Here is a 43,515-nt window from a genome sequence, read left to right as displayed (position 1 = left end):
TCATCGACACCGCCACCGAAGGCCTGTCCCCCGGCGATATCGTCACCGTCGAGGTTGACGAAGCCTCCGAATACGATCTCTGGGGCCAGCGGGTTTAACCCCGCCCACCGCGCGCTGCGTTAGGTTAACCAAGCACGTAAAAAACCGATGTGCATGGGTTGTGCATGAAACGTGCATCCCTTGTGGCTGTGATCTTTTTGCGATTAACGGCAAAAAAAGCCGCACGAACCGGGCAATAAAAGAGGGCTGGAGAGGTTCAATCTCCGGCCCTCGCCTTGCTGTCCTCAGGGGCTGTCCTCTGGGGGGCTGCCCTGCTCAACGCCCGGTCAGCAAACTGTGTAACCCTTTGTTATCAACGGCTTCATGCTGGCCTTTGTCTTGCGCAGCCATTCGGCGGGGCAGGGCACTGTGGCGGTAATAGCGTGACGGGAATAATGGGTGCATTTCCCCAAAACTACCGTTCTCTTTCAGCGGGTTAGCTCTGGATGGCTAAGCGGTAGCAGCCTTGCCAACCTCTTGGCGCAGCGCATTAAATCGGTGTTGGTTCACACAGGTCGGCGGGCAATCCGCCCCCTCTTCCATATGCGCATGAAGCCACCCTTCGCAGCATTCCGCCCAGGCACACCCCCGGCACCGATCCACCATATCCGCCCACTCGGAATTGTCTAAAACCCCTTGTTCCATAGCGTTTACAAGGTCCGTGCGGGTTGTTTTGGCCATCCCCATAGCTAGCCAGTAGTGCCACATTTCGGGGCCCAGCGTCTGCATAACGATTCCCTAACTTTTGCTGTGCCACACTTGGATGACACAAGGTAAGGATGCGCGCCTTGAGGTAAATCAATGTCCGCCAGTCCACTTTTTGCGGGTTCGGCAATGATCACCTCACCATGATGGGGGGTGCGATCGGGGTTTATCCTCTGCGCCTGATCGGTGCCGGATATTGGCGCAACGGATGGCAGACGCCGAAAGAGCAGGGCGATGAAGGCGGTACTTGATCGCTAAACATGGTTAATGCTTTGTTACCGCCCACGCATCCGGCCCCCTGTCATCCCCTCGCGTAAAGCCCGATGAACGCCATCAGCCAGACCACGCCAATCGCCAGAGAAGTCAGGGCAACCGCGGCAGAGGCAGTGTCCTTGGCCTGTTTCGCCAGCGGGTGACGCTCTAGCGAAATGTAATCAATGGCGCGCTCGATGGCTGTGTTAAGGCATTCAAATGCAAGCACAAATAGCCCGCCACCCACAATCATCGCCCGCTCGCCGGGGTCAATCGGCAGCAGGATCGCGGCAATGGCCGAGATCACATAAGCGATGATCCACTGTTTGAGCGAGGGCTCGGTTTGCCACACATGCACAACCCCCTCCCACGACCATTTGGTTCGCACCCAAATCCGTTTTACCAGTTGTTTCAGCATTCTACATTCACCCGCAAGCGGCGCCTTCCTGAGCCCAGATATATGCGCGGCTGTGGCAATTGAATGGTAAAACAGCGGCTTCACGCTGTTGATCCGGCCCTTGCCACGGAGCGTTTACAGTGCGGCAGCGGTCACTCGCACCACTTCCATCCGCGAGGCATTGGGCGGATGCGTACCCAGAAAAGCATCGCCCGGATCGGGAATGCGAGAAAAATACTTGGCCCCGCGCACCGGATCGTATCCGGCCCGAAACGCAATAACGGTGCCCAACTGGTCGGCCTCCAGCTCATACTCTTTAGAAAACCGCCGCGCCCCCAACCCGGCCCCGATCCGCACAGCCGTGTCCACCGCCGCATCATTCCCCCCCGAGACAGTGGCAAGCGTGCCAAGAACCAGCGCCCCAATGGTCGCATCCTGCTGGCTGCGGGGGATATGTGCGGCAATATGATGCGCCGCCTCATGGCCCAGAATGAAGGCCAGTTCGTCTTGATTGCGGGCATCCGCGATAAGCGCCAGGGTGAAGGCAATCACCGGGCGGCCCCGCTCATCCAACGTTTGATAGGCATTGGGAGGCTGGCCGCGCCGATCATCCACAACGATCAGAAAGTCGCAATTTGCCTGGGGCTGGCGCGACCGGCATACACGTTCGGCCACAGGCTCCACCCGGTTGATAACGGTCACAAAATTCTTGGCAGCGGTGTCCGCGTCAAAGCCACCAGGCGCGGCGCCGTCACTAGAACCGGTTGGTTGCATGCATCCCGCAAGCACCAGAACGGCGCCGAGTAGTAACGCGTTGATCACTTTGCGCATATGGCCCTCGCCCGAAAAACTAGGCTGACTATATCAGTGCCACCGCCCAGCCCAAGCCCAAACGGCGAAACCTCGCGCGCTTGTGGCTTTCACGGCTGACAGCGCGCAACGCAGGCGTTACTCTTTAGCTATGTTTACGATCGAACACGATTTTGATGCCACGGTTGTGACCCTCATGGATGAGGGGACGCCGCATTTACAAGAAGACGTGACCATTCAAGCCTTTGAGGATTGCGTGACCGTCGAACAATTGGATACTCGGCAGGATGTGGTGCAAAAGATCACCCTCTCGATCGCCCAGATCCGCGATCTTGCCGCCGCGCTGGACCTTCCCGAAGGCGTCTACCAGCTCCGCCCTGCTCCCCGGGCCTGACCGAAGAGCCTGATCCTTTTAACGCGAGCAAAACGCTCGCGTCAGGTTAGCAATTCGAAGATGTTGGAAGAGCTTACGCCGCTCAGGATCGTGAGCGCGGCATTGTTGCTGTTGAAGCTGGTATTGTCACCGTCCAGTTGTGACATCACCAGGAAGCGCCGGGTCAGTTCTTCCATTTTGTCAGGATCGGTAAACTGGCTTACCGACGTGTCGCCGAACAGGCTCCCGGCCCTGTCTTTGAAGGTTTCCAACTGCTTGTCGATATCAATCGCAGCAAACTCAGGCGGCAGGTTGAGCGCCTTTTCGAACACGGCTCGCAGGGGTTCATTGCCCATCACCCGAAACCAGAGGGTATCTTCCTCGGCATCGTCCGCCGCAATTTCAGGCAACTCGCGCTGGATATTCATGGCAAGTTGCAGGTCGGTATCCTGCTCGCCCACGGCCGTTTCAAACGCACGGGTGGTATAGGCGTCGATGATCCTGTCTGGAAAGTCCGAGAGCACGGTGTTGGGCGTATCGAAGTCGCCAAAACCGAAGGCTTTCGAGAGGTCTTCATAGCGGTTATCCGAGAGGCGGTTGGCGAAGGCCGCCGGGTCAAGCGTGCCCTCCTCCAGTACCTTTTGGATAAAATAGCGATTGGCAATGTCATCCGACAGGCCAAATGCCCCCAGCGCCACGTTCAGCAAGCGATAGTCGCCAACCAAGTCCTCGGCGGATTTTACCTCGGAAATACGTTCCCGGAAGTCGGCAGAATTTCGCTGTACTTCAGCAGAGGAGGAAAACGCCTCCATCTGCTTGTCCTGGGTGCGCTGCAAAAGTTGCCATCCGGCAATGCCGCTCAAAGGGATGACGGGCGCGTACATCAGTTTGGCTTTTCATAGACGGCTTGTGCCGCGATCAACCTGTCCTCGCGGGGCAGCAGGGTGCGCAGGGCTTTGAGTGCCTGATAATGCTGGCCCAGACCGACCGCACGGGTTGCGGCATCAAGCTGGCTGCGACTGTCTGCATCGGTGAACACCTGGCTCAAACCCTCAATCCCGCGCAAGAGTTGCAACTCGGCTTCAGCCGCGCCGGTATCTCCTGACAGAATAAGCTGGGCGATGTAGCACACCCGTTTGACCGGGGTTACGGCTTCTTCCGGGTGGATCGCATCCCGCAACCGCAGAATATTTGCACCCGGCGTCACGATTGAGAGCCGCGAGCGCCGATCACCGTTTTCGATGACGGCACCATTGATAAGCACGCGCTCTTTGGGGCTGAGTTTCAGAACAAGACCGCTCATTTCGGGGCTCCCGTCTTGCCGCCAAGTCCACGCATGACGGCCATGTTGATTTCGATGAGCGGTTTCACTCCAACCTTGCGGCGCAGAACCTGGCCGGAGTGATGCTGGGTGAACTTGGCGAGGTAAAAAATCCGGGCCCGCAAATCATTGGGCAGATCATTGTCGCCATCGGCCACGTCGGCGGCCAGGGCCGTCCAGAGACGGCGATTTTCGTGAAGCGCTTCGACCAGTGCGGGAAACGTGCGGCAACTCTTCAGCCGATGTGTCACCTGAGAAAAGGCGGCGTATTCTGTGCCGCGGTTGGTACGGAGCGGGGCTTGCCCGCCAGAGGAGTAGGCGCTTCGCGCCATTTGCAGGGAATTCACGGCTATGTCCTTCCGGAACGCTCGAGTTCTGTCTTCGCGTGGGAGAGTGGGCGGGGCGCGCTGGGGCCGTTTTGACCCTGTATTTGTGCGCCCCGCCCGATATCAGATCAGGTCTCTTACCCGAACAGAGACAGGATGCTCTGGGGCGACTGGTTGGCGATTGAGAGCGACTGGACACCCAGCTGCTGCTGCACCTGAAGCGCCTGCAGGCGGGCCGAAGTCGCCTCCATATCCGCATCGACCAGCGTGCCGATACCAGCGGTGAGGCTGTCAGTCAGGTTCGAGATGAACTCGGACTGGGTCTCGATCCGGCCTTCCGCTGAACCGAAGGATGCCGCCGCGTCAATGGCGGTGTCGATATAGGTTTCGATATTGGCCAGAGCCGCCTCGACACCAAGATCGGTCATCACATCCAGCGAATCGACGCCCGAGAGGCCACCCGTCGCGGTGCCGCCACCCATACCTGCATCTGTGAGGGTCATGTCGGTGCCGTCATTGTCGATCTGTAGCACCCACTCGTTGCTGTCGTTGCGGACAACATTGGTGGTGATGTTCTCAACGCTGGCACCGTCGATGACGGTTTTCAGGCCGCGTGCCACGTCTTCCATTGATTCGCCCGGACCGGCCACATAGTCGTAGTTCACGCCGCCAAGAGCGACACGGTAGCCATCGCCATCCTGAACGGCTGCGGTGGCCGAGAAGGCAACGGTGGAAGCCCGTGCGCCGATTTCCTCGCCGGTAAAGCCAGCACCGGCAGCGCCAGCACCACCGCCGTTAACATTGGCCGTCGCGGTGGAATCGGTGGTCGAGAAGTTCACTTCCACATCGTCAAACTTGGAGGTGGATGTGATGGTGATCGTGCCAGTCGCAGCAGTCGCTACAATATCCTCGATCCCGGCCTCGTTGAGGGCTGCGATGATCCCGTCAGCCACCGTGGTTGGGGAATTGCCCGAGGCGTCAGACGTGTAGCTCACCGTCGTCCCGGCCACCTGCATATTGTAGGTATTGGAGGCCCCCGCAGTGACAGCCGCCAGCGCAATTGTCATCGTGTTCCCCTTGTTGGAGAACTCGTTGCCAGCCACGCCCGCAAGGCTATTGGCCCCATCTGCGGCCGTGATGTTGGCGCTGAGGTCGGTGCCGGTGCCGTAAACGCCCGCATCGAAGCTGAGGTCCTGGCGCGAGATCGCAATGTCAGACGCTGCCACTGTGCCATCCGAAGAACGATCGAGCGACGAAAGCACGTTCACGTCATCGGTGCCAGACAGCAGGTTGAGACCGTTGAACTGCGCCGCGCCGGTGACCGATTTTATCTGGTCGGAAAGCGCTGTGATGTCGGCTTGCAGCTTGGAGCGGTCAACGTTTTCTTCCTGCGCGCCGACGATCTTTTCTTTCATCTGCACGAGCAGGTCGGTCACCGTTTCGGCGCCGTTTCGGGCCACAGCCACGGTGCTCTCGCCAAGCGACAGGCTCTCGGAGATTGCCTTGAAGCCCTTCACGTCGGATTCCATCACTTTCGAGATGGCCCAGATCGAGGCGTTATCGCGTGCAGAGCCAACCGACTTGCCGGTGGAAATCTCGTTTTGGGTCTGCTGCAACTGCGAGTTCACACCGCGCAAAGTTTGCAGGGCGACCATGGAGCTGGTGTTTGTCAGAATGCTGGACATGGTTCGTATGGTCCTTTCAGAAGGGCGCTTTACGCCCAATTCACGTGCCGCAGGTGCGGCGGTTTCTGTCTGGTTTCACCAAGATACGGACCGCAAGCAGACGTTCCGTGCCACCCTCGAAGGTGCATGCGTCAAACTGAGGGAGCAGGATTAAGGGAGTGCTAAGGCGCTCGTTTTGTAAGCCGAGCATTTTAAGCGATATTGAGGCGGCTTCTTCGGTTTCCACAGCCACAGGCGCGAATGCCCTTATACGACAGCAAAAAAGGCGCGCGGTGAATGGCCGCTACGCCTTTTCTCTTTCCTGGCCAATGAGTTGTTAACCAGGGATGCGCAATCAGGCGCGCTTTTCGAAACTGGGTTTTACCGGTCCCAGGTCTTCCCGCTTGCCCGATTCTGTATAGGTGTCGAGGTGCTCGGCGGCGCGGTGAGTCTCGCTTAGGCGGCGGGCAACCGCGCGAAGGCCGCGTTGAGCCGCACCAAGCAGCTTGTCATTGGCTCTCGATTCGCGGGCCATCCGCTCAAGCTGTTCGCGGCTCAACGTATCTCTGCGCGCCGCGATCCGCTCAAGCAGTTCCTGCTTTTGCTCGTAAAGCGTTTCAAGGCGGGCAAAGTCTGCGCCTTTGAGCGCCTCCTTCTCTCCGGCAAGCAGGGCCATTGCATCTTTATAGAAATCGAGGGAATCGTTGGTGTTGGTGTCAGTCATGGGTGCGTGCCTTCAAGCTTTCAAAGATGTGTTCCGCCAAGCCAAAGCCGCCCGCCTGGGCCATCGCCATCGCCTGCTCCTGTCGCAGTAAAGAAGCAAATCCTTCTTCCCCGGCGCCGCCGCCAAAACTTTCACGCGGTTCGCCAAAGCCCGCTGATTTCAGCATTTCCGCAAGGAAGGACGCCTCCAGTTCAAGCGAAGCTTGTCGGAGTCGTTCTTCACGGGTTGCGGACGGTTGCGCGGTTGCGCGCGGTCCGGGCGCGGGCAGGGCGGATGGCTCTGTGGCCATAGGCAGAATCGGCATGACCGGGCCTTTCAAATTGTGGCTACTTTGAGGCATTTGGTCAGAAACCGGTAAAGGATTGGTAACTATCGTCCGGCATTCTGCAAGTGTTTCCAGAAGGATTGAACGAATGCAGAACGCTACGATCCCGGACTTTGCCATTGCTGGCGGGCATTCCGCTGCCGCGCGGGCGAGTGAGGGTGCGCCTCATCCCAAGGGCGGCGCAAACCCGGCAGATAAAGCTGCACCCGGTGAATGGGCCAGCGTCTTCGCCGCGCTCGGACAGGCTGAAAAAGACGTGGCACATGCAGCTTTCGCGGTCGCGCAGGACCAGCCAAAGCTCGCGGCGACCTTAGGTGAGGCCGTAGCAAAGCCCGGAACGGAGGATGAAGCAGACGCTTCCATCGCTCCTTTCCTGGCTGCTCCATCAGATAAGGCGCAATTGATTGAGCGGCCCGTTGCCAGTTTGAGCGATGGCACAGGTGATCTGTCCCCTCACGCCGCGCCAATAGCGCCAAGTGGCTCCCGCACCGCGCGCAGTATTTCACAGGTGGAACGCCCGTCACCTACTGGAACCTCATCTACTGTGATTGGGCCGGGGATCGGCGCGCCAATTCCAAAGGGTGAAAGTGCGGCGATTTCGCCTGCCGAGACAAACCCCGTCTGGCCACCCATGACGGCACATGAAACGGCCTCCAGCGCCGCGCCATACTCACCGCTGGATGGCCCCCGGAACGCCCCTCCCATGGCTGTGCCGGAACCGGAAAATGCAGCTGAAAATACCCCAAAATGGCATGCTCTCCCGGCGTCGATGGTCCACGGCGCACAGAGCGATCCATCGGCGGACAGCTTCCTGTCTGATCCCCCTGTGCCGCAAACCCCGGACAACATCATAGCGACGGGTCAGGCCGTTTTGGTCGAGAGCATTCGCGCGCAAGGCCATGTGCCGGATGGGCGCCCGGACCCTGTGGGCCCTCGCAGCGCACCTATGGACGGGCGGCCTGTGCCAGTGGGCCCTCGCAGCGCGCCGATGAATGGCCGGCCTGACATGGTTGATACACGCGCCGCGCCCGGTGATGGCCGGCCGAATCCTGCAAATCTGGACACCGTTGCAGGAGGTCACAAGCTATCGTCGGCCGAATCGGTAACCGCTGCCACGATGCGTAACGATGCCGTGGCAGCGCCGTCGACCGACAGTGAAGCCGAACCAACGGAAATGCGGGGCGCAAGCCGCGATGAGCCGCGTGCACCCTCCCCTGCCGCCTCTTCATCAACAGGTGCGAGTGAATTAAATTCCTTCATCGCGTCTACGACATCGGTCGCCACTCCAGCCGCAGCGCCCTTGCCTAACGGTGCGCCCATGGAGCCGGTGACCCCCGTTGAAATTGGCGGGATTACTGCGATGTCCGATGTGCGCGGCAGTATCCATGCGCCGCCCACCGGAAACCTCCTCGCCGGGACGCAGCCAGCCCTGGCGCAACAGGTTGCCGCTCAGGTGGCGGAGGTTTCGCGCCCGCTTCCGGATGGCCCATTGGAGTTGACGCTAAAGCCCGAAGAACTGGGCCGCCTCAAGCTGTCATTTTCCGGAACTGAGGCCGGGATTTTGGTGACCGTAAGCGCCGAACGCCCGGAAACCCTTGATCTGATGCGCCGCAACATCGAAATGCTGGCCACCGAGATGAAACGCCTCGGCCAGGAGGCGGCGCAGTTCGAGTTTTCCAATAGTGGCTATGAACAGTCGAGCGAGGGTGGCGGTTCTCAGGGGGACCCGCACAGAACCATTGCTCTGGAGGGCGACCCAGCCCCGGCCATACCCCTTTCTACAAACTCCCGTGAGGCAGCCCTGCGGCTTGGCCAAGCCGGGCTTGACCTGCGCCTATAGGAGAAACCCATGGAAACAACTGCCCTGAACGCCGCCACTACATCGGCGACCTCAACACCTGCCGCCTCCGCCAATTCGGAGAAGCTCATCAGCTCGGATTTCGAGACTTTCCTGAAAATGATGACGACCCAGTTGCAAAACCAAGACCCTCTCAACCCGATTGAGAACTCGGATTTTGCCGTCCAACTGGCAACCTTCTCTAACGTTGAACAACAAGTTCAAACCAATCAACTGCTTGAAGCACTTGCAACCAATCTGGGCGGTTCGGGCATCAGTGATCTGGCAAATTTCGTCGGCATGGAAGCTCGGGTTCTTGCTCCGGCCTACTATTCTGGTGCGCCGATCGAGATGACGCTGGATGTGTCGGCGGGCGCTGACAGTGGCGTAATGGTGGTGCGAGATGCGGCGGGCGATGAAGTCCAACGTCTGCCGATTGACACCACGGCTCCGTTCCATGTGTGGCAGGGGGTGGATGACTCGGGCGCGCCTTTACCTGCCGGAAACTACACCTTTCAGGTTGAAAGCTACGCGGGCGAGAGCTTGATCAACACGGCTCAGGCGCCGGTCTATACCGTGGTCGAAGAAGCCCGGCTCGAAGATGGGCAAACCATGCTGCTGCTTGCCAGCGGGGAGATTGTGCCCTCTACCAGCGTCACCGCGCTCCGCTTCCCTGTCGTCTACGCGACGAATGAAGATCCAGATGCCGCGTCATCCGGCGATGGTGCCTGACCTGTTGTTCACAATATTCCTGCCAGTTATGGCGCGGCCGGTCAGCAGGCAACGGCATAGCGTTGGTCACTCCATTGATAGAGCGAGAGCGCTGATCCCGAACCACTAGAACCGGTCGAGCAAAGCGATCACGGCAACGGCAGCCACTGCTCCAAGGGCAAGCCAGCCCAGCCGGGCCAAATAGCGCGAGCGGCGGTCGTCAACCGGCGGCAGCGGCTCGGATTGCGCAATCAGCGCTTTTTCGAGCAGCGCCGGGAGACGGGGGCCAAAGCGCGCGGCCACCTGTGTTGCCTTGGCAAGGTCGCGCAGAACTGCGGCAGGGCCAATACTGCGTTTGACATAATCTTCAACCACGGGTTGGGCGGTTTCCCATATGTTGGTGTTTGGATTGAGGGACCGTGCCACGCCTTCAACCACAACCATGGTTCGCTGCAGCAAAATGAGTTCAGTACGTGTTTCCATGCCAAAGCGCTCGGTGACCTCAAAGAGGTAGGCCAAAAGCCGCGCCATTGAAATGTGGCTCGCATCCATGCCAAAAATGGGCTCGCCAACGGCTCTGAGTGCGCGGGCAAACTCATCAACATCCCGGTCGGCAGGCACATAGCCCGCTTCAAAATGCACCTCGGCCACGCGCTGATAGTCTTTGCGAATGAAGCCCATCAGGATCTCGGCATAGACACGGCGGGTGTATTCATCGAGCCGCCCCATGATACCGAAGTCCAATGCAATGATATCGCCAGACGGGCTGACCTTGAGGTTGCCGTGATGCATGTCGGCGTGGAAGTAGCCATCGCGCAGGGCGTGCTTCAAAAACAGCCGAAGCACCCGCTCTGCAAGTGCGGCGCGGTCATGGCCTGCCGCATCAATCGCGGCGAGATCGTTCATAGAAACGCCCTCGGCCCAGCCCAGCGTCATCACCCGCCGCGCCGAAAGCCTCCAGTCAACGCGGGGTACGGTGAAGCCCTCGTCATCAACCGTATTGTCATGAAATTCCGATGCGGCGGAGGTTTCAAGGCGCATGTCGAGCTCGCCTCGCACCACACCCTCGAAGTGTTCGATCACGTCACGCGGACGCAAGCGGCGAGAGGCGGGTGACAGCAATTCGATCATGTTCGCGGCAAAATAAAAGGCGTCTATATCCTTGGAGAAGGCCCGCTCGATACCGGGGCGCAGCACCTTTACGGCCACTTCCATACCGTCGGCGGCGCGCACCGCGTGGTGCACCTGTGCAATCGACGCCGCGGCGACCGGTTCGGAAAATTCAGTGAAAAGGGTTTCAACAGGCTGGCCAAGCTCCGCTGCAACAACCCGCATGGCCTCGGCGCGCGCGAAGGGCGGGAGCTTGTCTTGCAGCACCATCAACTGCTGCGCCAGTTCGGGGCCCACAACATCGGGCCGGGTTGAAAGGATTTGGCCGAATTTGATGTAAGCTGGCCCCAGCGCCGTGAGCGCGCGGGTGATCGGGGGGAGCGCGGGATCGCCGCGCAGCCCGAGCCACTTGAAGGGCCAGCCAAGCACCCGCGCGATGATCCGCAACGAGCGCGGGGCTTCCATGGCTTCGAGAGCCACGCCCATCGCGCCGGTGCGCTCAAAGGTGGCGCCGGTGCGGATCAACCGCCAGATGTTGTGAGGTCCGCGCATCGGGGCCTAGAGCTTCCAGCCGGAGTGCAAAGCCGCAACACCCATTGTGAGATTGCGGTATTTCACCTGCTCAAACCCGGCGGCGCGGATCATCCCGGCAAACTCGTCCTGCGGCGGGAATTTACGGATCGATTCAATGAGATACTGGTAGCTGTCGCGATCCCCCGTTACCAGTTTGCCAAGGCCCGGGATCACGGCGAAGGAGTAGGCATCGTAGGCCTTTTGCATCGCCGCATTCGGCAGTTGCGAAAACTCCAGCACCATCAGCCGCCCGCCCGGGCGCAGCACGCGATAGGCCTCCGAGAGAGCATCGGCGATGCGGGTCACGTTACGGATGCCAAAGGAAATAGTGTAAACGTCGAAGCTGTTGCTTTCAAACGGCAGGGCCATCGCATCGCCGACCACCCAATCGAGCTGTGCCGCCATATCGGTTGCTTCTGCTCGGCGGCGCCCCTCAACAAGCATGGCTTCGGTCATGTCACAAACCACGGCACTGGCACCGTCGCCCGCGCGTTTCAGGAACCGGAAGGAGATATCTCCGGTGCCGCCAGCCACATCCAGCAGGCGCTGGCCCGGTCGCGGCGCGAGCCAGTCCATCATCGCATCCTTCCAGACACGGTGGATTCCGGCGCTCATCAGATCATTCATCAGGTCGTATTTGGACGCCACCGAGGAAAAAACCTCATGCACCATCCCGGCCTTCTGATCTTCGGGCACTGTGGTGTTGCCGAAGTGGGTGGTTTTCCCTGTGTCAGTCATGGCTTCGCCTCAGTTTTGCCCGCTCACCGGATATAGCCTTTCCCAAAGAGATACAAACGCGCCAGATCGGCGCAGGCGAGGAGGGCGGCGTGAACGGGCAAGAGCCGAGTTGGACGCAAATACTGGCGCTGGCGGGCATAGACCCGACCGAGGCGGTTGCATTGCTGGGGGCCGTTGTTTTCCTGGCAATCATGTTGATCCTGCTGCTTGTCGCCAGCTACATCATCCTGGTCTTCATCCTTCCCTACTGGCTGGGGCGCAAGGTGCTGGGCAAGCTTGAGAAGGTGAGCGCACCGAGAGATGGCAGCGGACGGCGGGTAGAGCCCACGGCGACGGCGAAGTTCATGAACGGCGGGGATGTGAATGTCCTGGCCAATTACGGCACGGCCAAGCCAGCCCGGGAAACGCTTGGCAGCCGCGTAATGCGCCCCACGTTGTTTGCAAAACTCGGCACCGTTATTGTTGCGCTTCTCGGCGTGGCCGTGGCGTTCCTGACCGATTTTGACATGCCCGACATGATGATCTGGCTGCGCCCCTTGATGGCTGGGTTGGCAATTTTCGCGGTCAGCCACATCCTCAGCTATGAGGTGCGGTATGACCGGGAGGTGATGATTGCGGAGAGCGTGTTGATGCCTCGGCGCGAACGCAATTGGCGCGACCTGACCGAGATAAAGGATGAGGGGCAGGGGGTTTACAGGATGCGGTTCAGGACGGGGGGCAAGCTGCGGATGCAAAAATACCTTGTCGGCATGCGTGACTTCCTTACCTTGGCGCACCAACACATAGACGCGAACATCGCGAGGGGCTGATGCCCGAATTACCTGAGGTAGAGACCGTGCGCCGCGGCCTTCTGCCAGCCATGGAAAACCAGATCATCGCCGAGGCCCGCGTGAACCGTGAGGGCCTTCGCTGGCCGTTCCCGCCCGGAATGGCAGAGCGGCTCACCGGAGCACGGGTGCTGGGGCTGCGGCGGCGATCAAAGTACATTCTGGCGGATCTCGATCGCGGTGAGAGCCTGCTGATTCATCTTGGCATGAGCGGGCGGATGCGGGTTTCGGGCGAGGGGCTGGGGCTGTTTCTCCATGAGCACCCGGCGCCGGAGAAACATGATCATGTTGTGCTGGAAATGGCCAACGGCGCCCGCGTGGTCCTCAACGATGCGCGCCGCTTCGGGGTGATGGACCTTGTGGCGACAGCAAAGGCCGATTCACACCGCCTGCTGGCCGGGCTTGGGCCTGAACCCTTGGGTAACGCCTTTGACGGGGTGTATCTGGCGGCGGCGTTGAAGGGCCGCATGACCCCGGTGAAATCAGCCCTGCTGGATCAAAAGATCATTGCGGGCCTTGGGAATATCTATGTGTGCGAGGTGCTGCACCGCACCGGGATTTCACCGACTCGCAAAGCTGGAAACCTGTCATCGCCGCGCGTGGCCAGCCTTGTGCCCGCCATCCGCGAGGTCTTGAACGAGGCGATCGAGGCGGGAGGCTCCACCCTGCGCGATCACCGGCAAGCCTCTGGCGAGCTTGGATATTTTCAGCATCGCTTTGCCGTTTATGGCCGTGAGGGTGAGCCATGTTCAGCCCCCGGTTGCGACGGGACCATCCGTCGCATCGTGCAATCCGGCCGCTCCACGTTCTATTGTCCAATATGTCAAAGATAACTTGCAGCACCTTTTATCCCTGCTAACAAAGGGCACCGCCTGCAACACCGAAAGGGATCTGCGCTCCATGGCTTACGAAACGATCATTGTCGAAACCAACGACCATGTTTGCACCATCCGCCTCAACCGCCCCGAAGCGCTGAATGCGTTGAATTCTCAGCTCATCGGGGAACTGGCCACGGCGATCAGCGATGCTGATGGCAACAAGGCCGTGCGTTGCATCATCCTGACCGGCTCGGAGAAGGCCTTTGCCGCCGGGGCGGACATCTCGGAAATGGCCAAGCTGGATTTTGTCGATGCCTACGTCGGAAACCTCTTTGGCCGCGATGTCGAGCGGATCCTGGCCTGCCGCAAACCAATCATCGCCGCCGTCGCAGGCTATGCGCTTGGCGGCGGGTGCGAGCTGGCAATGATGTGTGATTTCATCCTTGCCGCAGACACCGCCAAGTTCGGGCAACCGGAGATCAACCTTGGCGTCATCGCGGGGATTGGCGGCACGCAGCGGCTCACGCACTTTGTGGGCAAGTCCAAGGCGATGGAAATGCACCTGACCGGCCGCTTCATGGATGCCGAGGAGGCCGAGCGCTCGGGGCTGGTCAGCCGCGTGGTGCCTGCCAAGAAGTTGCTGGAAGAAGCCGAAGCTGCGGCCCAGAAGATCGCCGAAAAGTCGATGCTCTCGGTCACGGCAGCCAAGGAGGCGGTGAACCGGTCCTACGAGGTGCCGCTGCGCGAAGGCCTGCTGTTTGAGCGGCGTCTTTTCCAGAGCCTGTTTGCCACGGAAGACCAGACCGAGGGCATGAAAGCCTTCGTCGAAAAACGCGAGCCACAGTTCCGCGACAAATAGGGCCATGGCGGCTGTGGTGCCGGGGAATCGGTCGATTTCCCTTTGCTTCTGGCGCAAGCGACTGTATAGGCTCGCTCCTACATGCGTGTGAGGCCCGCTCTGGCCAGAATCGCCCGGTTTTGAACCCGGGGTCGGGACTTCCCGCGCTCAATAGTTTTTGAACCGCTCGACCCGACGAAAGAGAGACACACCATGGCCAATTCGCCCCAAGCCAAAAAACGCGCCCGCCAGAACGAGCGCCGTTTTGCCGTAAACAAAGCCCGCCGTTCGCGCATCCGCACCTACCTCCGCAAAGTCGAGGAGGCTATCGAGTCGGGTGACAAGGACGCATCGGCCACCGCATTGCGCGCCGCTCAGCCTGAGCTGATGCGCGGCGTTACCAAAGGCATCATGCACAAGAATACCGCAGCGCGCAAAATGTCGCGTCTGAGCGCTCGGGTGAAGGCTCTCTGAGCTACCCTGTTGATCGCATGAGAAAACTAGGGGCGCTGCTTGCCGGGCAGCGCCCTTTTTCGTGCCAGAGTGGCGCAAAGGCCATAAAATATGGGGTTTCAGGGGGGTGGATGGATTCGTTCACGAAAAGCAATGTGTCAAGGCCAAAGGTCAGTTGCCGATCCGCGCCGTAGCTTGCTAAACCATTTCTTGCGATTCACGTCGCCCAGGGGGGACATGTTCGGATCGGGGATTTGTCTGGTGCGTCTTTAGACGCTGCTGAAGCCAGACGCTGCCACCTCGTGAAGGCGTGCTGTCTGAAAGAGTTTTTACGAAGGCGGTTTGCTGGCCGCCGATGTAAGACACACTGCTGCTGACACACATGTCCGATGATGATGCTAGGGGTCTTTGCGATCGGGGTAAACTCGGCCAGACCTGCGTTGAGGTTTTTCGACGCGCTTTTGTTGTGCGAATTCGCGCAGCAATGGCCTTTTTCGTTCCTCCTGTGATTGTTCGCAGGGTGACCTGCGTGTTGTGTGCTGGGTCTACCCTCGTGTGTGACGAGGATAAAAAGAGGGACGGGACGTTCGAATGCCAGAGCAAAAATGGGGACAGGTCAGCCAATCGCTGAAATCGGAAGTTGGCACCAACAATTTCAAGTCCTGGATCGAACCGCTCAAACTCAACAGCCTTGAAGACGGAATTGCCTGTTTTGAAGTGCCGACCAATTTCTTTGGCAATTGGGTGAACCGCAATTTCTCTGACCAGATCAAGAAGCATATGGTGCGTGATGGCCTTGAGGTGAAGCGCCTCGTGTTCCGGACCCGCAGCGCCGATGCGCCGGTTGCCGAAATCCAAGTATCCGGCCCGGCCAATGGCCAGGCGGCAGATGTGGCCGCCGCCCCGAAAGCTGCCGCCAAACCTGCCGCTGCCCGCGTTGCCGCGCTCAGCGATGAGCTGCCCGGCGCCGATCTGGATGAGCGATTTACCTTTGATCGTTTTGTCGTTGGCAAGCCCAACCAGCTTGCCTATTCGGCCGCCCGCCGGGTTGCCGAAGCCGGCCCGATCACCTTTAACCCGCTGTTTCTTTATAGCGGCTCCGGCCTTGGCAAAACCCACCTGATGCATGCCATCGCCTGGGAGATACGGCAAAACCGGCCCGATCTGCGGGTGGTTTACCTGTCGTCGGATCAGTTCATGTATCGCTTTGTGCGCGCTCTGCGCGAAGATGGGATGCACGAGTTCAAGGAAATGTTCCGCTCGGTCGATGTGCTGATGGTCGATGATGTGCAGTTCTTCGCTGGCAAGAACTCAACGCAGGAAGAATTCTTCCATACCTTCAATGCTTTGGTGGAACAGAACAAGCAAATCGTGATCTCGGCAGACCGCCCGCCGCAAGACATCAAGAAAATCGAAGACCGCATTGCCTCGCGCCTTGCCTCCGGCCTTGTGGTTGATCTGCATCCCACCGATTACGAGCTGCGGCTCGGCATCCTGCAAGGCAAGGCAGAGTTCTATCGCGGCCAATATGGGGACCTTGAGTTTGCCCCCGGCGTGCTGGAGTTTCTGGCCCACCGGATCACCGGCAACGTGCGCACGCTCGAAGGCGCGTTGACCCGGCTCTTTGCCTTTGGCGCCCTTGTTGGCCGTGAGTTGACGATGGATCTGGCACAGGATTGCCTTGCGGATATCCTGCGGGCTTCGGAGCGCAAGCTCACGGTGGAGGAAATTCAGCGTCAGGTTTGCGATCACTACAACGTGCGCATGTCTGATATGATCGGCCCCAAGCGGCACCGCTCCATCGCCCGCCCGCGCCAGACGGCGATGTATCTGGCCAAGCAACTCACCTCACGCTCCTTGCCCGACATTGGCCGCCGGTTTGGCAATCGCGATCATACGACGGTGCTTTATGCGGTGCGCAAGATTGATGAGTTGAAGGCCACCGACAGCGGATTGGCCGACGATATCGAGATGCTGCGCCGGATGCTGGAAGCCTGAGCGCAGCGTGCCGATGCGGGGGTGCCCTTGACGCCCCTTCCAATCCTCACGAAACTGCGAGAAACAACTTGCCAGCGGGGGGGATTTGAATAGTCTGCGCTTCCCGGCACCAGAAGGGACAGAGCAATGAAATTCTCGATCGAGCGGGCCGTTCTGCTCAAGGCTATCGCGCAGGCACAATCCGTTGTCGAACGCCGCAACACAATTCCGATCCTGGCCAATGTGCTGATCGAAGCAGAGGGCGATGGCGTGCAGTTCCGCGCGACTGACCTTGATATCGAGGTGGTCGACCGCGCCCCAGCCATGGTTGAGAAGGCGGGGGCGACAACCGTTTCAGCCGTGACCCTGCATGAGATTGTGCGCAAGCTCCCCGATGGCGCGATGGTGCAGCTTTCCGATGACAGTGCCGCGGGCCGCCTGACGGTTGAGGCCGGCCGCTCAAACTTTTCGCTGGCCACCCTGCCGCGTGAAGATTTCCCGGTGATGACGTCCAGCGAATACGAGGCCAACTTCTCGGCCAATGCGCCCACCCTGCGCCGCCTGTTCGACAAATCCAAATTCGCGATTTCCACTGAGGAAACCCGTTACTACCTCAACGGCGTCTATATGCACGTCGCCACGGGCGACGATGGCCAGGCGCTGCGCTGCGTGGCAACCGACGGCCACCGCCTTGCCCGCGTCGACGCGCCGCTGCCTGCCGGGGCCGAAACAATGCCGGGCGTGATCGTGCCGCGCAAAACCGTGGGTGAACTGCGCAAGCTGCTGGATGATGACGATATGCAAATCGCCGTCTCGGTAAGCGAAACCAAGGTGCGCTTTGCCACGCCGGATATCACCCTCACCTCCAAGGTGATCGACGGCACGTTCCCCGATTACACCCGCGTCATTCCAACCGGGAACACCAAGCGCCTTGAGGTGGATGCCACCGAATTTTCCCGCGCGGTGGACCGGGTGGCAACTGTGAGTTCCGAGCGGTCCCGCGCGGTGAAGCTTTCGCTGGACGAAGACCGCCTGATACTGTCGGTGAATGCCCCCGACAGCGGCGCCGCCGAGGAAGAACTGGCCGTGGCCTATGCCGATGAGCCGCTCGATATTGGCTTTAACGCCAAATACTTGCTGGAAATCGCCAGCCAGGTTGATCGAGAGAACGCTGTGTTCCTCTTCAACTCTGCGGGGGATCCAACGCTGATGCGCGAAGGCTCTGACACATCGGCGCTCTACGTTGTTATGCCGATGCGGGTTTAGGGTGGGGAAACCCGGCCAAATTACCAGCGAGGGCGGCTGCGCCAGCGGCCTGTGAGCCGCCATGCCCGCCCTCGCGCTTAACTCCCTCAGCCTTTCGCATTTCCGCTCGCATCGCCGTGCCGAGCTAGAGCTTGATGGCCGCCCCGTCGCCCTTTGGGGGCCAAACGGCGCGGGGAAAACCAATATCCTCGAGGCTGTTTCGCTGCTGTCGCCCGGTCGTGGGATCCGCCGCGCTGCCGCTGATGAGCTTGCGCGCATGCCGGAAGCGGTTGGGTGGAAGGTGCGCGCCGAAATCGCCTCGCTCGGCCATGCGCATGACATCGAAACATGGGCCGAACCGGGGGCCACGGGCCGCAATGTAAGGATTGATGGCAAAGCGGCGGCGCAGGTGGCGCTGGGGCGGCTCGCCCGTGTGGTCTGGCTGGTGCCGGCGATGGACCGGCTCTGGATTGAAGGTGCCGAGGGGCGGCGGCGGTTTCTGGATCGTATCGTTTTGAGCTTTGAGCCGTCGCATGGTGAGGCGGTGCTTGCCTATGAAAAGGCCATGCGAGAGCGCAACCGCCTGCTCAAGGACATGGTACGCGATCCTCATTGGTATAGCGCGCTGGAGGCCCGCATGGGCGAGGAGGGCGCGCGGATTCATCGCAACCGTGAAGATGCGCTGATCCGTCTGGCGGCCGCACAGGAGCGGGCGAACGAGGCATTTCCCGCGGCGGCCCTCACCCTAATCAACCCGTCCCCCGCCTGTGATGCGCCCGGCGAGGCAGAGGCCCTCACCCAGGCGCTGGCGATGGGGCGTGCCCGCGATCTTGCCGCCACCCGCACCCTCACAGGGCCGCATCGCGCCGATCTGGCGGCGACCTACATCGCCAAGAACACGCCCGCGCGGCTTTGCTCGACCGGCGAGCAAAAGGCGCTGCTCCTGTCGCTCATCCTCGCCAACGCCCGCGCCTTGGCAGATGACTTTGGGTCACCGCCACTGCTGCTGCTGGATGAGGTGGCGGCCCACCTTGATGCGCACCGCCGCAAAGCGCTTTATGATGAAATCCTGCGGCTCGGCGCACAGGCCTGGATGTCGGGCACCGGCGCAGAGCTTTTTGGCGAATTGGGCACGCGGGCGGCGCATTATGAGGTGACGGAGGAGGGCGGCCTGTCCAGCCTGCGCGAGGTGACCCCGTGATCTACGCCACACGCCCTTGCTCCATGGCTGTGAACCCTCTGGGACATGCCACACCATGACGATTTCTCCCGCTGAACTGGCGCTCACCGCGCGGGCGCTTTCGGGTGATCTTGGTCTACATGAGGGTGTTGCCGGGGTGCTTTGATTTGAGAGAGGTCACTTGCCCGGATATCGCGGCGCTTTCAGCCACGGGTCCGCTCATTGGCACCCTGATTTTGGCCTGCTGATTGATCGCACATGGCGGCTTTTGGCCTCCCCTGCCACGCTGCGGCGGACCAATATTGTCGCCGGTCTTCTGCTCATCCTTGTCGGCCTGGTGATCGCAATGGTGCAGTAGATCTCCACACCTCTGGCGGGGAGATTTCCCGAGGCATCGGGAGGGGCGGGCAGACCCCAATATCTTGTGTCATTCGCGTGACAATCCCGGCCAGAACCCCTATAAATTCCCCTAGGAAAACAGAGGATAACGGCATGGCCGACGACGCGCAGGCACCTGAAGAGTATGGTGCCGATTCTATCAAGGTTCTCAAAGGCTTGGAGGCAGTCCGCAAACGTCCCGGTATGTATATCGGTGACACGGATGACGGTTCGGGCCTGCACCACATGGTTTACGAGGTCGTCGACAACGGGATCGACGAAGCGCTTGCCGGCCATGCAGACCGCGTGACGGTGACCTTGCATGCCGACAACTCGGTTTCTGTGAGCGATAACGGGCGCGGCATCCCGGTGGATATGCACCATGAAGAGGGCGTTTCGGCAGCCGAGGTCATCATGACCCAGCTGCACGCTGGCGGTAAGTTTGACCAGAACTCCTACAAGGTGTCCGGCGGTTTGCATGGGGTTGGCGTTTCGGTGGTGAACGCGCTGAGCGATTGGCTGGAGCTGCGCATCTGGCGCAATGGCAAGGAGCATATTGCACGCTTCGAAGGGGGCTTTACCGCCGATTCCCTCAAGGTTGTTGGTGATGCGAATGGCCGCAAAGGCACCGAAGTGCGCTTCCTGGCCTCGCTCGATACCTTCTCGAACCTTGAGTATAACTTCAAAACGCTTGAAAACCGGCTGCGCGAGCTGGCTTTCCTCAACTCGGGCGTGCGCATTCTGCTGCGTGACGAGCGCCCTGCGGAGCCGTTGGAAAGCGAGCTTTATTACGAGGGCGGCGTGCGCGAGTTCGTCAAATACCTTGATCGCCACAAGGCGGCGGTGATGGAAGAGCCGATCTTCATGGTCGGTGAAAAGGACGGCATCGGCGTTGAAGTCGCCATGTGGTGGAACGACAGTTACCACGAGTCCGTGCTGCCCTTTACCAACAATATCCCGCAGCGCGATGGTGGCACGCATTTGGCGGGCTTTCGCGGGGCGCTGACCCGCACGATCAACCTTTACGCCTCATCCTCCGGCATCGCCAAGAAGGAGAAGATCAACTTCACCGGCGACGATGCCCGCGAGGGGCTGACATGCGTGCTTTCGGTCAAGGTGCCTGATCCCAAGTTCAGCTCCCAAACCAAAGACAAGCTGGTAAGCTCCGAGGTGCGCCCCGCTGTTGAGAGCCTCGTGAACGAAAAGCTGCAAGAGTGGTTCGAGGAGCACCCGCAGGAGGCACGCCAGATCGTTGGCAAGATCGTTGAGGCCGCGCTGGCCCGCGAGGCCGCCCGCAAGGCCCGCGAGTTGACCCGCCGCAAAACGGCGATGGATGTCGCCTCGCTGCCCGGTAAACTGGCCGATTGCCAGGAAAAAGATCCCAGCAAGTCCGAGGTTTTCATCGTCGAGGGTGACTCGGCTGGCGGCTCGGCAAAGCAGGGCCGGGCACGGAGCAATCAGGCGGTGCTGCCGCTGCGGGGTAAAATCCTCAACGTGGAGCGGGCCCGGTTTGACCGGATGCTTGGCTCACAGGAGATCGGCACGCTCATCACCGCGCTGGGCACCGGCATCGGGCGCGATGAGTTCAACATCGACAAGCTGCGCTACCACAAAATCGTCATCATGACTGACGCCGACGTGGACGGCGCGCACATCCGCACCCTACTGCTCACCTTCTTCTTCCGGCAAATGCCTGAAATCATTGAGGGCGGGTATCTCTATATTGCCCAACCGCCGCTCTATAAGGTGGCGCGTGGCAAGTCTGAGGTTTACCTCAAGGATGTGCCCGCGCTTGAGGACTACCTGATCGCGCAGGGTGTTGAAGGTGCGGTGCTTCGCTTGCCCACCGGCGAAGAGATTGCCGGGCAGGATCTGGCCCGCGTGGCCGAGGCGGCGCGCAGTTTTCGCCGCATCCTGCAAGCTTTTCCCACGCATTACCCGCAGCGCATCCTTGAGCAGGCGGCAATTGCCGGGGCGTTTGATCCCGGTCGTGTGGACAGTGATTTGCAGGCGGTGGCAGATGCGATTGCGGCACGTCTCGATCAGGTCGCGGTGGAGTATGAACGTGGCTGGCAGGGCCGGATCACCCAGGACCACGGCATCCGGCTGGCCCGTGTGTTGCGCGGTGTCGAGGAAATCCGCACGCTTGATGGCGCTGTGTTGCGCTCGCGCGAAGCCCGCCGTCTGGCGCAGGTCGCCAACGAGGAACGCAGCACCTATCGTGAGAATGGCGTGCTGTCGCGCAAGGACCGCGAAACACCAATCCACGGCCCGCTCGATTTGCTGAACGCGATCCTGACCGAGGGCGAAAAGGGCCTGACCCTTCAGCGTTACAAGGGTTTGGGGGAGATGAACCCGGATCAGCTGTGGGAGACAACGCTCGATCCGGAGGCGCGCACGCTTTTGCAGGTGAAGGTTGAAGATGTTGCCGAGGCCGATGATCTGTTCACCAAGTTGATGGGCGATGTGGTTGAGCCGCGTCGTGACTTCATCCAGCAAAACGCCCTGAACGTGGAGAACCTCGACTTCTGATGCCGTAACTCGGGCTATGAGACGAGCGCTTTGGTGAGGCAGGGCCGGTCAGCGGAGAGCGCTATGGATATGCCGAAAAACGCCTTCAAGGCCGCCATCAAGGCAGGCCAGCGCCAGCTGGGGGTTTGGTGCACCATCCCCGATAGCACCAGCGTCGAGCTGCTCGCCGGCACCGGCTATGACTGGCTGCTGCTCGACAGTGAGCACACGCCGGTTTCAATCCCCGGTCTGATGCCGCTGATGCAGGCCGCAGCCCCCTATCCGGTAAGCACAATCTGTCGCCCCGGCTGGAATGACATGATTGAAATCAAGCGCTTGCTGGATCAGGGGGCGCAAACGCTGCTCATCCCCTTTGTGCAAAACGCCGAAGAGGCCGAGCTGGCCGTGCGTCACACCCGCTATCCGCCACATGGGGTGCGTGGGGTGGGTGGCATCAGCCGCGCCAGCCGCTATGGGGCCGTGGCGAACTATACCCAAACGGCCGAGGAGGAGGTTTGCCTGCTGGTGCAGATCGAAACCGCCGAGGCCATGGAGCGCGCCGAGGAAATTGCTGCGGTGGACGGTGTTGACGGCATTTTCATAGGTCCGTCGGATCTTGCCGCCTCGATGGGGCATGCGGACAATCCGATGCACCCCGAGGTCACATCGCTGATCCTTGATGGCATCCGCCGGATCAAGGCCGCAGGTGTGGCGCCGGGCATTCTCACCCTTGATCCGGGTTTTCAGCAAGAGGTGGCCGGGGCGGGGGCCGTGTTCATCGCGCTCGATCTGGATACCACGCTGCTGCGGCGTGGGGCGATCTCGGTGCGCGAGCGGTTTGAAGCGGGCTAAACCCCCGGCACAGCACGCAGCAGCCGAATAAACACCGTAACGCGCCCGCCAAACCAGGCCGCCGAAGGCTGGCTACTTCCCGGATCCCGCGCGCTTGCGGGCCAGCGCAAGCTGCCTTTGCCGCTCGCGGAAACGCTCTCGATCCGCTTCTGAATACGCCCCCTCGCAAGCCGCACATTGCACGCCTTCTTCATAGGCGGGGTGCTGCCGTCCCTCCGGGCTCACCGGCTTGCCGCAGGCATGGCACAGGGCATACTCCCCCGGTTCCAACCCGTGCCCAACCGAAACGCGCCCGTCAAAAACGTAGCATTCCCCCTGCCAAAGGCTCTCCTCGGCGGGCACCTCCTCAAGGTATTTCAAGATCCCGCCGCGCAGGTGAAAAACCTCATCAATGCCTTGCGATTTCAAGTAGTTGGTGGACTTTTCACACCGAATCCCGCCGGTGCAGAACATCGCGATCCGCTTGTTGTGAAACCGCTCGCGATTTGCCGCCCACCAGGCGGGAAACTGGCCAAAACTCTCGGTTTGCGGGTCAACCGCGCCTTCGAAGGTGCCAATCTCAACCTCATAGTCATTGCGGGTGTCGATCACGGCCACATCCGGCGCGGCGATCAACTCGTTCCACTCGGCGGGCTCCACATAGGTGCCAACGGCAGCGCGCGGATCAATCCCCTCAACGCCCATGGTCACGATCTCCCGCTTCAGCCGCACTTTCATCCGGCGAAACGGCGGCCCCTCGCTGTGGCTCTCTTTCCAGACCAGATCGGAAAATCCGGGCAGGGCGCGAATATGGGTCAGCACCGCATCAATCGCGGCGCGTGATCCGGCAATGGTGCCGTTAATGCCCTCGGGCGCCAGCAGCAGGCTGCCGCACACGCCGCGATCTTCGCAAAGCGATTTGAGCGGCCCTTGCACGGCGGCAGGGTCGGGGAGGGGGGTGAAGTGGTAGAGGGCGGCGATCACATACATGGCCAGCGCCTTAGCGCCAACGCCGCGTCAGGGCAACTCTGCAAGCTTCCCTGTGAACGCGGCAAACCCTTCGGCCCAGCCGCGCAGGAAATCGCGCGCGCCTTCCGGCGCGATCACGCCATCGCCGGTGAAAAACCCCTCCGGCACGCTAAGATAAACCTCCGGATGGGACAGCACATGCATCCCCAGCGCCACCGCCCGCGCCCGCATATGCTGCGCCGCGACGGCACCGCCAATCGCGCCGGGCGAGGCGGAAAGCACCGCCGCGGGCTTGCCCTGCCAGCTGCTTTCGCCCACCGGCCTTGAGCCCCAATCAAGCGCGTTGCAAAGCACACCGGGCACATTTCGGTTATATTCCGGCGTCACGAACAAAACGCCATCGGCATCCTTCACCTGCTGTTTCATTTTCAAAACGGCCTCGGGCGGGTCCCTCCAGAGGTCTTCGTTGTAATGCGGCAATGCACCGATATCGACGAACGTCATTTCCATCAGGTCATCCGCCAAAGCGGCGGTCGCATGGGCGAGTTTGCGGTTGATCGAGCCTTCGCGCAGGCTTCCAACAAGGGTGGCGATCCGAACCATGGGGTCCTCGTTTTTTCTGAATACCAGCAGCATGTAGGCCGTGACACAGCGGCATCAAGATTGACGCCGCCCGCCGCCCTGCTACCTTCCCCCCCCGACCAATCAAAGGGAGACGCCCCAATGCCCGATAGCGCCCTCATCGTGATCGACGTGCAAAATGATTTCTGCCCCGGCGGCGCGCTCGCCGTTGATGGCGGCGACCAGATCGTTGAGGGGATCAATGGGCTGATGCGCGATTTTCCGGCCGTAATCCTGACCCAGGATTGGCACCCGGAAGGCCACTCATCCTTTGCCGGCACGCAGGCCGGTGCCGCGCCCTATTCGATGACAGAAATGCCTTATGGGCCGCAGGTTTTATGGCCCGATCACTGCGTTCAGGGCAGCGAAGGGGCGAGGTTCCACCCTTCGTTGAACACGACCTTGGCGGATATGATCCTTCGCAAAGGCTACAACCCGCGGATTGACAGCTATTCGGCGTTTTTCGAGAATGACCACAGCACCCCCACCGGCCTTGAGGGCTATTTGCGCACGCGTGGCATTGAAAAGCTCACAATGGTTGGGCTGGCAACGGATTATTGCGTAAACTTTTCTGCCGTTGACGCTGCCAATCTGGGGTTTTCGGTTACCGTTCGCACTGATCTTTGCCGCGCGATTGATCTTGATGGATCGCTCAAGGCCGCGATGGCCGGTATGCGCGCCGCAGGCGTGGTGATCGAATAGGAAACCCGCTTTAAAGGCAGGCTCACGGCCCATGCCACGGCGAGCCTGCGCTCTGCGCGGCACCCGGCCCCTGCGCCAAAACCAAAATCAACAGTCTCGGAACAGATATGACAGACACGCCCCAGCTCGACGATGCCAGCTTCGAGGTTCCCGATCCGGCCCGGCTCATTGCGCAAGAGCACAGCACCCACCCGCCGCGCATCCTGCTGCTCTATGGCTCGCTGCGCGAAACCTCCTATTCGCGGGGCATGGCGGAAGAGGCCGCGCGGGTGCTTGAAAAACTTGGTTGCGAGGCGCGTATCTACAACCCGTCCGGCCTGCCGCTCCCCGATGATGCGCCGGTTGAGCACCCAAAGGTGGTGGAGCTGCGTGATCTGGTGATGTGGTGCGAAGGCATGGTCTGGTCTTCGCCCGAACGCCACGGCGCGTTGACGGCCATCATGAAGGCCCAGGTCGACTGGATTCCGCTTGCCCCCATCGGCGGGGTGCGCCCGACCCAGGGCAAAACGCTCGCGGTAATGCAGGTGTCTGGCGGCAGCCAAAGTTTCAACACGGTGAACCAACTGCGCACGCTGGGCCGCTGGATGCGCTTGCTGACCATCCCCAACCAAAGTTCGGTGCCCCGCGCCTGGGACGAGTTCGAGAATGGCCGCATGAAGCCCTCGCCCTATTACAACCGCATGGTTGACGTTATGGAGGAGCTGACGCGCTTCACCCTGCTCACCCGCGACATCAAGGATCATCTGGTAGATCGCTACTCCGAGCGCGTGGAAAGCCGCGAAGAGCTTTCGAGGCGCGTGAACATGTCGAAGGCGACGTGAGTCTTTAGCACCCCATGACCAAGCACCGCCACAACGCCCCGGCTGGACACCCGTCCACGCGCTTGCTTTAACATCGCGGTGCCCAACGGGAGGAACCCATGGTCGATATCGCCAGTCGCGTCTACAATCACAAATGGAAGATCGACCCGATCGTTCGGTCCTTGATCGACACTGATTTTTACAAGCTGCTGATGTGCCAGTCGGTGTTTCGCAACCGGCCCGAGACGCAGGTGACGTTTTCCTTGATCAACCGCACCCAATCGGTGCCGCTCGCCAAGCTGATCGACGAGGGCGAATTGCGCGAGCAGCTTGACCACATTCGCTCGCTCTCGCTGACCCGCGGTGAAAGCACCTGGCTGCGCGGCAACACCTTTTACGGCAAGCGGCAAATGTTCCGCCCGGATTTCATGGAATGGTTCGAAAAGCTGCGCCTGCCCGCCTACCACCTTGAACGCGTGGGCGATCAATATGAGCTGACGTTTGAAGGCTCGTGGCCCGAAGTCATGCTCTGGGAGATCCCGGCCCTGGCGGTGCTGATGGAACTGCGTGGCCGCGCGGTTCTCAACCAGATGGCACGCTTTGAGCTACAGGTTCTCTATGCCCGCGCGATGACCCGCGTTTGGGAAAAGGTTGAGCGTTTGCGCGAGGTTGATGGCCTTCGTCTGGCCGACTTTGGCACCAGACGGCGGCACAGTTTCCTTTGGCAGGACTGGTGCGTGCGGGCCATGGTGGAAGGTTTGGGCGAAAAGTTCACCGGCACGTCCAACTGCCTGATCGCCAAGAACCGAGACCTGGAGGCGATCGGCACCAACGCCCATGAATTGCCCATGGTCTATGCCGCCCTCGCCGAAACCGATGAAGCCCTGGCCCGCGCCCCCTATGATGTGCTCTCGGACTGGCATGAGGAGCATGATGGCAACCTGCGCGTCATCCTGCCCGATACCTATGGCACCCAGGGGTTCCTCGATAACGCCCCTGATTGGCTGGCCGGCTGGACCGGCATCCGGATCGATTCCGGCGATCCGGCAAGCGGCGCGGAAACCGCGATCAAATGGTGGAAAAGCCGCGGCGAGGACCCCACCAAAAAGCTGGTGATCTTCTCCGATGGGCTGGATGTTGCAAAAATCGAGGAGCTATCCGCCCAGTTTCAAGGCCGGGTGCGCGTGTCTTTCGGCTGGGGCACCCTGCTCACAAATGATTTCCGTGGCCTGACGCCGGGCGATGCCCTCGCGCCTTTCAGCATTGTTTGCAAGGCTGTGGCGGCGAATGGCAGGCCAACCGTCAAGCTCTCGGACAATCCCAAAAAGGCGATGGGCCCGGCCGCAGAGATCGCCCGCTACAAGCGCGTTTTCGGGGTTGGGGAACAGCAGGCGATAGAGGTGGTGGTCTAGTGGGCGACAGCTATTCGACCGGCCTGCTCGTTTCGCTCGTGCTTGGCCTCGTCGCCACCGGGGCTGTCGCCGGTGTGCTGGCCGGGTTGCTGGGGGTAGGCGGCGGCATTGTCATCGTGCCGGTGCTGTTCATCTTGCTTGATGTGCTTAATGTGCCCGAGGCGATTGCGATGCACCTCGCGGTGGCAACCTCGCTCACCACAATCATCCCAACCTCGATCAGCTCGGCCCGCAGCCACCACAAGCGCGGCGCGATTGATCTTGCGCTGTTTCGCAGCTGGGCGCCGGTGATCTTTGCTGGCGCGCTCATTGGTGGCTTGCTTTCAAAGGTGATCGCCTCCAACGGCCTCACTATGATCTTTGGCTTTGTGGCGCTGCTCGTGTCGATCAACATGGCGGTGCCGAAAAACATCGTGATCGCTGAAAAAATGCCAAACGGAGCCGTCACCCGTGGCCTTGTGCCGGGCTTCATCGGCTTGTTCTCGGCCCTCATGGGGATCGGTGGCGGCACGCTTTCCGTGCCCACGCTCACAGCCTTTTCGGTGCCGGTCCACCGTGCCGTTGGCACAGCGTCTGCCTTTGGGCTGGTGATCGCGGTGCCTGCGGTGCTGGGGTTTATCTGGTCGGGCCTTGGTGTGCCTGATCGCCCGCCGCTGTCGCTTGGCTATGTGTCAATCCCTGCGGCTGTGCTGATCTTTTCAGCCTCGGTCTTCACGGCACCGCTTGGCACGCGCATCGCTCACAGCCTCAATCCCGCGCGCCTGAAACTCGCTTTCGCGGCGTTCCTGTTCCTGTCGAGTATCAAGATGCTCTGGTCGGCCTTCGGCGGCTAGCGTGTTTGCGTTCATTCGCATTCACACGGCACGATCTACCTTATTGGTGCCGCATGTTCGAGAAGCTCAAAACCGGTCCCCACGTTTAAGCATCATGCCCTAATGTGCGGGCGCGCCAACCGGATCAAGCAGCGAGCGGCCGCCATCCATTGTGATGACCTGCCCGGTGATAAAGCCCGCACCCTGCGACGCTAAAAACTGCACCACGTCGGCAACTTCGCTGGGCTGGGCAATGCGGCCAATGGGCGTGTGGCTGGTGATTTGCTCCCGGTAGTCTTCGTTATCCTGCAGCGCCTGGTTGAGCGAGGACGACAACACCGATGCAAAGCTCACCGCGTTGACCCGAATGTGCTCCGGCGCCAGCGCGACGGCCAGGGCGCGGGTCATCTGCTCCAGAGCGGCGGTTGATACAGAATACCCCAGCAGCCGCGGGTTGGCGCGCCGGGAGGCGATGGACGAAAGGTTGACGATCGCGCCCTTATCGCCCTCGCTCTCCACGCCTTCGGCCTGTTTTATAAACCGCTTGGCCACCAATTGCGACATTCTGAGCGAGGTCAGGAGGTTCTGCTCAAGCAGGTCCTCAACAGCGTCTTCATCGGGGTTGAGCGGCGAGGATGTGGCCACCATGCGAGCGGCATTCACCAGCACATCAACCCGGTCAAAGGCATCCAGCGTTGCCGAAAGCAGGTTGGCCTGAGTGAGGCGCTGGCGCAGGTCTCCGGCAAAGTAGCGGATGGTCGAGCTATCCGAATCGTGCTCCTCACCGAACTCTTCGACAAGCGCCTTGTCGTCCATATCGGCGGCCATCACATTTGCGCCCTGGTCTGCAAAATGCCGGGCAATCGCGCGGCCAATGCCGTGGCTGGCGCCGGTTACGATGCAGGTCTTGCCCTTGATCGAAAAACTCATTGGATATCCTTCGTTCGCCTGCGGCACGCGGGCGAGGTTAGCCTTTGCTCTTGCCCTTGGCGAGCGGCTTTGCGGCACGAAACAGCTTGAAGCGCGTATCGCCGCCGATCTCCTGAACCTCGCGAAACACTTCGCGAAGCGCGCCTTCATAGGGCAGGTGGCGGTTGGCCACCATCCACAGCGTCCCGGCAGGGGTCAGCGAGGCGGCAGCGCCCGTGATGAAACTTGCCCCCAGCGCAGGGTCCGCCGCGCGCGAGGGGTGGAACGGTGGGTTCATCACCACATGATCCACCGGTTCCTTGAGCGGGCGTGTCGCATCCCCCCATGTGAAGCTCACACGCGGGTCGTTCAGGTTGCGTTTGGCAGCCTCCAATGCGGCGTGCTCGGCCTCGATAAGCTCCAGCGCCGCGACCCCTTCACGCTTCAGCACCGCCGCCGAAAGGTAGCCCCAGCCAGCGCCAAAATCCGCCACCCGGCCTTTCAGCTTTGCGGGCAAGGCCGCTGCGAGCAGCTCTGATCCTGCATCCGGCCCGTCGGCCGAAAACACGCCGGGCGCGGTTTTCCAGCCGCCCTCGGCCTCGCTGACCTTTGGCAACACCCAATCGGAAAAGTCGCCCCCCGTCACCATGAAGGTTTTGCCATGGGCCTTGGCAAAGGCCGATGAAACCTCGCCTTGCTTGCGGGCGGCTTTCCAAAGGCTGTCAACGCCGTCCGTTTTCACGCCGTCCACCACAACCGGGCCACCCAGCGCCATTGCACGCGCCAGCATGTCTCGGGCAAGCGCCTTGGCGCGGGGCACAAACACCAGCGCACCGGCAAAATCTCCCTCCGGGGCGAGCGCCACTTCAAAACCACGGCCCCGCCATATCTCGGCTTCGGGGTAAAACCCGGTGATCGCCACCGCCCCCTCGGGCAGCCAAAGCTCGCTTACCGGCGGGCGAAACGCCGCAATCCGGCCAGCGGGCAGCTCAACAGCGCCGTTTTCCAGCGCGAGGGTCAATCTTGATGTCATCCGGGTGTCCTCGGGTGCAGGCCTCCGGGCCTACTCCTTTTCCATCGTGCATTGCAGCGGGTGCTGGTGGCGGCGGGCAAAATCCATCACCTGCGCCACTTTGGTTTCGGCCACCTCGTGGCTGAACACGCCAACAACGGCAAGCCCCTTCTTGTGAACCGTCAACATGATCTCGAAGGCCTCGGCATGAGTCATCTTGAAAAACCGCTCCAGCACATGCACGACAAATTCCATTGGCGTGTAGTCGTCATTCAGAAGCATCACCTTGTAGAGAGGCGGCTTCTTGGTTTTTGGCTTCACCTTGAACGCAAGGCCGGGATCGCCGCCAACGGCGTCGTCATCGTCCTGATCGTCAGAAAGAGTGAAGGGCTTGAGCCTGGTCATGATCGCGCGCTGCGTTCCATCGTGCATGCGGTTTCGGATGTAGATGGGGTTATATATACCGGGAACTCGGTCTGAAAAGGGTTAGCAGGGGTGGAAACCGAATAAATGGCGCAGAATCTCACAACAATCGGCTTTGATGCCGACGATACGCTCTGGCAGAACGAACGCTTCTACAAGATGACGCAAGACAGATTCGCCTCCCTGCTGGCGGATTATGCCGAGGCCAACCACCTTGATGAACGCCTCCTCGCCGCCGAAAGGCGCAATATCGGGCACTACGGGTTTGGTATCAAAGGCTTCATGCTCTCGATGATCGAAACCGCGGTCGAGGTCACAGATGGCGCCGTGCCGGGGCGCATCATTGCGGAAATTCTCGAAGCGGGCCAAGAGATGCTGTCACATCCGATTGAGCTGCTCCCGCATGTTCGCGAAACGGTTACCGAACTCGCCGTCGATTACCGGATCGTGCTGATCACCAAGGGCGACCTGCTGGATCAAGAGCGCAAGCTGGCGCAATCGGGGCTGGGCGAGCTGTTTGATGCCGTGGAGATCGTTTCTGACAAGAAACGCGACACCTACGCCCGCATCTTCAATGGCCACCCGCCGGGGGCTGCGATGATGGTCGGAAACTCGATGAAATCTGATGTTCTGCCAGCGTTGGAGGCGGGGGCCTGGGGCGTATTCGTGCCACAGAATCTCGGCTGGGCCCTGGAGCATGCCGAACCGCCTGAAGGCGAAATGCGGTTTCGCGAATTGGCTGATCTGGGGGCGCTGCCTCAACTGGTGGCCGACATCGGCCAAGGTATCTAGCGGCCCCGGCCAAAACCCCCACCACATCTTGCGATGTTGCTGCGATGCAACCTTGCAAAGCCATTAAAATGCCCTGTTTTCGCAACAAAATTCCTGTGCTAGCGTGCAACCAATCAACAAGAATAGCTGACCGAGAAAACTCGGCGGCAATGAGGCAGTAAAAGGCAGGCGCGCAATGACGACGCTGGGGCAGAAGGGCCGGTTTGGCCTTCTAATCGGTTTATTGATTCTAATGCTGTTCGGCATCTCGCTGCGGGCAGGGGCTGCACCCTACGCCGCAATGGTGATTGATGCGCGATCGGGCGAAGTGCTGCATTCACGCAATGCCGACACGCGGTTGCATCCGGCATCCCTCACCAAGATGATGACACTCTACATCGCCTTTCAGGCGGTGGAGCATGGCGAGGTCACGCTTGATACAAAGTTCCTGATCTCCAAGAAAGCCGCCGCCGAACCGCCCTCGAAAATCGGTCTTCGGGCAGGGCAACGGGTCGCTTTGCGCTACCTTATCCGCGCGGCTTCGGTCAAATCGGCCAACGATGCCGCCACCGCGATCGGGGAAGGGCTGGAAGGCTCCGAAGCTGCTTTCGCCCGCCGGATGACCCGCACCGCAGAAGCCCTGGGCATGAGCCGCACAACCTTCAAAAACGCCCATGGCCTCACCGAGAATGGCCACATGTCCACCGCCCGTGACATGACAACACTCGGGCGCCACCTGTTTTATGACTACCCCGAGTATTACAACCTGTTCTCGCGGATGAGCACCTCCACCATGGGCAAAACGGTTTACAACACAAACCGCCGCTTCCTTGGTTCCTACAAAGGGGCCGACGGGATCAAAACCGGGTATACCCGCGCGGCGGGCTTCAATCTGGTGTCTTCCGCCCAGCGGGGCGAGGAGCGGGTGATCGCCACGGTGTTCGGCGGGCGCAGTTCTGCCGCGCGCAACGCCAAGATCGCTGAGCTGCTTGACCTTGGCTTTCGCCGTGCGCCCACACGCGTCGCCGTGCGCAAACCGCGCAAGCCTGCTTATGTGAAGGGCGGCGGCAACGCCCCGGTGGCCATGGCAACGCTTGAAAGCCCCTCGAAGGCGCCGCAAAGCGGCGATGGCATCTACAAGGGCAAAACGATTCGTCTGCAACGCGCCGTGCTCAAATCCATCCGGCCCATGCGCCGTCCGGGAGCCGATGAGCCTGCCGTGTCAGAAGAGCTGTTGCTAGCGCTGTCAGTCGAGATTGATGACGTGGTGAAGACCGAGGCGGCCAAAGCGGCTGAAACCAAGGCCGTGGAACAAGTGGTCCTCGCCTCCGTCCAGCCTCTCGCCCGTCCGCAGGACGAAGAGCAAACCATCCCCGGAAGCGCTGGCGATCTTGAAATGGCGATTCGCGAAGAAAGCGGCGGCTTCACTGCAACGGGTGGCCCCGCGCTGGCCCGAGTGCTGGTTCCCAAGCGGCGCCCGCAGCGGTCTGAGCCGGTGCTTGCTTCCGCGAAACCGATCAAGGAAGTGTCTGCCGCGCCAGTTCAATTCGCTGCCGCCCATGCCGCCACGGCACCGATGCCCAGAACGACCATCGAACCGGCGCCAGAGCAGCCGCGTGTGATCACCCGCGTCTCAACTTCGGGCGGCAAGCACTGGGGCATCAGCCTTGGAAAATACACCTCGCGCTACAAGGCCGAGCGTGTGCTCCTGAAGACCGCTTTGAAAGAGATGGAAACGCTGGATGGAAGCCTGCGCAAGGTGGCCAATCGCAAAGGCGGCTTCGAGGCGACCTTCCTCGGCCTCTCCGCTGAACAGGCCCAAAACGCCTGCGCGCGCCTCTCCGCCCGTGGCACAGAGTGCCGCACCATGGAGCCGGGGAACGGCTAAGCGCCTGCACCGCACCACCAGCTAGCGCCCGCAGGGTCCACGCAAAACACCCCGGTGGCGACGGCCTGATCGCCACCGCTCCCGGCGCCAAATCCGGCGTTACCTTCCTTCCGCAAGTCGTGGGTCTTCCTGCTGCTGATCCTAGTGCGCCACCCGGCGGCCTACATGCCGAAATTGCCCCGCCTGATGGCCGGGGAGGAGCCTGAAACGCTTGGCCAGATTCTGTCGGTGGTGGGCGATCAATCATCGCCTGCCCCGCAGGAGTGAAGGTGTAAGCGGTGTGATCTGCATCGGCCTCTCGGTCCGGCACAAGCTTTGACATCAAACGCGGGTTCAACCGGCCGGGCACCGCAGCCCGGCTCCAAACACGCTCGGGCAAGCGCCGATCATTGCCGCCGCCCGCCCGGTTAACCTATGCCCGACACGTCAAATGACGTGTGCATGGGTTGTGCATCGGTTGTGTATCGCTTGTGCAAGCTGTCTTTTTACGCTTAACGCCGCTCGCCCCCGCAAAGCAGCCTAAGGCGCAAAATGGCCCCTGTCAGAGCGTCAGCAAAGGCTCTCCGCCGCGCATCGCACTGACAGTAAAGCCTTTTTCGGTTTCTTCCAGCTTGAAGCCATAGCCCAGCAGCCGATGCTTCAACTCACGGTTCGAAACCGAGTGCTGTTTTTCGCGTCTGACCAGTTCCCTAACGTCGTCCATTTAGCCATTCCCCTTGAAATATCAATACCTTACGGGTGAATGCTTCACCCCCACATGATGCAGAATGCTAAGGGTGTTTGTCAGGACTTCAGCAACAACGCAGCATTTTTGGGGCAATTGTCCCCGGATCGTGCAGCTAGTTGAAATTCTTGCGGTAAGGCGTGGCATCAAGGTGTTGCCTGCGGCGGAGTTTGGCGCGCTTTTCGGCCATAACCTCTTCTCTGGGGCGCCATGCATAGTCCGGGTCTGCCCTGGTCGGCGTCCAGGTCAGCTTCCCCCCCTCGCGCCAAGGGTCCACCACCATCCCGGAAAACATGTCATCCCCCTTGGCGCTGATGATCGCTGTGGAGTGTTCCAGCCTTAGCGGGTTGGCGGGCGTGGCGATTGCACGATGGATTTCAAGGGTTTGGAAGTTCTCGGCCTTCAGACGCTTTTCCATGTCCTCGGCCCAATGGCGGCAAAGCCCGCGCGGCTTTAGCCCCATGTTTACCTTCGTGTTGTGAACTATCGGAGGGTCGGTGATCTCATAGGCCTGCGCCAGTTCAGCGGTATGACGGTACGAAATCGCCGCCGCCCGCGCTGCCTCATCTTTACGCACATTGGGGTTCATCTGCATGAGCGCCTCGGTCATAGCCTCAACCCCATCCCGCCCCACCTCCGGCGCCCCGCCACAAGCGGTCAACAACAGGAGACCAATCACGGCAGTCAAGCTCTTGATATTAAACATTTAAAATTAGCCTTCGCGCTCCGTCCTCCCTTGAGCTAACGCATCAAGTGGCCCCTTGTCGAGATGGTGGCTGCCAACCTTTTTGTGACTGGGGCGCAGAGGCTGCATCAGGGCACAACGGGTGGCTAGGAAAGCACAACGCAAGCGAGCGAACGCATCATCCTTGATGTTGAGAAAAGGTGGCCGTTTCCGGGCTGGATGGCGCTGTGGCGCGAATGCGTTTCGATATGCCGATTATGGGGTGGCATCGTCGAAGTTTATGGGCGCACTATCACCACTTCTGTAGCCAATTGAGAGTTTGCCGGATGAGGTTTGGTCGAACCAGACATGCAGAATTAACCATCATCGGAACCGCGCCCGCATGTGTGAGTAGCCCAAAATTCCCTACCGTCCGCATTTGCCAAATCGCTGCTGAAAGCAGCAACCGTTTGGCGGTGTTTTCAAGGCGAGCCTAATTAAATGGGCCGATGGTGGTTGAGAGTGGTCATTCGAACACGTCAAATCGCTCGTCTTGGGCTTCTTTAAGCACCCGTTCGGCAAGCCAGCGGTGAGAGTGGCCGGGAAAGGCCTGGCCAAAACGGCGGATGAGCCGCGCATAGCCGTAGCCCATCTCCGATGCCTTGCAGAGGCGTTCGCCCTGTTCGGTCTCATGCAGGGCCAGGCCACCGCCTGCCGGCACAAGCTCGTATCCCTGTTTCCGCAAGCGGCGGTTCAGGTCTCCCCAGCTTTGGGCCGCCGCGAAGGCCGGGGCGAGGAGCGCGCTGAGGCGTGCGACGAGCTGCTCATCCGCCCTTCGAGGCGTCTTCGCAGGCGGATGGCGGCGGCGCAACTCGCGTTTAACGGCATCGCGCAAGAGCTGCCCGACCGAAACGTCATCCTTTTGCGCTTCGGACATCAGGCCCGAAATCGCTGCTTCCGACAGTTTGAATGAAATACGCTGCATGCGATTGAGCCTGCGGCGATTCGCGTTAACGGACCCTTAAAGCCCGGCCTCCGAGGCAATCTGCGCGCGGCTTTTGCGCTCTCGCTCCGTGTCGGACTTCAGCTGCCCGCAGGCCGCCATGATATCCTCACCGCGCGGTGTGCGGATGGGCGAGGCATAGCCCGCTTTGTAGACGATATCGGCGAAAGCCTCGATCCGCTGCCAGCTCGAGCGTTGATAGGGCGCGCCGGGCCATTCGTTGAACGGAATGAGGTTGATCTTGGCGGGGATGCCGGAGATCAGCTTTACCAGCCGCCGGGCGTCCTCGTCGCTATCATTGACCCCGTCGAGCATCACATATTCGAAGGTGATGCGCTCCGAGTTTGACAGCTTCGGATAGGCCTTGAGTGCCGCCAGAAGGGCGTCGATATTCCATTTCCTGTTGATCGGCACGAGGGTGTTGCGCACCTCATCGGTGGTGGCGTGAAAGCTCACCGCCATCAGGCAGCCGATCTCCTCGGCGCAGCGGGCAATCTCGGGGACCACACCGGAGGTCGACAGGGTGATCCGGCGGCGCGACAGGGATATGCCCTCACCGTCCATGGTGATTTTCATCGCATCGCGCACGGCGTCAAAATTATAAAGCGGCTCGCCCATGCCCATCAGCACCACATTGCTCAGCAGGCGCGGGCCGTTTGCATCGGAACCCTGGCCCGGTTCCGGCCATTCCTCAAGGTCGTCGCGGGCCAACATGATCTGCCCCACGATCTCGCCCGCTGTCAGGTTGCGCACCAACTTTTGTGTGCCAGTGTGGCAAAACGAGCAGGTGAGGGTGCAGCCAACCTGGCTGGAAATACAAAGCGTGCCGCGATCCTCTTCGGGGATATAGACCGTTTCAACCTCATGGCCACCGGCGATCCGCACCAGGTATTTGCGCGTGCCATCGGTCGAAAGCTCGCGCTTCACCACCTCGGGCACCTCGATCACAAAAGCCTCGGCCAGCTCGGCACGATAGCTCTTTGAGAGGTTCGTCATCGTATCAAAATCGCGAACGCCCCATTGGTATATCCATTGCCAGACTTGGTTGACCCGCATCCGCAACTGCTTCTCTGGCGTGCCGATTGCGCGCAGGGCGTCTGTCAGGCCATCACGGGTGAGGCCGACCAGATTGGTTTTGCCGCCTTCGGGCAGCTTGCGCGGAATGGTTGCCACGTCTTGCGTGATCGGGGCGGAGGCCTTGGTCATGGCGCTCGGGCTCCTGAATAAGGGGTCAGATTTGGGCTGTTGGTGCGCACATAGGGCCGCGCGGCCCATATTGCAAAGAGAATCTTACAGCTGGAAGCGCCGTGCCATCTCTTCCAGCGCCTCTCTCTGCCTTGGGCCAATGCTGCCGCTATCGGCGCTCGCGGCCATGTTCAGCACGCCCATCAACGGCTCAACAGCGGCCGTGCCGTCCAGCCGTTTCAGTTTCTTAACGATACGGCTGATCGCGGGATCGGGGCCCTGGCACTGGGCCACCAGCCAGCGGCCAAGGATTGCAGCCTCTTTGGCTTCGCCCAGATCAACACGGTAGTTCTTTTGCAGCCCTTGCAGGATGGCGACTCGCTGGCCCCTGGTGGGCAGATCATCGAGGGAAACAAAGGCCTCGGCGATGCCGGCGGCGGCCACCACCGCATTTTCGATGCCATCTACCGGATGCTCGCGTTTGCGCAGCTTATAGCCAAACCGTCGGGCGGCGGAGCGCACATCTCCGGCCACGCCCATCAAATCGCCCGCCATATCGGCGGCGCCCTTCATGCGGGAATACCAGACATAGGCCGCCGTCAGCAGCGCGAGGGCGCCAAGAATAAATGGCATGAGGCGGCAATGCTCCTGAAGAGAATACTGCCGCCAGATTACCGCTATTGGGGTTCAGATCAACCGCCGCAGCGCTTTTCGGCTTCCTCCAGTGCGGCGGTGAAGCCCAGAAGCGAGAAGGTGTCTTTGGTTTGCGTGCCGCGCCCGGACCGTGCTGTGAGCGTGGCCGTTGAGCCTCGCTTCATCGCGGTGATGATTTTGGCATCGTCCTGCGGGCTGGCTGACCAGGCCCACTCACCCTCGGTGAAGAGCTCAAACTGAGTGCCGCCGATATCAAGGTTCACCGTTGAGCCGCCCGCAAAGGGATAGCCCCCGGTGAAGGAGACCTCGCCACCACCGCCACCGGGGCGATAGGTGACAAACAACAGGATGTCGCTTCGACGCACCGCCACAACGTTGCCGCCGCGGGTGTTCACGGTTTCCTTTGGTGCCGAGACGCCCCAGCATTCCTTGGGGCTGTCCTCTACGAAGACCGACCAATCTGTTTTGGCGGCCACGCGGTTGTCGCTTTCCTGCGCGATGCCTGTGCCCGCCGACAATGCGATGCCTGCCGCCATGATTGCGGCGATAACCCGGTTTTTCATGTGTCCCACAGCCTCCAGCTGCCTCTGCCTCAAGCCCTTCGCCTGCCTGCCGTTTTGAGCATGGTGGCGAATGTCATTTCAATGTGCTCTTGCGCAATGTAACGTAATTCCGCCGGATGGGGAAAGCCCTCTTGGCAGAATTTCGCTGACAAGTAAGAGAGGTGTGGCGTGAGCGCTGAGCTATTGGTCGAGGTGACGCGGGGCGATCGCGTGGAGTCGGTTCATATGGGCCATATTGCCGTGGTCAACGCGGCAGGTGAGCTTGTGGAGGGATGGGGTGACCCATCAGCGCTGGCCTACCCGCGCTCCTCCTGCAAAATGGTGCAGGCCTTGCCGCTTTTGCGCACGGGTGCTGCGGATGATCGTAGCCTTGGCACCGAGCAGCTTGCCCTGTCTTGCGCCTCTCACAACGGGGCGTTGATCCACACGCGCCCGGTGGCCCGCTGGTTGGCCGCGCTGGATTTGAGCGAACCGGCGCTGCGCTGCGGGCCTCAAGCCCCCGGCGACAGGCCCGCGCGTGAGGCGCTGATCCGCGCCGGTGATATCCCCAACCAAACCCACAATAACTGTTCGGGCAAACATTGCGGCTTTCTCACTCTGGCCAGCCATCTTGGCGCGGGGCCGGAATACCATGAGGTTGACCATCCGGTGCAGCTTGCGGGCCGCGCTGCGCTTGAGGAGATGTGCGAAGAGCACAGCCCGGCCCACGGCATTGACGGCTGCTCGGCTCCCAACTGGATGGTTTCGGTACGCGGTATGGCCCATGCGATGGCCAAGTTCGCCAATGCGCCCGAAGGCAGCGCCGAAGCGCGGCTCACCCAGGCGATGATGATGCATCCCGAGTTGGTGGCGGGGGAGGGGCGGGCCTGCACCGAGCTGATGCGCGCCGCCGGTGGCCGCGCCGCCGTGAAAACCGGGGCCGAGGGCTATTTCAATGCGATTCTGCCAGAGCTTGGGCTTGGCATCGCGCTGAAAATATCAGACGGCGCAACCCGCGCGGCAGAATGCGCGATGGCCGCGCTTCTGGTGCGCTTTGGCGTGTTGCAGGCCGATGATCCGGCGGTGCTCAAACGCTCAAACGCAACGCTGACCAATTGGCGCGGCCTTGAGGTTGGCACGGTGCGCCCCGCCTTCTGAAGGGCCGACAGGTGGCGCGGGTTACACCGTGAAATCGGTCTTCGCGTAGCCTTGCAGGTAGAGCAGCGCCGTCAGATCACCGTGGTTGATCCGCAAACTACATTCAGCGGCAACCACGGGTTTGGCGTGCAGAGCCACGCCCGCCCCGGCCCGCCCCAGCATCCCCAGATCATTGGCGCCATCGCCCACCGCCATCACATCGCCTTCGCCAATGCCCAGCCGTGCGGTGATATCTGCAAGCGCCTGCACCTTGGCTTCACGCCCAAGGATCGGGGTGGCAACCTCCCCGGTGAGCTTGCCGCCTTCAACGATAAGGGTGTTGGCGCGGTTTTCGTCAAACCCAAGCTGCCGCGCCACCGCGCTGGTAAACGCCGTGAAACCGCCCGAAACCAATGCGCAATAGGCCCCGCTGGCCTTCATCGTGGCGAGCAATTCACGGCCGCCGGGCATCAGCGTGATCCGCTTGTCCAGCACCTCGCCGATCACCGTTTCCGGCAGGCCCTTCAGCAAGCCGACCCGCTCACGCAACGCACCGTCAAAATCCAGCTCGCCGTTCATCGCGCGGGCGGTGATCTCCTTCACCCGCTCGCCAACGCCTGCTTCCTCGGCCAGTTCGTCAATGCACTCCTGCTGGATCATCGTGCTATCCATATCCGCCAGCAGCATCTTCTTGCGGCGCGCCTTGGCGGGCTGCATGGCCAGATCAATCCCCATGGCCTGCATGTCTTCCCACACCTGCCACAGGTTGGCGGGTGCCACCTCAAGCGTAAATTCCGCCGCCTCATCAGGCGCAAGCCACTGTAGATCGCCCCCGCCCCAAGCATTGCGCAGGGCTTCGGCGGCGGCAGGATCCAGCGCGGGGGCGGCGGGATTGCTCAACAGGGTGGCGACAAACATGGCATCAGTCCTCGAAATGGCGATTCGCGCGCCATAGAACAGCCGACAGGGGGGGAGGGCCAGCCGGTTTTGATCCAACGCATTTTCATTTTCGCCCGGCGCGGGCACCATCGGGCAAGTGCCACCAGCAAGGAGCGCCACCATGAAAATCGGAATCGTCGGGGCCGGCATGGTTGGGAGCTCGGCCGCATATGCGACCGCGATGCTGGGAAAAGCCCGCCATATCGTGCTGGTTGATCTTGATCCCGCGCTCGCCCGTGCGCAGGCCGAAGACATTGCCCACGCCATGCCCTTCGCGGCGAATTGCGCCGTTGAAAGCGGGGAGTATGCCGCTCTGTCAGGGGTAGATGTTGTTATCATTGCCGCCGGGGTGAGCCAAAAGCCCAGTGAAACCCGGCTTGATCTGCTGGCCCGCAATGCGGCTGTGTTTCGCACCGTTGTCGGCGAGATCGAGCGCCATGCCCCTGCGGCCCTGCTGCTGATCGCCTCCAACCCGGTGGACATCATGACCGGGATCGCCACGCGGCTCTCGGGCAAGCCCGCAGGGCAGGTGATTGGCTCGGGCACCATCCTTGATACCGCCCGTTTTCGTCATCTGCTGGGCGAGGCGCTGGGCGTCGATCCGCGGTCTGTTCATGCCTATGTGCTGGGGGAACATGGCGACAGCGAGGTGCTGGCATGGTCTTCCGCCCGCGTTGGGGCGCTGTCATTGGCCGAGGTCGCCGCGCAGGTAAATCGCCCGTTGGATGCGGCCATTAGGGCGCGGATCGACACTGGCGTGCGCCGCGCCGCCTACACGATTATCAAAGGAAAAGGGGCCACTTACTATGGCATCGGCGCCGGGTTGACGCGGCTGATCGGCGCTATCGGCAATGATGAGGCCTCGGTCCACTCCGTCTCGATCCTCACCCCCGAGGTCGCCGGGATCTCCCAGGTGCCGCTTTCATTGCCCCGCCTGATCGGCGCTGCTGGCGTTCTGGCTGATCTGCCGCCGGAATTGTCCGCCGAAGAGACCGCCGCATTGAGACGAAGTGCCAAAATGCTGAAAGACACGCTGGACGCATTGCCGCTTGCCTAAGACTCCTCGGTGATTGACCCGCCGCACAACGCCGGATCGGCTAATTCATCCGTCGAATCCGATGAATCCCTCCTGAAAACAATCACAACCCCGGGTTTTTGCGCTCTTTCGCCTTGATTTGTGCCAAGCATCGGCGCATCTACTGCCATGCCTGCCAAAAATGAGGCAGGAGCGCAACAATGGAGTGATCATGGCCAAGGAAGAACTGCTCGAATTTCCCGGTGTCGTGAAGGAGCTCCTGCCAAACGCGACGTTTCGGGTCGAGCTGGAAAACGGCCACGAGATCATTGCGCATACGGCAGGAAAACTTCGCAAAAACCGCATCCGGGTTCTGACCGGAGACAAGGTTCAGGTGGAGATGACCCCCTATGACCTGACCAAGGGCCGCATCAACTACCGCTTCCGGTAAGATGCGCCTGATTCTGGGATCTGGCTCGCCGCGCAGGCGGGAGCTGCTCGCCCAGCTTGGCGTGGTCCCGTCCGAGGTCCGTGCCGCCGACATTGATGAAACCCCCGCCAAGGGTGAGCTGCCCCGCCCCTATTGCGCCCGTATGGCGCGCGAAAAGGCCGAGGCGTTGCCCCCCGAAGCGGGTGAAATCGTGCTCACAGCCGATACCACCGTTGCGCTTGGCCGCCGCATCCTTGGCAAGCCCGAAGACATGGCCGAGGCCGAGGCTTTTTTGTGCGCGCTCATGGGCCGCCGCCACCGGGTAATCACCGCCGTTGCGGTACGCACTGCCACCGGGTTCTGGGAGCGTGACGTGGTGACAGCGGTGCGCATGAAGCGCCTGTCGGACGATGAAATCACTGCCTACCTCGCGTCTGGCGATTGGGAGGGCAAGGCCGGTGGCTACGCCATCCAAGGCCCGGCTGGCGCGTTTATCCCTTGGATTTCGGGAAGTTACTCTGCCGTCATGGGGCTCCCCGTGGCCGAAACGGCCCAGCTTTTGGTGGCCGCAGGCTATCCGCTATACCGAGGTGACGCATGAAGGGCCGCCAGATCATCCTGGACCATTTGGGCGATGTTGAAGCCGCCGCGCTGATGGTTGACGGCAAGCTCGACGATCTGCTGATCGACCGCCCCGGCGCGCCCCGCCCCGGTGCCATCTATCTTGCGCGCACCGAGCGGCAGGCGAAAGGGCAGGGGGGCATCTTCCTTGCTGCGGGTGATGAGCGGTTTTGGCTGCGCCAATCCAAGGGCCTCAGCCCCGGCGAGGATCTTTTGGTGCAGGTTTCTGGCCACGCCGAGCCGGGCAAGGCCCCTCCCGTTACCCCCAGCCTCACCTTCAAATCGCGCTATGTGATCGTCACGCCCCATGCACCGGGCGTCAATATCGCCCGCCGTCTGCGGGATGAGGATGAGCGTGACCGCCTCAAGCTCGTGGCGTTGGAGGCACTGGCTGGCCGTGACTGGGGCGTGATCCTGCGCTCCTCTTGTGAAGGGAGCGACGCTGACGAGATCGCCGATGACATCGCCCAGATGGTTGATCTTGCAGCGCAAACCCTCGATTATAAAGGCCTACCCGCGCTTGTGCATGAGGGCGATGGCCCGCATTTGACCGCTTGGCGCGAGTGGACCGCCCCCGCCGAGGTGGTGACTGAACCGGGCGGCTTTGAGCACCATGGCGTGCTCGATGCGCTTGCAGGCCTGTCGCGCCCGATGATGCGCGCCGAAAGCGCCACGCTCTACATCGAGCCAACCCGTGCCCTTGTGGCGGTGGATGTGAACACCGGCGCCGATATGTCCCCCGCCGCCGCGCTCAAGGCCAATCTCGCCGCCGCCAAGGCCCTGCCGCGCGGGTTGCGCCTGCGTGGCCTCGGGGGCCGCGTGGTGGTTGATTTCGCCCCCATGCCCAAAGGCCAGCGCCGCCAGTTGGAACAAGCGCTTAAAGCCGCCTTCCGGACCGATCCAATCGAGACGGTCCTCGCCGGATGGACGCCGCTCGGCCAATATGAAATGCAACGAAAACGCGAGCGCCTGCCGCTTGCCGAAACGCTACCCAAGGATCTGAAATGAGCTGTCCGATCTGCGCCAAGCAGACAGATAAAGCCTACCGCCCCTTCTGCTCACGCCGCTGCGCCGATCTTGATCTCGGCAAGTGGCTAACGGGCGCCTACGCCGTGCCATCGCAAGACCCCGATGACATCGAAGAAGCCGCCCGCCTTGGCACCGAAGACACGCCGCCAAAGCCCCACTGAAATTTTCGCCAAGGCCCCTTGCCAAGCCCCCACACGGGCCGTAGAAACGCGCGACCCCAAGAAGGTGCCCTGCACCTTTCCCGTGCCCGGGTAGCTCAGGGGTAGAGCAGTGGATTGAAAATCCTCGTG

The 43,515-nt window shown here is 61.1% G+C and carries 51 protein-coding genes; 26 read left to right on the top strand and 25 right to left on the bottom strand.

What is annotated here, in order from left to right; all coding sequences use genetic code 11:
• A partial coding sequence (locus P1U55_RS15860; protein ID WP_366943044.1) for a hypothetical protein occupies nt 1-98 on the top strand: 98 nt, incomplete at its 5' end.
• 391 nt (nt 99-489) lie between these two features.
• Here the strand turns inward: P1U55_RS15860 and P1U55_RS10000 are convergent.
• The 3 genes from P1U55_RS10000 to P1U55_RS09990 all read right to left on the bottom strand — a co-directional run bounded on the left by P1U55_RS10000 (nt 490) and on the right by P1U55_RS09990 (nt 2,224).
• Entirely contained in the window at nt 490-768 is a 279-nt protein-coding gene (locus P1U55_RS10000) for a DUF6455 family protein (protein WP_301047434.1), read from the bottom strand.
• Between the two features lie 277 nt (nt 769-1,045).
• A complete protein-coding gene (locus tag P1U55_RS09995; protein WP_301047433.1) occupies nt 1,046-1,414 on the bottom strand; it encodes a diacylglycerol kinase in 369 nt (122 codons plus the stop codon).
• Between the two features lie 114 nt (nt 1,415-1,528).
• Nucleotides 1,529-2,224: a M48 family metalloprotease gene (locus P1U55_RS09990; protein ID WP_301047432.1), complete on the bottom strand. Its 696-nt coding sequence runs from the start codon at nt 2,222-2,224 to the stop codon at nt 1,529-1,531.
• 130 nt (nt 2,225-2,354) lie between these two features.
• Between P1U55_RS09990 and P1U55_RS09985 the strand changes: the two genes are divergently transcribed.
• Nucleotides 2,355-2,597 carry a hypothetical protein gene (locus tag P1U55_RS09985; RefSeq protein WP_301047431.1) on the top strand — a complete coding sequence of 81 codons (243 nt, stop codon included), beginning with the start codon at nt 2,355-2,357 and terminating at the stop codon, nt 2,595-2,597.
• Nucleotides 2,598-2,638: 41 nt separating this feature from the next.
• On the opposite strand, the gene P1U55_RS09980 is transcribed toward P1U55_RS09985, so the two are convergent.
• The 8 genes from P1U55_RS09980 to P1U55_RS09945 all read right to left on the bottom strand — a co-directional run bounded on the left by P1U55_RS09980 (nt 2,639) and on the right by P1U55_RS09945 (nt 8,220).
• Nucleotides 2,639-3,460 (bottom strand): DUF1217 domain-containing protein, encoded by an 822-nt coding sequence (locus P1U55_RS09980; RefSeq protein ID WP_301047430.1) that lies wholly within the window; start codon nt 3,458-3,460, stop codon nt 2,639-2,641.
• Complete coding sequence (gene flbT, locus P1U55_RS09975; protein WP_301047429.1) at nt 3,460-3,879, bottom strand: flagellar biosynthesis repressor FlbT; 420 nt, start codon at nt 3,877-3,879, stop codon at nt 3,460-3,462. Before flbT ends, P1U55_RS09980 begins: the two co-directional genes overlap by 1 nt.
• Nucleotides 3,876-4,244, bottom strand: a complete 369-nt coding sequence (gene flaF, locus P1U55_RS09970) for a flagellar biosynthesis regulator FlaF (protein ID WP_301047428.1) — start codon at nt 4,242-4,244, stop codon at nt 3,876-3,878. The genes flbT and flaF overlap by 4 nt, the downstream gene beginning before the upstream one ends.
• Nucleotides 4,245-4,360: 116 nt before the next feature.
• On the bottom strand, nt 4,361-5,908 hold the full coding sequence (locus tag P1U55_RS09965; RefSeq protein ID WP_301047427.1) for a flagellin: 1,548 nt from the start codon (nt 5,906-5,908) through the stop codon (nt 4,361-4,363).
• Between the two features lie 334 nt (nt 5,909-6,242).
• Nucleotides 6,243-6,611, bottom strand: coding sequence for a hypothetical protein (locus P1U55_RS09960; RefSeq protein ID WP_301047426.1), 369 nt, complete (start codon nt 6,609-6,611; stop codon nt 6,243-6,245).
• Nucleotides 6,604-6,900: a rod-binding protein gene (locus tag P1U55_RS09955; protein ID WP_301047436.1), complete on the bottom strand. Its 297-nt coding sequence runs from the start codon at nt 6,898-6,900 to the stop codon at nt 6,604-6,606. The genes P1U55_RS09960 and P1U55_RS09955 overlap by 8 nt, the downstream gene beginning before the upstream one ends.
• A 489-nt stretch (nt 6,901-7,389) precedes the next feature.
• The gene (locus P1U55_RS09950) at nt 7,390-7,641 is read right to left on the bottom strand and encodes a hypothetical protein (protein ID WP_301047425.1); all 252 of its coding nucleotides are present in this window, start codon (nt 7,639-7,641) and stop codon (nt 7,390-7,392) included.
• 372 nt (nt 7,642-8,013) lie between these two features.
• The gene (locus P1U55_RS09945) at nt 8,014-8,220 is read right to left on the bottom strand and encodes a hypothetical protein (protein ID WP_301047424.1); all 207 of its coding nucleotides are present in this window, start codon (nt 8,218-8,220) and stop codon (nt 8,014-8,016) included.
• Between the two features lie 43 nt (nt 8,221-8,263).
• On the opposite strand from P1U55_RS09945, the gene P1U55_RS09940 reads away from it, so the two are divergent.
• Together P1U55_RS09940 and P1U55_RS09935 are read left to right on the top strand one after the other, a co-directional pair.
• Nucleotides 8,264-8,776, top strand: coding sequence for a flagellar hook-length control protein FliK (locus tag P1U55_RS09940; protein ID WP_301047423.1), 513 nt, complete (start codon nt 8,264-8,266; stop codon nt 8,774-8,776).
• A gap of 9 nt (nt 8,777-8,785) precedes the next feature.
• The gene (locus P1U55_RS09935; protein WP_301047422.1) at nt 8,786-9,505 is read left to right on the top strand and encodes a flagellar hook capping FlgD N-terminal domain-containing protein; all 720 of its coding nucleotides are present in this window, start codon (nt 8,786-8,788) and stop codon (nt 9,503-9,505) included.
• 105 nt (nt 9,506-9,610) lie between these two features.
• Here P1U55_RS09935 and ubiB read toward each other — a convergent pair whose 3' ends face one another.
• On the bottom strand, nt 9,611-11,146 hold the full coding sequence (ubiB, locus tag P1U55_RS09930) for a 2-polyprenylphenol 6-hydroxylase (RefSeq protein WP_301047421.1): 1,536 nt from the start codon (nt 11,144-11,146) through the stop codon (nt 9,611-9,613).
• Nucleotides 11,147-11,152: 6 nt separating this feature from the next.
• Entirely contained in the window at nt 11,153-11,905 is a 753-nt protein-coding gene (gene ubiE, locus P1U55_RS09925) for a bifunctional demethylmenaquinone methyltransferase/2-methoxy-6-polyprenyl-1,4-benzoquinol methylase UbiE (protein ID WP_301047420.1), read from the bottom strand.
• 191 nt (nt 11,906-12,096) lie between these two features.
• On the opposite strand from ubiE, the gene P1U55_RS09920 reads away from it, so the two are divergent.
• The 10 genes from P1U55_RS09920 to P1U55_RS09875 all read left to right on the top strand — a co-directional run bounded on the left by P1U55_RS09920 (nt 12,097) and on the right by P1U55_RS09875 (nt 22,984).
• Nucleotides 12,097-12,714 carry a hypothetical protein gene (locus P1U55_RS09920; RefSeq protein ID WP_301047419.1) on the top strand — a complete coding sequence of 206 codons (618 nt, stop codon included), beginning with the start codon at nt 12,097-12,099 and terminating at the stop codon, nt 12,712-12,714.
• On the top strand, nt 12,714-13,565 hold the full coding sequence (gene mutM / locus P1U55_RS09915) for a bifunctional DNA-formamidopyrimidine glycosylase/DNA-(apurinic or apyrimidinic site) lyase (RefSeq protein WP_301047418.1): 852 nt from the start codon (nt 12,714-12,716) through the stop codon (nt 13,563-13,565). Before P1U55_RS09920 ends, mutM begins: the two co-directional genes overlap by 1 nt.
• Nucleotides 13,566-13,632: 67 nt before the next feature.
• The gene (locus P1U55_RS09910) at nt 13,633-14,409 is read left to right on the top strand and encodes an enoyl-CoA hydratase (RefSeq protein WP_301047417.1); all 777 of its coding nucleotides are present in this window, start codon (nt 13,633-13,635) and stop codon (nt 14,407-14,409) included.
• A gap of 192 nt (nt 14,410-14,601) precedes the next feature.
• Complete coding sequence (gene rpsT, locus P1U55_RS09905) at nt 14,602-14,862, top strand: 30S ribosomal protein S20 (RefSeq protein ID WP_301047416.1); 261 nt, start codon at nt 14,602-14,604, stop codon at nt 14,860-14,862.
• 570 nt (nt 14,863-15,432) lie between these two features.
• Nucleotides 15,433-16,839 (top strand): chromosomal replication initiator protein DnaA, encoded by a 1,407-nt coding sequence (dnaA, locus tag P1U55_RS09900; RefSeq protein ID WP_301047415.1) that lies wholly within the window; start codon nt 15,433-15,435, stop codon nt 16,837-16,839.
• A gap of 126 nt (nt 16,840-16,965) precedes the next feature.
• The gene (gene dnaN, locus P1U55_RS09895; protein ID WP_301047414.1) at nt 16,966-18,084 is read left to right on the top strand and encodes a DNA polymerase III subunit beta; all 1,119 of its coding nucleotides are present in this window, start codon (nt 16,966-16,968) and stop codon (nt 18,082-18,084) included.
• Nucleotides 18,085-18,145: 61 nt separating this feature from the next.
• Nucleotides 18,146-19,264, top strand: a complete 1,119-nt coding sequence (recF, locus tag P1U55_RS09890; protein ID WP_301047413.1) for a DNA replication/repair protein RecF — start codon at nt 18,146-18,148, stop codon at nt 19,262-19,264.
• Nucleotides 19,265-19,424: 160 nt separating this feature from the next.
• Complete coding sequence (locus P1U55_RS09885; RefSeq protein ID WP_301047412.1) at nt 19,425-19,601, top strand: hypothetical protein; 177 nt, start codon at nt 19,425-19,427, stop codon at nt 19,599-19,601.
• A 134-nt stretch (nt 19,602-19,735) separates the two neighbouring features.
• Nucleotides 19,736-22,153 (top strand): DNA topoisomerase (ATP-hydrolyzing) subunit B, encoded by a 2,418-nt coding sequence (gene gyrB, locus P1U55_RS09880; protein WP_301047411.1) that lies wholly within the window; start codon nt 19,736-19,738, stop codon nt 22,151-22,153.
• A gap of 63 nt (nt 22,154-22,216) precedes the next feature.
• Entirely contained in the window at nt 22,217-22,984 is a 768-nt protein-coding gene (locus P1U55_RS09875; RefSeq protein WP_301047410.1) for an aldolase/citrate lyase family protein, read from the top strand.
• Nucleotides 22,985-23,056: 72 nt separating this feature from the next.
• Here P1U55_RS09875 and P1U55_RS09870 read toward each other — a convergent pair whose 3' ends face one another.
• On the bottom strand, nt 23,057-23,953 hold the full coding sequence (locus P1U55_RS09870; RefSeq protein ID WP_301047409.1) for a rhodanese-related sulfurtransferase: 897 nt from the start codon (nt 23,951-23,953) through the stop codon (nt 23,057-23,059).
• Nucleotides 23,954-23,980: 27 nt separating this feature from the next.
• A complete protein-coding gene (locus tag P1U55_RS09865) occupies nt 23,981-24,535 on the bottom strand; it encodes an NAD(P)H-dependent oxidoreductase (RefSeq protein WP_301047408.1) in 555 nt (184 codons plus the stop codon).
• A gap of 120 nt (nt 24,536-24,655) precedes the next feature.
• Here P1U55_RS09865 and pncA point away from each other — a divergent pair, with 120 nt between their 5' ends.
• From pncA to P1U55_RS09845, 4 genes are all read left to right on the top strand, one after another.
• Nucleotides 24,656-25,255, top strand: a complete 600-nt coding sequence (pncA, locus tag P1U55_RS09860) for a bifunctional nicotinamidase/pyrazinamidase (protein WP_301047407.1) — start codon at nt 24,656-24,658, stop codon at nt 25,253-25,255.
• Between the two features lie 107 nt (nt 25,256-25,362).
• Nucleotides 25,363-26,076 (top strand): arsenical resistance protein ArsH, encoded by a 714-nt coding sequence (arsH, locus tag P1U55_RS09855; RefSeq protein ID WP_301047406.1) that lies wholly within the window; start codon nt 25,363-25,365, stop codon nt 26,074-26,076.
• A 98-nt stretch (nt 26,077-26,174) separates the two neighbouring features.
• Nucleotides 26,175-27,467 carry a nicotinate phosphoribosyltransferase gene (pncB, locus tag P1U55_RS09850; RefSeq protein ID WP_301047405.1) on the top strand — a complete coding sequence of 431 codons (1,293 nt, stop codon included), beginning with the start codon at nt 26,175-26,177 and terminating at the stop codon, nt 27,465-27,467.
• Nucleotides 27,467-28,300 carry a sulfite exporter TauE/SafE family protein gene (locus tag P1U55_RS09845; RefSeq protein WP_301047404.1) on the top strand — a complete coding sequence of 278 codons (834 nt, stop codon included), beginning with the start codon at nt 27,467-27,469 and terminating at the stop codon, nt 28,298-28,300. The genes pncB and P1U55_RS09845 overlap by 1 nt, the downstream gene beginning before the upstream one ends.
• A gap of 99 nt (nt 28,301-28,399) precedes the next feature.
• Here P1U55_RS09845 and P1U55_RS09840 read toward each other — a convergent pair whose 3' ends face one another.
• From P1U55_RS09840 to clpS, 3 genes are read right to left on the bottom strand one after another with little or no spacing between them, the layout of a single operon-like run.
• Entirely contained in the window at nt 28,400-29,209 is an 810-nt protein-coding gene (locus P1U55_RS09840) for an SDR family oxidoreductase (RefSeq protein ID WP_301047403.1), read from the bottom strand.
• A gap of 37 nt (nt 29,210-29,246) precedes the next feature.
• On the bottom strand, nt 29,247-30,221 hold the full coding sequence (locus P1U55_RS09835; RefSeq protein WP_301047402.1) for a methyltransferase: 975 nt from the start codon (nt 30,219-30,221) through the stop codon (nt 29,247-29,249).
• A gap of 30 nt (nt 30,222-30,251) precedes the next feature.
• Nucleotides 30,252-30,605, bottom strand: coding sequence for an ATP-dependent Clp protease adapter ClpS (clpS, locus tag P1U55_RS09830; protein WP_301047401.1), 354 nt, complete (start codon nt 30,603-30,605; stop codon nt 30,252-30,254).
• Nucleotides 30,606-30,710: 105 nt separating this feature from the next.
• On the opposite strand from clpS, the gene P1U55_RS09825 reads away from it, so the two are divergent.
• Both P1U55_RS09825 and P1U55_RS09820 read left to right on the top strand, forming a co-directional pair.
• Complete coding sequence (locus P1U55_RS09825; protein WP_301047400.1) at nt 30,711-31,415, top strand: HAD family hydrolase; 705 nt, start codon at nt 30,711-30,713, stop codon at nt 31,413-31,415.
• A 232-nt stretch (nt 31,416-31,647) separates the two neighbouring features.
• On the top strand, nt 31,648-33,282 hold the full coding sequence (locus P1U55_RS09820) for a D-alanyl-D-alanine carboxypeptidase family protein (protein ID WP_301047435.1): 1,635 nt from the start codon (nt 31,648-31,650) through the stop codon (nt 33,280-33,282).
• 541 nt (nt 33,283-33,823) lie between these two features.
• On the opposite strand, the gene P1U55_RS09815 is transcribed toward P1U55_RS09820, so the two are convergent.
• From P1U55_RS09815 to P1U55_RS09790, 6 genes are all read right to left on the bottom strand, one after another.
• Nucleotides 33,824-33,985, bottom strand: a complete 162-nt coding sequence (locus P1U55_RS09815; protein WP_301047399.1) for a hypothetical protein — start codon at nt 33,983-33,985, stop codon at nt 33,824-33,826.
• A gap of 136 nt (nt 33,986-34,121) precedes the next feature.
• Nucleotides 34,122-34,616, bottom strand: coding sequence for a hypothetical protein (locus tag P1U55_RS09810; protein WP_301047398.1), 495 nt, complete (start codon nt 34,614-34,616; stop codon nt 34,122-34,124).
• A 580-nt stretch (nt 34,617-35,196) separates the two neighbouring features.
• Complete coding sequence (locus P1U55_RS09805; RefSeq protein WP_301047397.1) at nt 35,197-35,655, bottom strand: hypothetical protein; 459 nt, start codon at nt 35,653-35,655, stop codon at nt 35,197-35,199.
• A 36-nt stretch (nt 35,656-35,691) separates the two neighbouring features.
• The gene (rlmN, locus tag P1U55_RS09800) at nt 35,692-36,879 is read right to left on the bottom strand and encodes a 23S rRNA (adenine(2503)-C(2))-methyltransferase RlmN (RefSeq protein WP_301047396.1); all 1,188 of its coding nucleotides are present in this window, start codon (nt 36,877-36,879) and stop codon (nt 35,692-35,694) included.
• An 84-nt stretch (nt 36,880-36,963) separates the two neighbouring features.
• Entirely contained in the window at nt 36,964-37,491 is a 528-nt protein-coding gene (locus P1U55_RS09795) for a hypothetical protein (protein WP_301047395.1), read from the bottom strand.
• Between the two features lie 59 nt (nt 37,492-37,550).
• The gene (locus P1U55_RS09790) at nt 37,551-38,075 is read right to left on the bottom strand and encodes an invasion associated locus B family protein (protein ID WP_301047394.1); all 525 of its coding nucleotides are present in this window, start codon (nt 38,073-38,075) and stop codon (nt 37,551-37,553) included.
• 168 nt (nt 38,076-38,243) lie between these two features.
• Between P1U55_RS09790 and P1U55_RS09785 the strand changes: the two genes are divergently transcribed.
• On the top strand, nt 38,244-39,212 hold the full coding sequence (locus P1U55_RS09785; protein WP_301047393.1) for an asparaginase: 969 nt from the start codon (nt 38,244-38,246) through the stop codon (nt 39,210-39,212).
• Nucleotides 39,213-39,233: 21 nt separating this feature from the next.
• Here P1U55_RS09785 and serB read toward each other — a convergent pair whose 3' ends face one another.
• Entirely contained in the window at nt 39,234-40,109 is an 876-nt protein-coding gene (gene serB / locus P1U55_RS09780; protein WP_301047392.1) for a phosphoserine phosphatase SerB, read from the bottom strand.
• 142 nt (nt 40,110-40,251) lie between these two features.
• Here serB and P1U55_RS09775 point away from each other — a divergent pair, with 142 nt between their 5' ends.
• The 5 genes from P1U55_RS09775 to yacG all read left to right on the top strand — a co-directional run bounded on the left by P1U55_RS09775 (nt 40,252) and on the right by yacG (nt 43,386).
• Nucleotides 40,252-41,187, top strand: coding sequence for an L-lactate dehydrogenase (locus P1U55_RS09775; RefSeq protein WP_301047391.1), 936 nt, complete (start codon nt 40,252-40,254; stop codon nt 41,185-41,187).
• A 187-nt stretch (nt 41,188-41,374) separates the two neighbouring features.
• Nucleotides 41,375-41,596 (top strand): translation initiation factor IF-1, encoded by a 222-nt coding sequence (gene infA / locus P1U55_RS09770; protein ID WP_366943043.1) that lies wholly within the window; start codon nt 41,375-41,377, stop codon nt 41,594-41,596.
• 1 nt (nt 41,597) lies between these two features.
• Complete coding sequence (locus P1U55_RS09765) at nt 41,598-42,176, top strand: nucleoside triphosphate pyrophosphatase (RefSeq protein WP_301047390.1); 579 nt, start codon at nt 41,598-41,600, stop codon at nt 42,174-42,176.
• Nucleotides 42,173-43,204 carry a ribonuclease E/G gene (locus P1U55_RS09760; RefSeq protein WP_301047389.1) on the top strand — a complete coding sequence of 344 codons (1,032 nt, stop codon included), beginning with the start codon at nt 42,173-42,175 and terminating at the stop codon, nt 43,202-43,204. Before P1U55_RS09765 ends, P1U55_RS09760 begins: the two co-directional genes overlap by 4 nt.
• Nucleotides 43,201-43,386: a DNA gyrase inhibitor YacG gene (yacG, locus tag P1U55_RS09755; protein ID WP_301047388.1), complete on the top strand. Its 186-nt coding sequence runs from the start codon at nt 43,201-43,203 to the stop codon at nt 43,384-43,386. Before P1U55_RS09760 ends, yacG begins: the two co-directional genes overlap by 4 nt.
• The last annotated feature ends 129 nt before the right edge of the window (nt 43,387-43,515 follow it).

Origin of the sequence: Vannielia sp. (assembly GCF_029212645.1) — a bacterium.
GTDB lineage: Bacteria > Pseudomonadota > Alphaproteobacteria > Rhodobacterales > Rhodobacteraceae > Vannielia.
This window is presented reverse-complemented; position numbering and strand designations above follow the sequence as displayed.

Excerpts from the sequence above, each read along its gene's own strand:
- P1U55_RS09910 (WP_301047417.1), top strand. The coding sequence starts at position 13,633 with ATGGCTTACGAAACGATCATTGTCGAAACCAACGACCATGTTTGCACC.
- P1U55_RS09815 (WP_301047399.1), bottom strand. The coding sequence starts at position 33,985 with ATGGACGACGTTAGGGAACTGGTCAGACGCGAAAAACAGCACTCGGTT.
- P1U55_RS09935 (WP_301047422.1), top strand. The coding sequence starts at position 8,786 with ATGGAAACAACTGCCCTGAACGCCGCCACTACATCGGCGACCTCAACA.
- rpsT (WP_301047416.1), top strand. The coding sequence starts at position 14,602 with ATGGCCAATTCGCCCCAAGCCAAAAAACGCGCCCGCCAGAACGAGCGC.
- ubiB (WP_301047421.1), bottom strand. The coding sequence starts at position 11,146 with ATGCGCGGACCTCACAACATCTGGCGGTTGATCCGCACCGGCGCCACC.
- P1U55_RS09875 (WP_301047410.1), top strand. The coding sequence starts at position 22,217 with ATGGATATGCCGAAAAACGCCTTCAAGGCCGCCATCAAGGCAGGCCAG.
- rlmN (WP_301047396.1), bottom strand. The coding sequence starts at position 36,879 with ATGACCAAGGCCTCCGCCCCGATCACGCAAGACGTGGCAACCATTCCG.
- P1U55_RS09995 (WP_301047433.1), bottom strand. The coding sequence starts at position 1,414 with ATGCTGAAACAACTGGTAAAACGGATTTGGGTGCGAACCAAATGGTCG.
- P1U55_RS09760 (WP_301047389.1), top strand. The coding sequence starts at position 42,173 with ATGAAGGGCCGCCAGATCATCCTGGACCATTTGGGCGATGTTGAAGCC.
- arsH (WP_301047406.1), top strand. The coding sequence starts at position 25,363 with ATGACAGACACGCCCCAGCTCGACGATGCCAGCTTCGAGGTTCCCGAT.
- P1U55_RS10000 (WP_301047434.1), bottom strand. The coding sequence starts at position 768 with ATGCAGACGCTGGGCCCCGAAATGTGGCACTACTGGCTAGCTATGGGG.
- P1U55_RS09955 (WP_301047436.1), bottom strand. The coding sequence starts at position 6,900 with ATGGCCACAGAGCCATCCGCCCTGCCCGCGCCCGGACCGCGCGCAACC.
- P1U55_RS09990 (WP_301047432.1), bottom strand. The coding sequence starts at position 2,224 with ATGCGCAAAGTGATCAACGCGTTACTACTCGGCGCCGTTCTGGTGCTT.
- P1U55_RS09920 (WP_301047419.1), top strand. The coding sequence starts at position 12,097 with ATGTTGATCCTGCTGCTTGTCGCCAGCTACATCATCCTGGTCTTCATC.
- P1U55_RS09835 (WP_301047402.1), bottom strand. The coding sequence starts at position 30,221 with ATGACATCAAGATTGACCCTCGCGCTGGAAAACGGCGCTGTTGAGCTG.
- dnaA (WP_301047415.1), top strand. The coding sequence starts at position 15,433 with ATGCCAGAGCAAAAATGGGGACAGGTCAGCCAATCGCTGAAATCGGAA.
- dnaN (WP_301047414.1), top strand. The coding sequence starts at position 16,966 with ATGAAATTCTCGATCGAGCGGGCCGTTCTGCTCAAGGCTATCGCGCAG.
- gyrB (WP_301047411.1), top strand. The coding sequence starts at position 19,736 with ATGGCCGACGACGCGCAGGCACCTGAAGAGTATGGTGCCGATTCTATC.
- pncA (WP_301047407.1), top strand. The coding sequence starts at position 24,656 with ATGCCCGATAGCGCCCTCATCGTGATCGACGTGCAAAATGATTTCTGC.
- yacG (WP_301047388.1), top strand. The coding sequence starts at position 43,201 with ATGAGCTGTCCGATCTGCGCCAAGCAGACAGATAAAGCCTACCGCCCC.
- P1U55_RS09950 (WP_301047425.1), bottom strand. The coding sequence starts at position 7,641 with ATGGGAGGGGCGTTCCGGGGGCCATCCAGCGGTGAGTATGGCGCGGCG.
- P1U55_RS09820 (WP_301047435.1), top strand. The coding sequence starts at position 31,648 with ATGCTGTTCGGCATCTCGCTGCGGGCAGGGGCTGCACCCTACGCCGCA.
- P1U55_RS09985 (WP_301047431.1), top strand. The coding sequence starts at position 2,355 with ATGTTTACGATCGAACACGATTTTGATGCCACGGTTGTGACCCTCATG.
- flbT (WP_301047429.1), bottom strand. The coding sequence starts at position 3,879 with ATGAGCGGTCTTGTTCTGAAACTCAGCCCCAAAGAGCGCGTGCTTATC.
- P1U55_RS09960 (WP_301047426.1), bottom strand. The coding sequence starts at position 6,611 with ATGACTGACACCAACACCAACGATTCCCTCGATTTCTATAAAGATGCA.
- P1U55_RS09810 (WP_301047398.1), bottom strand. The coding sequence starts at position 34,616 with ATGACCGAGGCGCTCATGCAGATGAACCCCAATGTGCGTAAAGATGAG.
- P1U55_RS09775 (WP_301047391.1), top strand. The coding sequence starts at position 40,252 with ATGAAAATCGGAATCGTCGGGGCCGGCATGGTTGGGAGCTCGGCCGCA.
- P1U55_RS09870 (WP_301047409.1), bottom strand. The coding sequence starts at position 23,953 with ATGTATGTGATCGCCGCCCTCTACCACTTCACCCCCCTCCCCGACCCT.
- serB (WP_301047392.1), bottom strand. The coding sequence starts at position 40,109 with ATGTTTGTCGCCACCCTGTTGAGCAATCCCGCCGCCCCCGCGCTGGAT.
- P1U55_RS09840 (WP_301047403.1), bottom strand. The coding sequence starts at position 29,209 with ATGAGTTTTTCGATCAAGGGCAAGACCTGCATCGTAACCGGCGCCAGC.
- mutM (WP_301047418.1), top strand. The coding sequence starts at position 12,714 with ATGCCCGAATTACCTGAGGTAGAGACCGTGCGCCGCGGCCTTCTGCCA.
- clpS (WP_301047401.1), bottom strand. The coding sequence starts at position 30,605 with ATGACCAGGCTCAAGCCCTTCACTCTTTCTGACGATCAGGACGATGAC.
- pncB (WP_301047405.1), top strand. The coding sequence starts at position 26,175 with ATGGTCGATATCGCCAGTCGCGTCTACAATCACAAATGGAAGATCGAC.
- P1U55_RS09790 (WP_301047394.1), bottom strand. The coding sequence starts at position 38,075 with ATGAAAAACCGGGTTATCGCCGCAATCATGGCGGCAGGCATCGCATTG.
- P1U55_RS09805 (WP_301047397.1), bottom strand. The coding sequence starts at position 35,655 with ATGCAGCGTATTTCATTCAAACTGTCGGAAGCAGCGATTTCGGGCCTG.
- P1U55_RS09865 (WP_301047408.1), bottom strand. The coding sequence starts at position 24,535 with ATGGTTCGGATCGCCACCCTTGTTGGAAGCCTGCGCGAAGGCTCGATC.
- P1U55_RS09980 (WP_301047430.1), bottom strand. The coding sequence starts at position 3,460 with ATGTACGCGCCCGTCATCCCTTTGAGCGGCATTGCCGGATGGCAACTT.
- P1U55_RS09795 (WP_301047395.1), bottom strand. The coding sequence starts at position 37,491 with ATGCCATTTATTCTTGGCGCCCTCGCGCTGCTGACGGCGGCCTATGTC.
- P1U55_RS09825 (WP_301047400.1), top strand. The coding sequence starts at position 30,711 with ATGGCGCAGAATCTCACAACAATCGGCTTTGATGCCGACGATACGCTC.
- P1U55_RS09965 (WP_301047427.1), bottom strand. The coding sequence starts at position 5,908 with ATGTCCAGCATTCTGACAAACACCAGCTCCATGGTCGCCCTGCAAACT.
- P1U55_RS09765 (WP_301047390.1), top strand. The coding sequence starts at position 41,598 with ATGCGCCTGATTCTGGGATCTGGCTCGCCGCGCAGGCGGGAGCTGCTC.
- recF (WP_301047413.1), top strand. The coding sequence starts at position 18,146 with ATGCCCGCCCTCGCGCTTAACTCCCTCAGCCTTTCGCATTTCCGCTCG.
- ubiE (WP_301047420.1), bottom strand. The coding sequence starts at position 11,905 with ATGACTGACACAGGGAAAACCACCCACTTCGGCAACACCACAGTGCCC.